This window comes from Chryseobacterium tagetis (assembly GCF_016735585.2).
Taxonomy (GTDB): Bacteria; Bacteroidota; Bacteroidia; order Flavobacteriales; family Weeksellaceae; genus Chryseobacterium; species Chryseobacterium tagetis.
In genome coordinates this window covers 461,374-518,002 of record NZ_JAERSE020000002.1, presented here as the reverse complement: position 1 = coordinate 518,002, position 56,629 = coordinate 461,374, and the positions used below count along the sequence as shown (strand labels likewise).

Genomic DNA, 56,629 nt, shown 5'->3' with positions numbered 1-56,629 from the left:
AGGAAAGATCATTTTAAATGTAAAAATAAAGAACGATCAACATAATTTCTTGTTTGATACCGGAGCTTTTACGATCATTTCGTCTGAGCTAAAGGATCAAATTAATGCTAAAAAAAGCAATATTATATTTGAAGGAACTGATGCTAATAATGCGAAGTCTAAAATGGATGTTTTTACAATCAGTAATCTGAAGGTATCAGATTTAACGATTAAAAATGTCAACTTTTCATTTGCTGATATCAGCTGGATAAGTTCCCGTGCCTGTAAGAAAATAAGTGGTATTCTAGGCGCAAATACAATGAAGGATAAGGTATGGCAGATCAACTTTAAAAATAAAACGCTCACCGTATCTGATAAAACAGACAACAATTTGTCTTCGGGTTCAGTAATTATTCCTTTTACAGAAGGAGATTTTACAAGTGTTCCGAAAATTGAAGTGAACATAAGAGGTCAGATGCTGAATTATGTATTTGATACAGGTTCCGGAATGGGTTTTTCTATGAATCAGCAATCCTATAATAAATTAAAAGGCCGTGATTTTCTGACCTTTGAAGGTCTATTGGCACAGTCTTTAAATAGCATAAGTAAAGGGGAAAGACAGATTGATATGATGGAGGTTCAGTTTGGCGATGTAAATGTAGGAAATCAGATTATAGACAGTAGCTTGGAAGGGATAAACTTATTGGGAACCAAGTTCATGGAAAACTATTTGGTAGTTATTGATTTTATCAATAAAAAAATCATTTTGAATCCCAATGGAAATAAACCAGAATATAATTCTTTCGGGGTTTCTTTTGTCGTAAGTAATGACAGTCTGATTATCGTTAATAAGCTGCTTATTCCTCAATTATCGGAATTAAAATTATCAGAGAAAATTATTAAGATCAATACCCTGGATGTATCAAAAGCTAATGATGATGTCCTCTGTGAAGTGAAAAAGCTGCTTGATGAGGTTAAAATTATCACCATTGAAAACGAATCTCATCAAAAATTTACGTTGGAAAAGAAGGATATTTTGAAATTGTTGAATTAAAGACTCAGCGCGGCCTGAAAGACCGCGCTGAGTTTTTATATGAAGCTTTTAATTCTTCAGTTCGTTAATTCTGTTGATAACCGGCAGCGCAAAAATTCCGCTGGTTTGAAGATACAGTTCGTAGAATGTTTTGGCTTTGTCTAAAAAGTCTTTGTTTCCGGTTGCTTTTCCATTAAAATAGAAAAGGTTTCCCAACATTTCATAATAGTCTTTGTGGTCTCTTTCCTGTCTTTCGTTGACGATTTCAATAATTTCTTCTTTGGTTTTTGATGAAAGAGTAGTGAAATCAAACTTGAAAATATCCTTCATCAAGGTTTCAAAATCCAATTCTTTCTGCATCAGACTTTCTTCAGGTTTGTCTAAAATCAGTTTTTCTAAAGCTTGAGTTAACTGGCGTATTAGTCGTAATGTGAATTCTTTATCTGTAATCATTGTTTTGATTTTTTTCTGTTGTTTCTTCGATTTCAGGAGTAGAAGTTGTTTTAGAAATGAAGTGTATTGTGCCTTCTTTACTTTTATAGATTCTTAAAGCTAATATTAATCCAATAATAATTCCTAAGATAATAATCACAGCAGCAATAATTAAGGTAAAATTATTAGGATTTGGAAAATAAACGATAGCTGCAATTAAAATTCCTATCAAAAGAGGAGAAAGAAAGATTTGAAATCCTCCAATCACTTCTGTTGATTTTTCAAAGATATTAGGTTTGTTTTCTCTCATTATTAAGCAAAGAAAAGATAAGCCAGCGCAATAGAAGTGATAACACCCACCAAATCCGCCAAAAGCATGGCAATTACCGTGTATCTTGTGTTCTTTATAGCTACTGCGCCAAAATAAACCGCAATCACGTAAAATGTCGTATCTGAGCTTCCCTGAAGAACGGCAGCCAATTTCCCTTGGAAACTGTCTGCTCCAAAGGTTGCCATCGTATCTACCATCATTCCTCTTGCTCCGGAACCCGATAAAGGCTTGATTAAAGCGGTCGGAAGTCCATCAACAAATCGAGGGTCAAAATTTGCAACGTTTGCGACCCATTTCATTCCGTCGATGATCACATCAAAAACACCGGAAGTTCTTAGCAGGGAAATAGCGATCAACATTCCGACTAAGTAAGGAATAATTTTCACACACGTGGTGAAACCTTCTTTTGCCCCTTCAATAAAGGCATCAAAAACATTGATTTTTTTATAAACGGCTCCAAGAACAATCGCAAGGAAAATGAAAAGAATTAATCCGTTGCTTAGCACTTTGCTGAAATCATCCAGTTCATCTTTGCTCAATTGAACCAGATACAACACCAGTAAAGCGATAACAGCTGAAATTCCTCCAACATAAGCAATCACGACAGGTCTCAATAAATTGATCTTCTGATAGAGCGAAACAATGATCATCGCGGCTAAAGTTGCCGTAAAAGTAGCGATCATACACGGAAGAAAAATATCTGTCGGTGTTTTTGATCCCATAGAAGCTCTTATTGCAATGATAGAAACCGGAATCAGGGTCATTCCTCCTGCGTGAAGACAGAGAAACATGATTTGTGAATTGCTTGCTGTATCTTTATTCGGATTTAAGGTTTGGAGACTTTCCATTGCTTTTAAACCGAAAGGAGTTGCCGCATTATCCAGTCCTAAAAGATTGGCGCTGAAATTCATCAGCATATGTCCGAAAGCCGGGTGATTTTTAGGGATTTCCGGGAATAATTTAGAGAAAAAAGGCTGAATTAATCGGCTTAAAAGATTGATCCCGCCTGCTTTTTCGGCAATACTCATGAATCCCATAAATAAAGTCATGATTCCAATCAATCCTAAACATATTTTCACAGCCGTTTCAGAAGTTCCGATTACTCCATCTGCTTCCTGAACACGGTAAACTTTAACATCCTGTTTTAGTGAATCGGTTTTATAATGAATTCTACTCTCTGCAAAATCAGGTTTTGTCATCAAACTGTCTCTGATAACAGGAGAAAGTGTATTCATTTTCTGCGTTGCAATCTGTACCGTATCTCCTCCTTTTCCTACCACCATATCATTAAAAATGGTGGTATAGTGACTTGAGGAAATGTATTTTATACTTGCAATGGCAATGGCAACAATGATAAATGCCGACCAAATTCTGCTGAGAACCATTTGATTGAATTAAAATTTTTAGAAAAGATAGTAAAAATAAAGATAAAATTATTTTTCATCAAGATAAACCAAAAAACCGTCAAAATTATCATCCAGGTTTTTTAAGACTTTCGCATCTTTCATTTTCTCTTCCAATCCTTTAATGAAAAAGCTTTTTTCGAAAAACTGGCGGTGAACGCCGGGAAGTAATTCCATAAAATAATCCATTCCGATTTTATTGTTATGGAGATCCATTTTTGTTTCTAAAGGCTTGTTGGGAAATAATTCTTCATGCATATCGGTCATTCTTTTACAGAATTCCAGTGCTTTTTCGGGGGATGATATTTTACAGCAATACATCATGATAAAACAACACCAGAGAGAGTGTCTGAAGGCATTTCCAATCCCATTGTTGGAAGCTGTTGCCGGAAATTTTTTCTGGGCAATGGTGAATGCTTTTACAGTAGCATGAAAACTTAATAAAGAGAAAAGAGGATGGGGAAGAACAAGTGATAAAAGACGCATGATCTTTTTAAAACTCATACTCCGGATCGTATCAAAAAATATCTTAAAAGTTCTCATAAATAAAAATCTCTCCCTTAATTAGAGAGAGATGATTGTATTTTTGTTACAAATTTTAAGCATGTACTGCTAGTAAATTTACTGTTTTAGCTACTGTATCCTGAATTTCAGTTCTTTTCACGATGAAATCCACAAATCCTTTTTCCTGTAAGAATTCCGAAGTCTGGAACCCTTCCGGAAGGTCTCTACCAATAGTTTCACGGATAACTCTTGGTCCTGCGAAACCAATTAAGGCATTCGGTTCAGCCATAATGATGTCTGCAGTCATTGCAAAAGAAGCTGTAATACCACCAAAAGTAGGATCACAAAGATAAGCGATGTATAAAAGGCCTGCTTCTGAAAGCTGAGCCAATTTTGCCTGTACTTTTGCCAACTGCATCAGAGAGTAAGTTGCTTCCTGCATTCTTGCTCCTCCTGACTGACAGATGATCATGTAAGGAAGTTTATGTTCAATACAGTAATCTATTGCTCTTCTGATTTTTTCTCCCATTACAGAACCCAAAGAACCTCCGATAAAAGCAAAATCCATACAAGAAACTACCATTTCAGTTCCTTTTACAGTTCCTACAGCGTTTCTGATAGAGTCTGTAAGCTTTGTTTTCGCTTTTACTTCTTTTAGACGGTCTGCGTAAGGTTTTGTATCTTTAAAGTTCAGGATATCAATACTTTCAACGTTAGCATCTAACTCAGTGAATTTACCTTCATCAAAAAGGATATCAAAAAATTCTGCACTTCCGATTCTTACATGAAAACCGTCTTCAGGGGAAACATAGTTGTTTCTTTTTAATTCTTCATGCTCAACTACTTTTCCTGAAGGAGTTTGGTGCCAAAGACCTTTGGGAACATCCTTTTTTTCATCAGTAGAAGTCGTAATGTTTTTTGCTTTTCTTTTAAACCAGTCGAATGCTGCCATTTTATAATGTATTAATGTCAATGAAAAAAGTAAAATGTATAAAAGAAAAAGCTTTAAACTTACTTCTTACAATATACATTTTACTTCTTACAAATTTTTATTTTAAAGTATTTACGTTATTTAAATCTTCAAATGCCTGAACCAATCTTGTAGAGAATGTTTCTTCACCTTTTCTCATCCAAACTCTTGGATCGTAGAATTTTTTGTTAGGCTTTTCTTCTCCTTCAGGGTTCCCTATTTGAGTTTTCAAATACTCAACATTGTTTACCATATAATCTCTGATACCTTCTGTATAAGCAAACTGAAGGTCAGTATCGATGTTCATTTTGATCACACCGTAGTCAATTGCTTCTCTGATTTCTTCTAAAGTAGAACCAGAACCTCCGTGGAATACGAAGTTCACCGGCTTAGCTCCAGTTCCGAATTTCTCCTGAACATATTTCTGAGAATTGTCAAGGATTTTCGGAGTAAGCACTACGTTTCCTGGTTTGTAAACTCCGTGTACGTTACCAAATGCTGCTGCAATTGTAAAGTTGTCAGAGATCGCTTTCAGTTTTTCATATGTGTAAGCGATATCTTCCGGTTGAGTATATAATTTTGAGTTGTCAACGTCTGAATTGTCAACACCATCTTCTTCACCTCCTGTTACTCCGATTTCTACTTCAAGAGTCATTTGGATTTTAGCCATTCTCTCAAAATATTTAGCAGAAATCTCTAAATTTTCTTCCAAAGACTCTTCAGAAAGATCTAGCATGTGAGAAGAATAAAGAGATTTTCCTGTCTGCTTGTAGAATTCTTCGTTAGCATCCATCAATCCGTCAATCCAAGGCAATAATTTTTTTGCAGCGTGGTCTGTGTGAAGAATTACTGTTGCTCCGTAAGCTTCAGCAAGAGTGTGGATGTGTCTTGCGCCAGCAATAGCTCCTAAGATAGCAGACTTCTGTCCGTCATTGCTTAATCCTTTTCCTGCGTTGTAAGCAGCTCCACCATTTGAAAACTGAATAATAACAGGAGAGTTTAATTTCGCTGCAGTTTCAAGAACTGCATTTACGTTGCTAGAACCAATTACGTTTACTGCCGGTAATGCAAATTTATTTTCTTTAGCATGTTGAAAAATATCGGTAACTAATTGACCTGTGGCAACTCCTGCCGGAAAAATTCTGCTCATGTTTTACTATTTATATAAATTATTAGGATCTTGTAAAATTGCTGTAAAGGTAATCATTTTTGCTCAATAACTAATTTCTTTTGTCTCGCCCCCAAAGTAGCTTTTGCCGGATGGTTTCGTAAAAACTTAAATTGTTGGGCTGCACCAGAAGAAGCTGGAAAGAAGCCTTTTTTATAATGATTTCCTTATCTGTTTCTATATGTATTAATCTTGAATCTAAAGAAAGAGAATATTGAGGCACCCTGCTTTCTACTCTGAACTTAATTTCTACCCTGTCATTCACCACCAAAGGTCTTACATTCAGATTGTGAGGCGCAATAGGAGTGATGACGAAATTCTCGTTATTGGGCGAAATAATAGGTCCGCCGCAACTTAATGAATAGGCAGTAGAACCCGTAGGAGTCGAAACAATGACTCCATCTCCCCAGAACACGTTCAGAAATTCATCATTAATATATGAATCTACGGTGATCATCGAGGTTGTTTCTTTTCGGGAAACCGTTACGTCATTTAATGCATAAGGGAAAAAACCTTCTTCCAAGCCTTCAGAAACTACTTCGATTACTGATCTTCGGCTTGTTTTAATATCTCCTTTCAGGATAGCATCCAGTTCTCTGAAAGCCTCTTCTTTTGTAAAGCTTGCCAGAAAACCCAGTCTTCCGGTATTTACCCCTACAACAGGAATTTCTAAATCTTCTATAAACGTCAATGAATTTACAATCGTTCCGTCTCCTCCGAAGGTGAAAAAAAGATCTACTTCTTTTTCAAGAAGATCCTGTTTAGAATTAAAGGTTTCGAAGATTTTTGAAAACTGAAGAGCTTCAGCCATTTCGTCGTAGAGAACAGATGTTACGCCTCTATTTTCGAGCTCTGAAATAAATTTACTGAGATACAAAAAGGTGTCAAGATCTTTCTTCTGAGAATATATGGCTGCTTTCATGCTTAGATTTCTATGAATTTTTGGAAAAACCCGAATCTGTCTTTATACAGGTCCGATTTTTCATCCGAATAATATTTTTCCACAATTCTGTAATCATATCGGTCGAATGTGGCATCTATCGAGGCTAGATTTTCATTGCTGATCTTTATCGTCACATGAATCACTTCATCAGACATAAAGCTGATAAACCCACCATAAAATTTAGAATTATTGCTTTCTATAATGTTGGCAATTTCTGTCATCGAATATTTTCTTGCCGGGGTTTCTATGGTAAGAATAGCTCCCATTTCAGAAAATAGCGGGTATTTTGATAAATCCTGAAAAATATCGTCACAGCTTATATATCCCAGATACTTTTCGTTTTTATTGATAACGGGAACCACATTGGTGTTAAAAGTATGGAACAGACGAATACTATCCATTATATTATTGTCGTCCAATATAGCGAAACGTTCTATCTGATGTTCCAAGTTTTTTAGCGTTCCTTCCTCTTCGTACAGAAAGTCTATTGCAATGGCTCCGTAAAAATGATTGGATTTTTTGATGAAAACATGCGTATATCCAAAATCCTCTAATTGCTCCCTCGCTGCTTCTATTGAATCAGTCAGATTAAAACACGGAAAGTCTTTTGAGATATAGTCCTTGATAAACATGGTGCTAATTTATAAAAAATTAAACTAAATTTTTTCTGTGACTCGCTTTTTTTTGCTTCTTTTTTTTGAAAAGTAATCTTAAAATTTGTTTGTAAAGGAAAAAGAAGTATCTTTGTCGCCTTTCATTTTTACTTTTTATTAGATTTATTTCAAACTGCACTGTCTTTTAGACACATGCAGTTTTTTTATTTTAGGGCCTTTGCAAACTCCCACATCACGATTCCTCCGCATACACTTACATTTAAAGAATGCTTGGTTCCCAGCTGCGGAATTTCCAGGAAAGTATCAATATTCGGAAGTGCTTCATCACTGATTCCTTCCACTTCATTTCCTAAAATAACAGCATATTTTTTAGAGTTATCAATCGTAAAATCTGTAATCATCTGGCTGTTTGTTGTCTGTTCGATTCCTACCACCTCAAAACCCTGAGATTTTAAATCGCTAATCGCTGTATTAATATCACTTTCGTGGCTCCAATCCACACTTTCCGTTGCTCCTAAAGCCGCTTTGTGAATTTCACGGTGAGGAGGTTGCGGCGTAATACCACAAAGAACAATCTTCTGAATCAAGAAGGCATCTGCCGTTCTGAAAGTAGCACCTACATTGTGCATGCTTCTTATATTATCCAAAACAACGATTAAAGGAATTTTTTCAACGGTTTTAAATGTTTCCACATCTATTCTGTTGAGCTCTTCCAGTTTTAATTTTTGTACCAATTTCTTATTTTGTTGAGATTAATTTTCCGTCTTTGTAAACTTCCGTTTTTTCGATGCTTCCGTTTTCGCGGTAATGAACTCTGGTTCCGTTCCATTTATCATTTACGAATTCTGTTTCCCTTTGGATTTTTCCCGAGGGGTAAAGCGCTTTCCATTTTCCTGTAGCCAATCCGTTTTCATAAGTTCCGATTTGTTTTACAGATTTTCCGTCCTCGTGATAAAGTTTACTTTCACCGTGCAATTTACCAAATTTATAATTTGAAATTTCAGCAATTTTACCTGAAGGAGAATAAAATGTAGCGGTAAGGCTATTATCATAAATATTTTTTTCTCCATTTCTGTAGGTTTCTTTTGATGTTAAAACTCCATTTTTATCAAAATATTCCCATTCTTTTACTTTATATCCTTTCTTGAATTCTCCTTTTGCCTGAATTTTTCCGTTTTCATAATAAAAAATGGCATCGCCTTCTGTTTTTCCTTTTTTCCATTCTGCGATTTCCTTTACCTGTCCGTTGTCAAAAAATTGTTTACAGCTTCCTTCCTGTAATCCGTCTTTAAATCCGCACGGTTTCTGAGCGCTCATTATTGAAAAAGAAAAAACGGCTAATAAAACTGAATATTTCATAATTTATATTTTTTGGTTAAAATTAATTTCTGCTGAAATGAGATGAAATCTGTATGATTAAAATTTAACATTTTTCTCCCCAAATTTGGGTATTTATTCCGGGTTATAAAATACCTATATTTGGCTAAAATATGAGCTATGAAAAATGCACTCGTTGTAATGACTATGGTATCGGCTTTTAGTTTTACCAAAGCACAAAATACATACTATCCACAAGCTTTCTTTGATAAAAAACTTGCTCAGGATATGATTGGTTTCGGAAATTCTACTCTTGAAGGGGTGGCCTCCACAAAGCAGAAGAATAATTGGGGCGTAAAACCTTTATTGGGCGAGAAACATTATGCTAAAAAAGGAACTGTGGTCATGCTTTTTCCTGTAACACCTTATTTTGAAGAGTTTTACAGCATGAGAAAAAAATATGAAAACAAAAAAACAACGGTTTATATGTCTGAAGAAGCTTTTAAATACAGAATTGAAGCTTTAACGGACGACCATGGGAGATTTAAATTCGAAAAATTAAAACCCGGAAAATATTATCTGGAAACCATTATCAATTTTACGGCAACAGCAAGTTATCAGCAACAAACAGGACAATCAAACGCTTACAACGCGTATGGCGGATATTTATATTCTACGCCCATTTATCAGACGTTTTTCTACGGATATTCTGCAGGAAACCGCGAAAGTAAATTTGTAGAAATAAAACAAGACGGTGAAATGAAAGAAATCAAGCTTTAAGGCTTGATTTTATTTTTTGGAACCCATGATCTGATGAACATTTCTTTCGATATTTTGCGCCAATGTTTCCATCGGAATATCGTTTTCATCATTGTTGAACGGATCTTCAATTTCCTCTGCGATAATTTCTAAACTCATTAAAACATAATAGACGAAAACGGTAAGAGGAATCATAAAAAGACCAATGCTGATGACATAAGCGACCGGTAATGCCATGACATACAGAATGATAAACTTTTTCACGAAAGAAGAGTATGAATAAGGGATCGGCGTGTTTTTAATTCTTTCACATCCTCCGCAAACTTCTAAAAAACCACTGAGCTGTGTATCCAGATATACCATTTCTACATCAGAAATCTTACCTTCCTTTTTTAACTGATTCAGCTTATAGGTCAAAAGAATGATAATTTCATTGGGACCATGGTTTTTTATAGACTGCTCAATTTCAGAATAATCCTCATCTAATGCCAATCTGGTAGAATCTTTAGAAAGATGCTTAGCTAAAAAGTGAGGGAAAAACTTTAAATATCTTGCAATCTGTTCCGCATCTTTTCTGTCGTTTTCAAGAATCGAATTGATTTTTATCGCAAAATTTCGGGAGTCATTGACCAGTTTTCCCCAGAGCTTTCTTCCTTCCCACCATCTGTCATACGCTGTATTGGTCCTGAAAACCAATAGCAAAGAAAGAACAAAACCAAGTAAAGAATGGATCATTCCCACATTGCTGATTCCGGATTTTGAATTCAGATGAAGATATTCTACTTCTAAATATTCAATTCCCCAGGAATATAATCCTACCATAATCATACTTGGAAAAAGGATTTTCAAAGTATCACTTTTGTGCAGGCTGAAAAGGATTTTTAGAAAATGTTTGGTGTCGTAAACTCTCATAATTTCGTTGCTCTTACAAATATAATTTTTTTCATTTTTATAAGACTTTATTTAGTGTATAAAATCAAGTAACTTGTAGAAAATGATAACTAAAATTAATGATGAAATTTTCCTGCATTTCAAAAAAACACTATTTTTATTTCGCATTAAAAAATACCACACAAAATGATTCTCGAAAGTGTAGATGTTGTAACAGATATCAGTAAAGAAGATTTTCAGAAAAATTATTTCAAAAAGCATAAGCCGCTTCTGATCAAAAATTTTGCGAGCCGATGGGATGCTTTCGATCAATGGAATTTTGATTTTATCCGTGAGAAAGCTGGTGAACAGGAAGTTCCTTTGTACGATAATAAACCTGCAGATGCCAATAAAAGCACAGATGCGCCAGTTGCCAAAATGAAAATGAAGGATTATATTGATACTATTAAAAGTAAACCTTCAGATCTCAGAATTTTCTTTTACATCATCACGGACCGGCTTCCGGAACTATTGAAGAACTTCACCTATCCGGATTTGGGAATGAAGTTTTTTAAACGTCTCCCCACTTTGTTTTTTGGAGGAAGTGAAGCGCATGTTTTGATGCATTATGATGTTGACTTAGGAGACTTTCTACATATTCATTTTGAAGGAAAAAAGAGGATTTTATTGTTTGATCAAAAACAGTCTGCTTTTTTATATAAAGTTCCGCTATCAGTACACACAATCTACGATGTTGATTATGAAAACCCTGATTATGAAAAATTTCCTGCGTTGAAACAGGCAAAAGGTTTTGAAATTTTCATGGAACATGGAGATGCACTTTTTATTCCTGGAGCTTTCTGGCATTTCAACAGATATCTGGAGCCGGGATTTTCAATGTCGCTTCGTGCACTTCCAAATAAACCGAATGTTTTTGCGAATATGCTGTATCATGTTTTTATCATGAGATACACCGATAAATTAATGCGGAAGCTTTTTAAGGCTAAGTGGGTGAATTACAAACAGAAATGGGCGTATAAGAAAAGCTCGGAAGCTTTGGCAAAACAACAGAATAAATAAAAGGTTTTTGACGCAAAGATTAATTTGAATCATGTTGATTTTTTAAGTGAGCAAAGAAGGAATCAACGAAGTTGATTGTAATGAAGCTGAAACATGAGCTTCGCGAAATAAATTTATTGGTCTTTGCCTTCTTAAATTTAAAATCAGTCAACAATATATTTTGCGTTTAAATTAAAGTCTCAAAAACAAACTCACATCTAGTTTTTCAAAAACTTTCCTTCTACTATTTTATTTCATACTTTTACCATCCTAATTTTTTTAAGAAAGATTTTAATGGCAAAGGCAACGAAAGAAAAGAAAGAAACCCCGTTAATGACGCAGTACAACACCATCAAGGCGAAATATCCGGATGCGCTTTTACTATTCAGAGTGGGGGATTTCTATGAAACTTTCGGGCAGGATGCGGTGAGAACTTCTCAGATTTTAGGAATCGTTTTAACGAAAAGAGCCAATGGAGAAGGGCATATCGAACTGGCCGGATTTCCGCATCATTCGGTAGATTCTTACTTGCCAAAATTGGTAAGGGCCGGAATGAGAGTGGCGATCTGCGATCAGCTGGAAGACCCCAAAATGGTCAAAGGAATTGTAAAAAGAGGAGTTACAGAATTGGTGACTCCGGGAGTTACATTCAACGATCAGGTTCTTAATTCAAAAAAGAATAACTTCTTGCTTTCTCTTCACAAAGAAAAAGAGAAATTCGGGATTGCTTTGGTAGATATTTCTACAGGAGAATTTTTGGTGAGTGAAGGAAATTTAGAAAAGTTGCTTCATATCGTCAACACATTTGATCCGAGTGAGATTATTTATCAGAGAAGTGTTCAGATCCCGGAGCAGATTAAAAATAAAAATGCCTTCAAGCTTGAAGACTGGGCGTATCAATATAATTTCGCTTACGAAAAACTGACGAATCATTTTAAAACCAACTCATTAAAAGGTTTCGGGGTTGAAAATCAACCGTTGGCGATTACAGCAGCGGGAGCAATTTTTGCTTATTTAGTAGAAGATACCCATCACAATTTATTGGCTCACATTACCAAAATTCAGGTGATTCCACAGGAAGATTATCTGATGATGGATAATTTTACACTGAGAAATCTTGAAATCGTTTATCCAAGCAGTCCGCAGGGAAAATCGCTGCTAGATATTATTGATAAAACGGCCACTCCGATGGGAGGAAGATTGCTGAGACGAAGAATTATTTTGCCTCTGAAAGAAGTAAGTGAAATCAACCGAAGACTTGCTTTAATTGACTTTCTGAACGAAAACGACCCTCTTAAATATGAAATTTCCCAATTATTAAAATCAATTTCCGATCTGGATCGATTGATGGGAAAACTGGCAGCTGAAAAAATTTCTCCTAAAGAATTGGGATATCTTCGCCAAAGTCTGATTAATATTCATAAAATTAAGGAATTGCTTCATCCTCATGCTGATGTTCTGGCCTGGTTGGAACCTTTGTACGATCAGGATGAATTAATTAAAATATTACAAAATCATCTGAATGAAGAGCTTCCTGTCAATTTGGCGAAAGGAAATGTCATTAAAGAAGGCATCTCGGAGGAACTGGACAGATTGAGAGGACTTCAATCCAAAGGCCGTGGTTTTCTGGATGAAATGTGTCAGAGAGAAATCGAAAGAACAGGAATTTCAAGCCTTAAAATAGATTTTAATAATGTTTTCGGATATTATATTGAAGTCCGAAATACCCATAAAGATAAAGTTCCGAGTGACTGGTTGAGAAAACAGACGTTGGTCAATGCTGAACGTTACATCACGGAAGAACTCAAGGAGTATGAAAATCAGATTCTTGGAGCAGAAGAAAAAATCGGGGTTTTAGAAAACAAACTCTATAGAGATGTTTGTGCTGAAACCATGATTTATATTGATCAAATTCAGGAAAACTCTAATATTATTGCTCAGCTGGATGTTGCAGCCGGATTGTCGGAATTGGCTGTTTCTGAAAGCTATACAAAACCTGTTTTAACAGAAACTTTTGCGATCGATTTAAAAGAAGCAAGACACCCGATTATTGAAAATGCGCTTCCTTTAGGCGAAAAATATATCCCGAACGATATTTTCTTGGATAAAGATTCTCAACAGATCATTATGGTTACCGGACCGAACATGGCGGGTAAATCAGCGATTCTTCGTCAGACAGCGATTGTTTGCTTATTGGCTCAGATCGGAAGCTTTGTTCCGGCAAAACACGCGGAAATCGGGGTGTTAGATAAGATTTTTACAAGAGTAGGAGCGACAGATAATATTTCTGCGGGAGAATCAACATTCATGGTTGAAATGAACGAAGCGGCCAATATCCTTAATAATATTTCTGAAAGAAGTTTGATTTTATTAGACGAAATCGGTCGTGGAACATCTACTTATGACGGGGTTTCCATTGCTTGGGCGATTGCAGAATATCTTCATCAGCATCCGACTCAGGCAAAGACATTATTTGCCACACATTACCACGAGCTGAATGAAATGACGGTGAATTTTGAGCGAGTGAAAAATTTCCACGTTTCTATTCAGGAGAATAAAGGAAATATTATCTTCTTAAGAAAATTAATTCCGGGAGGAAGTGAGCATAGTTTCGGTATTCATGTGGCGAAATTAGCCGGAATGCCTGCAAAAGTGGTCAACAGAGCCAATGAAATCCTGAAAACACTGGAAGCAAGTCGTACACAAGGAAGTTCATCAGAAAGCATCAAAAGAGTGACCGAAGAAAATATGCAGCTTTCTTTTTTCCAGTTAGACGATCCGGTTTTGGAGAATATCCGTGAAGAACTGACGAAAATTGATATCAATACTTTGACACCAATAGAAGCTTTGATGAAGCTGAATTCGATAAAAAAAATGATTGGAGGTTAATTCTCCAATCATTTTTAATTTATATCTTTTTTATCAAAACGTACCGCTAAAGGAATTTTGAATCTGTAAGGAACTTTCTGACCATTTATTTCTGCAGGAATCCATTTTTGTTTAATTTTTGAAATGGCTCTTATTCCTTCTTTATTAAAACTTTCATTACTTCCAATAGCTTTTATATCTATCATAGAACCTTCTGTATCAATAATAAAAATGAGTTCACAACTTATTTGTTCAGCATTATTGGTCACAACATTCTTCATTTTGAAGTTCTTGCTTATCATGTTTTGAAATGCTATTGAGCCTAAAGGAAAAGTAGCCATTTTTTCAGCATCTACTCTTACTTTACCATTTTTTTCGCTTAAAACTAATTCATTCAGTTCAGCAGTTCCTTTCACAGACTCCTGCCCAAAAGAAAAAAAGCTAAGAAGAAGACAAAGTCCAAATATTGTTTTTTTCAACATAGGTTTAAACTTAGTACTTCTGTAAAGAAAGCGGGAAGCTGTAGAGATAACGAACCGGTTTATCCGCTGTTACAGCAGGTTTCCAGCGAACCAGCATTTTCTTCAAAGCTGTTTCTGCGGCTTTTGCATGATCTTTATTATTGCTTATTGCAGCGATGTTAGTGATGTATCCGTTTTTTTCAACGATAAAGTAAACACGGGTGTCTATTTTTTTTCCTTTTGCGTAAATTACCTCCATGTTTTCAGCAAATTTTCTGCGGAAAAGAGGCATTCCGCCGGGATATTCGGGTTCTTTATCTGCGGTCATTACGGCTCCTGTAAGATTGATTCTCTTTTTCAGTTCTTCATAATGAGGGAGTGACTCCACATTGATAATGGCCGCCGGAGGAGGTGCCGGATTCGTTTTTGTTTCAGGAGTTTCCTGTGCAAAAGCAAGAGAAACCATAAACAAAGCTATGATGAGAAATGTCTTTTTTTTCATATTATAATTTTCCACAAAAATAATTATCCTTACTGAGATAGGGGGGATTTTTAAAGAAAATTAAAAAATCATCAAGGTTCTTAACAAAATTTAACAGGAAGTCTCTGTAAACGAATATCTTGATTTTTCTTAATTTTGAGTATGAATAAAATTATTTGTTTTTTTGCTTTGCTGTTGAGTATTCATTGGTACAGTGCGCAAGATCAGAAAAATGTATCTTTCGTAAAATATGAAGAACTTGAAAAAAGAATTCAGTCAGAAGGAGATAAGCTTTTGGTCGTTAATTTCTGGGCGACGACTTGTGCACCTTGTGTGAAAGAGTTACCTTACTTTATAGAGGTAAATAATAAATACAAAAATGATCCGAAATTTAAAATGATTTTGGTTTCTTTAGATAGGGCAGTAGACAAAGAAAGGGTTTTAAAATTTATGAAAAACAAAAACCTTACTGCCGAAGTGATTCTGCTGGATGATATTAAAAGAATGAACACTTGGATTCCCCGTTTTGAAAAGAATTGGGACGGAAATATTCCGGTAACGATCTTTTATAAAAATGGTGAGAAAGTACATTTCAACGACGGTGAAATAAGCAGAGAAGATTTGGAAAACACAATTACTAAATATTTAAACTAAAAAATACTATGAAAAATTTTAAAATCTTAATAATGGCTTTTGTTGTTGGAATAGGACTCTTGAGTTTTACCACAACAAATCATGATAAAAATGAACCTAAAAAAGAAAATAAATCTTCAGCAAAAGGGTATGAAGTAGGAGATGCAGCAACAGATTTTAAACTAAAAAATGTTGACGGAAAAATGGTTTCTCTGAGCGATTTTAAATCGGCAAAAGGTTTTATTGTTGTTTTCACGTGTAATCACTGTCCGTATGCAAAGAAATATGAAGACAGGATCATTGCTTTAGATAAAAAATACAAATCTCAAGGCTATCCGGTGATCGCGATCAATCCGAACGATTCTTCTGTACAGCCTGAAGACGGATACGCACAAATGATTGAAAGAGCAAAACAAAAAGGATTTACTTTTCCTTATTTGGTAGATGAAGGACAAAAGATATTTCCTCAGTATGGAGCCACAAAAACACCTCATGTTTTTCTTTTGCAAAAAGAAGGTGGTAAAAATATCGTAAAATACATTGGTGCCATTGATAACAATTATGAAAATCCGAATGATGTTTCAGAATATTATGTTCAGGATGCGGTAAATGCGTTATTGAAAAACGAGCCGATAAAAATGACAAAAACCGTTGCCATCGGATGTACGGTGAAGGTAAAGAAATAATATATTTGTAAAATATTAGATCGGTGTTCATTTTGAATACCGTTTTTTTATGTCCAAAACGTAAAATGATGAAATTAAAATTCAGCCTGAAATATTTTCTGTTAACCATTGTTATTTTCTTCGTTGAGATACTTATTGCCACGAAGTTAAAAGATATCTTTTTTGTAAGAGCTTATCTTGGAGATGTGATTGTCGTAATGCTTCTGTACACATTCATCAAAAGCTTTTTCTGTATTTCAAATAATGAAAAGCTGATCCTCGGAATCCTTATTTTTTCCTGTTGTATTGAATTTGCCCAATACTTTAATATCGCAGAAAAATTAGGCTTCCAACCCGGAAGCCTGATGTATATTGTCATCGGAAATTCGTTCTCTTGGATCGATATTCTGTGCTATGCAGTAGGTTGCTTATTGCTTTATCTTTACGTGAAAATTCAACCAATACAAAAAGCTTCAGATTAAACTATCTTCCAAAACTGTCATATTTATCTTCAGCATATTTGATAAAACGGTTCAATAGCGCTACGTTGTCTTTTTCCATAGGAGAAAGGTCTTTGTCTACATTGTTGGCAACCGGAATATACCAGTCGGTCTGCTCAAAAAAGTTTCTGTAGGTCTGCTTTTTAAAAGCATATCCATGTCTTGCAAAAACGGAATTTTTGATAATTTCCATGTCCAGTTTCCGAAGATTTTTAAGATCTTTTTCAGTTAATTTTTGCTTAGACGCATTGATTTTGAAAACCGCATCAGAAGCGATTCTGTTTTTTGAGGCGGTATAGGTTTCTGTTTTTCCGGTCTCTTCATCCGTATATTTTTCGACAAAATTTTTCGGGTTTTCCCAGTCGATGAGATCGTTGTCTTCGTTCAACATAAAGTTTGGATTGTACACAAACTCTTTTTTAACCAGTTTCAACGTTTTTAAAGGTGCTTTTACCGCAGATTTGTTGAAGGCATTCCATTTTCCGGTAAGACTGTCGTTGCTTAATTTCACTTCAAATCTACCGTCGGTTTTGTCATTTCCCGGTTCATCCAGCACAAAGGATTTCGTTTCATCATTAAAAACGCCTCGGAAAGGGCGCTGGTTTCCGTTGACAATACTTTGTCCGTAAACACTGTCTTTTGTGATCCTATTGATCTTTAAAGAGATCTTTTTGTAAACGTCGCCTTCATATTCTTCACCATCTTCAGAAACGATCATCCCTTTTCCGGCAAAGTCTCCCATATAAATTCCGTAATATTCCTTATGCACTTCTGGAATAGCTACTGAATCTTTCTTTGCGACAAGGCTGTCTTTAGAAGAATCTGTTGTTTTTGCCTCTTTTTTACAGCTTACCAAGCTTATCGTAGACAGGGAGATTAAAGTTAATTTTAAAATTTTCATATGTGATTTTTTATTGATTTTTAGTGGTCATATGCAATCGCGGAATAAATGTTGGCCTTACAACAAAAGATAAAACGATTTCATATGTATTTTTTTGTGATTAAATATTCAATTAAAATGAGATTAGGAATCCAGCCCATCCATGCAATGATCTGGTAAACATCCATAGGATTTGGGTGAAATAAATATACAATAATTACTTTCCACATTCTCAGAGTGATGGCAGAAACTGTAAGAGCGAAACTCCGCCACATCCATTGCTTGTGTTCTTTAAATTTTTTTTGTCTGGCTAATTGATAGGCTTTGTACGTAGAAAACCACCATAAACAGCCTAAGATGACAAACGAGATTTTAGAATAGACTCCTCCATTCGCAAAAATTCCCATATAAATTCCTGAAGGCGCTGCCAGAAACAGAATCAGAAGAATGTAAATTTTCCCTGCGTTTTTATGAAAGCTTTTCAGCCCGAAATCTTTTCTGAGAATAGCTAAAAAACCGCTTAACAGTACAAAAATGCTAGTGTAAACATGCGTATAGAAAAAATATAAATATTCCGGTCTTTCTACAACTTCTGTTTGCTTGATCATCAAGAAGCTCACTTCAGCTCTCAGGGGAATGTATTCCAATGTAATTTTCAGCATCAGCCAAAAGAAATACCCGAATCCTATGATTAAAAGGATCTTCAGCGGATTCGGGATGTTTTTTTTAACAGAAAACATTATTTGCCTTCAAAGAAATCGATGACTAAAGAATTAAAAAGTTCAGGCTTTTCAACAACAACTGAATGGGTTGAATTAGGGATGATCGCCAATTGTCCTTTCGGGATTGATTCTGCAATTTTTACCGTATGTTCTGTTTTGATGACATCTTTATCTCCGGCCATGATTAAAGAAGGGCATTGAATAGCCTTTAAATCTTCATATTTCAGGTTCGGATATTTCAGATCCAGATTATATAAATCGATATAGACATCATTTTTATGATCTTTGTTTTCTTTGATAAGTTGAGCCAAAGACTGCTTCAGATCCTTCATTTCCTCATCCTTTAGGCCTTCAGGAAATATATTGGCTCCGGAACATGCAATTTTGTCGATCAGGTCAGGATATTTTAATGCCATTAAAATGGCAAGAATACCACCGTCACTCCAACCTAAAATTTTTACTTTTTTAATGTTTTGCTTATCTAAAAATTGTTTTAAATCCTCAACCTGAATGTCAAAAGTAAGCTCTTTTGTCTTGTCATAGGTCGATTTTCCCCTTTCTCTGCAATCCACAATGATTACTTTATATTTTTTGGAAAAATCATCAACCTGATTCATGAATGCGCTTATAGACTGACCATTTCCGTGGAGCATCAGAAGAGGTTCTCCTTCGCCATACGTTTCATAGTACATCTTTATCCCATTTACATCAGCAAACTTTCCGTGGGGCATATTTCCTATGATGTTATCAGCTTTAATCAATAGAGATTTTTTTCCGCTGAAAGGTTTGTTGTCTGAAGCAGTAATAGTGAAATTTTTCACATGTGTTACTTTTCGTCCAATCCCTTCAGACCAGTCTTTTCCAGCGATCAATCCCTCTTCAAACCCTCCGTTTTTTAAAGGAATATTTACCCATTTTAGAGATTTCGGATCAAGAACATCCAATTTGAAATCGTCAAAATAAAAACTTCCGTTATTCTCAGCAAAAGCACCAATATTTAAAATTTTCCCTTCAGGACTTACATTGCCTTCTATCTGAAAGTTTTTCCATTCCTTAGTCACTTCTATTTTCGAATAAGCCTGGTTTTCAAAAAATCCCACAGTATTGTCACTATTATCAATCCTTGCCCAAATTGCACATTTGGAATTGCTGTGACTTTCCTTTCTGATTTTTGCCGATACCCTGAATTTCCAGTTCTGCATACTCTCTACATTTACAGGCTGTACAAGAGATGTCCAGGTAGATGCAATAGTTTTGTTTTGGGAAAAAACGGTACAATAAAATGATAAAAGGAATACGGTAATAATTTTCTTCATATTGATATGGGTTTGTTTATAAGCTATTTAAGTCTTGTGAAATCAGCCACGCCTCACTCCAGCAAGCCTGAAAATTAAATCCGCCGGTTACAGCATCGATATTCAAAACTTCTCCGGCAACATAGAAATTAGGAAGGATTTTCGAAGACATATTTTTAAAGTTAATTTCCTTTAAATCAATTCCTCCTGCCGTTACGAATTCATCTTTAAAGGTTGATTTTCCGGTCACACTGAATTTCTTTTTGCATAAATTTTCAATGATCTTCTGCATTTCCTTTCCGGAAATATTGGCAACCTGCTTATTTAGATCCACATTTGAAACTTCAAGGATTCTTTGCCAAAAACGGTTCGTGATATCAAAAATCTTCGATTGCCCGATTGTTTTCTTTGGATTGGACTGTTTGAAATTTTGAAATAATTCTTCAGCATCCTCTAAATCTTTAGAAATAAAATTGACCTCAATTTCAAAATTATATTTCACTTTTGCCAAATTAATGGCTTCCCAAGCTGAAATCTTCAAAATTGCAGGTCCCGAAAGTCCCCAATGCGTAATTAATAAAGGTCCGCTTTCTTCCGTTTTTAATTTAGGAATAGAAGTTTCAGCCATTTCAAAACTTGTTCCGGCTAAATCTTTCAATAAAGGATCTTTGATGTTGAACGTGAAAAGTGAAGGAACTAAATCAATGATTTTATGGCCTAAATTTTCAATCATTTTCAATGATTTTGGCGAACTTCCCGTAGTGTAGATGATAAAATCGGCTTCAAAATCTCCTAAACTGGTTTTAACGAGATATTTTTCATCTAGTTTTTCAATTTCTTTGACGGAGCATTTTGTTTTCACTTCAACATTCTTTTTCTGAATTTCGTTTAAAAAAGTATTGATAATGGTCTGTGAAGAATTACTTTCAGGAAAAATTCTGTTGTCATTCTCTATTTTTAACGAAACTTTTCGTTGATCGAACCAATCCATCGTGTCTCCCGGCTGAAATTTGGTAAAAACACTTAGCAATTCCTTATTTCCGCGAGGATAGAACTGAACAAGTTCTCTCGGATCAAAACAGGCATGGGTTACATTGCATCTTCCTCCTCCTGAAACTTTTACTTTTTGCAGGACATCTGAATTTTGTTCGAGAATGGTAATTTTATATTGGCTTTCGTCAAGATTTGCTGCACAGAAAAATCCTGCTGCACCGCCTCCGATAATGATAATTCGTTTCATAGTTTTATTAATCTTATGCGCAAGATTATTTTTACAAAACTACAATTTTTATAAACCATCTTATTTGAGTAATTTTGAAGAATATAATTTTTGAACTTTAAAGTTTAAATTATGAGAATAATTTAAGTTATTTTAATCTCCGATTTTTATTATCCATCCAGTTTGTCATTCTGTAGGAATCTCGACTGAGTTATTGAATAATATCGCTTAGATTCCTACGGAATGACAGTAAGGAGGTTAAAATTTTAAATACCAATTAAAAATCATTATTAAAAATAAAATTTAAATGATATTCTACCATAAATTCGAAGTACGTTGGAGCGATCTTGATGCCAACAAACATTTAGCAAATTCATCTTATGTTCAATACTGTGCTCAGACCAGAATGGCTTTTATGAAGCTTGAAAAAATGGGAGTTACACAAATGAGCCGTTGGGGAATTGGACCTGTTATTATGCATGAAAGGTTTTCTTTCTTTAAAGAAATTTTTGCGGATCAGACCGTTATTGTAAGTCTGGAAGTGGATGCCTGTGCAGATGATTGTTCTATTTATCGTTTTGTTCACAAATTTTATACTCCTGAAGGAGAGCACTGTGCAACTTCTGAAGCAACAGGAGTTTGGATCGATACGATGTTGAGAAAAATGACAACTCCGCCGGATGATGTAGTAGAAGCGATCAATAAATATAGAACTGAAAATACAGTAGTTCTGACGAGAGAAGATTTTAAAAAATTGCCTTTCCGTCCTGAAAATATTGATCCGTCGGCGTTCAATTAAATACATGGTAAGCGATAAATGATTTTTGATGATATAAAGTATCTTTAACGATCGTTTATCATTTATCAAAATCAATTATACTAAAAGATATGTTTGAAGATAAATCACAGGAATTAACACCCATTTCCAAATTAGGAGAATTTGGGTTAATAAAACATTTGACAGAACATTTTCCTTTATCCAATGAATCTTCGGAACTTGGAGTAGGAGATGATGCGGCAATTATCAATCCTGAAAATAAAAAAATAGTTATTACAACAGATGTTTTGGCAGAAGGAGTGCATTTCAATTTAGGATATGTTCCTTTGAAGCACTTGGGTTATAAAGCAGTTGTGGTAAACCTGAGCGATGTTGCAGCAATGAATGCAACGCCAACACAGATTTTAGTTTCTCTGGCTGTTTCCAACCGTTTTCCGGTAGAAGCATTAGAGGAATTGTATGCCGGAATTCAAGCGGCTTGCGGAAGATATAAAGTAGATTTGATAGGAGGTGATACCACAAGCTCGAATGCTGGTCTTGTGATGAGTATCACAGCAATCGGATTGGAGAATGAAGAAAATATTGTCAAAAGAAGCGGTGCAAAACCAAACGATCTTCTTGTCGTATCAGGAGATTTGGGAGGTGCTTATATGGGACTTCAGATCTTAGAAAGAGAACACGCTGTTTTCTTAGCCGATCCAAATATGCAGCCTGAAATGGAAGGCTACGATTATATTCTGGAAAGACAGTTAAAGCCTGAAGCAAGAACGGATGTGAAAGGAATTTTAGAGCAATTGGATATTAAACCAACTTCTATGATCGATATTTCAGATGGTTTGGCTTCGGAAATTCTGCATCTTTCTGATCAGTCGAAAGTAGGTTTCAGACTGTATGAAGAGAAAGTTCCTATGGATAATCTTACGATTGCTACGGCAGATGATTTTAATTTGAATCCTGTGATGGCAGCTTTGAGCGGAGGTGAAGATTATGAATTGTTGTTTACCATTTCGCCAAACGATTTTGATAAGATCAAAAATCATCCGGATTTCACCATTATTGGTCATGCTGTAGAGAAAGAAGAGGGTAATTTTATGGTGGCAAGAGGTTCTAATCAATTGGTTGCTTTAACGGCGCAGGGTTGGGATGCTTTTTTAGGAAATCAGCAAGAATAGATTTTTTTTAATTAAAATAAAAATACCCCATTCATTGAAATGGGGTATTTTGTTTATAGTTAATAATCCTCTTCTTTTAGAACAAAATTTATTGTTACAGGACATATAAAAGCGTAAAGCATAGGTCTTCCGTTAGCTTCTGCGGGTTTCCATTTTCCTTTATTTTTTATTTTGTGAAATGCAGCTAATATAAAAGTATTAATAACAGCATTTTTACCTTTTACTTTAGCGTCATACACATATCCTTTTGAATCTACTGCAACAATTAATCTTGCTGTATAAGAGAAATTTTTCTGAATATCCAATAAAGTAAGATTCTCAGAATAAGCAGAACGTAAAAGAGCTTTGAATTGTTCTTCGCCCAACTCAAATTCAGGTTGTTTTGTAACCGGAGGATTGGAAGGAGGTGGATATTCTGTAATTCCTTTTTGTTCTTCTAAAGATATTTTTTCTAAAGTCTTATTGTATGACAAAACTTTTTCATCCAGAATTAGCTGTTCCTGTTTATATCTTTCAACTGTTTCTTTCGGAAATTTTTTCAGAAGAGTTTTTATTTTTTTGTTGTAAACATCATCTGCTTTCTGAAATTCTTCTACTTGAGAATAGCCTAATACAAAAGATAATAAAAGAAATAAAACTAAGAGTTTCTTCATACGTATTAAACTTTCGCAATATTCAAAATAACCTCCATTGCTTTTTGCATACTTTCCAACGCAACATATTCGTAAGGTCCGTGGAAATTGATTCCTCCTGCGAAAATATTCGGACAAGGCAATCCCATGTATGATAATTGTGCTCCGTCTGTTCCTCCTCTGATCGCTTTAATTTTAGGTTCTATTCCTGCTTCTTTCATCGCTGCAGCCGCAAGATCGATGATGTGCATTTTTCCTTCAAATTGTTGCTTCATGTTTCTGTACTGTTCTTTAATCTCAACTTCGGCAGTTCCTTCACCATGTTTTTGATTAAATTCAGCTACTTTTTCTTCCATGAATTTTTTTCTTGCTTCAAATTTATCCGCATCATGATCACGGATAATATATTGAAGTTTAGCTTCGGAAATATCTGCATTTAGGTCCATTAAATGGTAGAATCCGTCAAAACCTTTAGTCGTAGCCGGAGTTTCGTTAGCAGGAAGCGTTTGAGCAAATTCAGAAGCCAATAAAGCGGCATTAATCATTTTTCCGTAGGCATAACCTGGGTGAACGCTCAATCCGTGAATTTTTACCACAGCTCCTGCTGCGTTAAAGTTTTCATATTCCAGTTCTCCAACTTCTCCGCCATCCATAGTATAAGCGAATTCAGCTCCAAATTTAGCAACATCAAATTTGTGTGCGCCTCTTCCGATTTCTTCATCAGGCGTAAATCCAACCGCGATTCTTCCGTGCTTAATTTCCGGATGAGCGATTAAATATTCAGCAGCTGTTACAATTTCTGCGCAACCTGCTTTGTCATCGGCACCAAGAAGCGTTGTTCCGTCTGTCGTGATCAACGTTTGACCGATATATTTTTTTAAACTTTCAAATTTTGAAGGAGATAACTTGAAACCTGTTGTTTGATTTAATAATAAATCACTTCCGTCATAATTTTCCCAAACCTGAGGATTTACATTTTCTCCACTGAAATCCGGTGACGTATCATAATGTGAAATAAATCCAATCGTTGGTTTGTCATCATTTTCAAGGTTGGAAGGGACATATCCCATGATATAACCGTTATCATCAATCGATACCTCTTCAAGACCGATCGTTTTCAGCTCTTCAGTAATGTATTTTGCGATGTCCCACTGTCTTTCCGTAGAAGGGGTTGTTTCGCTTTCTGCGTCACTTGTTGAGTATATTTTTACGTAATTAAGAAAACGGTTCAGTAACTTTTCTTTCCACACTTGGTTGAATTCTATTGTACTCATTATTAGTATAAATTTCCGGCAAAGTTAGCAAATTTGATGCTCAGAATAATTTATTTGGAGATGAATATCAGCTATTGAAATTTTAAATCGGACATAAACATTTGAGAATCAAAATAATGTTAGATTTGTATGTATCTAAGATGAAATTATTTAGTTTTATTATATTTGAGAAAATCTAAACGTAAAAATGTTTCTTACTGAATGTCCACGTGATGCAATGCAGGGTTGGGGAGAATTTATCCCTACCGACAAAAAAATAGATTATATCAACTCTTTAATGGATGTTGGTTTTGATGTATTGGACTGTCTGAGCTTTGTATCTCCAAAAGCAATTCCTCAAATGGCCGACTCTGATGAGGTTGCTGAAAATATTGATAAATCCCGTTCCAATACGAAAGTCTCTGCTATTGTAGCCAATTACAGAGGTGCCGAAAAAGCTTTGAAGCATCAATCGGTAGATATTATCGGGTTTCCGTTTTCTATTTCTGAAACTTTCCAGCATAGAAATACGAATAAAAACCAGGAAGAAGCTTTTAATGAGATCATTAAAATGCTTGAGCTTGTAAAAAGTGAAAACAGACAACTGAACATTTATTTTTCCATGGCCTTTGGAAATCCTTATGGAGAAATGTGGAAATGGGAAGATGTAGATTTTTGGGCACAACGATTTTCAGAAATAGGAGTAAAAGATATTTTACTTTCTGATACAACAGGAGTTGCAACTCCGGAAACCATTGCTCTTTTATTTGAAAAAATACCGTCTAAATATCCTGAAATTAATTTTGGAGGGCATTTTCATAACCGATACGAAGATTCTTATTCAAAATTAAAGGCTGCTTATGATAAAGGCTGTACAAGATTTGACAGCGCGATCAAAGGAATCGGAGGCTGTCCGATGGCGAAAGATGATTTGGTAGGAAATATGCCGACTGAGCAGGTCATCAACTTTATGAGTGTAGAAAAAGTAAATCATAAACTGAATTTATTAAATTTCGAAAGCTCTTATAATAAAGCGAAGGATATTTTTCATTTTTAATAAATATCTTTTTAAACTAAACAATAAAAAATCAATAGAAGCGGACTTTAGTCCGCTTTACTTTTCAAAAATCAAATTGATTTTAGCCAAAACATATTTCAAATCAAACAAAAAATCAACAATATGTCACCAATAATAACTCCTTCCGAATTAAAAAATTTTCCAACCGATAACCTAATTATCTTAGATGCAAGAGTAGGAAAAGATGTCTACCAAAATTATTTGAATAAGCACATTAAAGGAGCGAGATTCATCGATTTGGATAAGGATTTGGCGGATATTGGAGAAGATGCTGCTTTTGGCGGAAGACATCCTCTTCCAAGTGTTGAAAAATTTGCAGAAACACTTTCTAGCCTTGGAGTTTCAGAAGATTCTCATCTTGTCGTTTATGATGATAAAAACGGATCGAATGCTGCGGCAAGAGCTTGGTGGATGCTGAAATCTTTTGGGTTTGAAAATGTGCAGGTTTTAGATGGCGGATTTCAAGGTACTGAAAAAGAAGGCTTAGAATTTTCTTCAGGTGAAGAAACTTTTGAAAAAACTGAATTCATAAAAAAAGAGAATTGGCTTCTTCCTACTTCGGAGCTGGAAACGGTTGAAAATGAATTAACAAACCATTCTTCAACGGTAATTGATGTAAGAGATGCTTACCGTTATAAGGGAGAATCTGAACCGATCGATTTAGTGGCAGGTCATATTCCGGGAGCGATCAATATTCCTTTTTCTGAAAATCTTGATGAAAAAGGAAATTTTCTGAAACCTGAAGTTTTAAAAGAAAAATATTTGAAATTACTGGAAGGAAAGCCTGAAAACCTGATCATTCATTGTGGTTCCGGAGTTACGGCTTGTCATACCATTTTAGCACTGGATTATGCAGGTTTTAAAATCCCGAATTTATATGTAGGCTCTTGGAGTGAATGGAGCAGAAGAGAAGGAAAAGAAATTGCAAGAGAAGCTTAAATAATAACGTTCTGCTTGTCATTCTGACGGAGGAAGAATCTAAAGTATTTATAGAGATTCTTCATTCCGCTGCCGCTTCATTCCGAATGACAAAGAGAATTTCATTGAATAAAAGATAAAATAAAAGGCTGTCAAATAAATTGGCAGCCTGTTTTATTTTAATTCGAAATTAAAGCATTCCCAGCTCAAATTTCGCTTCTTCACTCATCATATCCTTGTTCCAGCTTGGCTCGAAAGTAAGCTCTAAATCGACACTTTTTACGTTTTCTACTTCTGCTACTTTGTCTTTTACCTCCTGAGGAAGGGTTTCTGCAACCGGACAGTTCGGAGTCGTAAGTGTCATGATAATTTTTACATCGGCATTATCAGAAATCTGTACGTCGTAAACAAGCCCCAATTCGTAGATGTCTACAGGAATTTCAGGATCATATACTGTTTTTAATACGCTAATGATTTCTTCACCGATGTCAGCAATCTGATCGTCTGTAAATTTCATTTTTTAATCTAAATTGATATACCTTTTCAACAAATCTTCCTGACGCATACGCCGGAAAATATTTGCCAAAGTTAAGACATCTTTTTCACAATAGTCAACTATTCTTTGCAAGTCTTTCTCTATGTAGTAAATTGATGAAACCATTGAGCCGTCAATATCATCTTTCGGGGTAGGAATTCCGAACACATGAGCCAATAATTCTAGGGAAACAAAACTTTTATAATCTCCGAATTTCCACAGTTCCATCGTATCTATATGAGGAATTTCCCAGGGCTTTTTTCCAAACATTTGGAACGGGATAGGAGGCTGTATTCCGTTGATTAAATATCTTCTCGCAATCCATGGGAAATCAAATTCTTTACCGTTGTGGGCACAAAGAATAACTTCCCGTAATCTTGGACTGTTAAAGATTTCACCAAACTCAAGAAGTAATTTCTTTTCGTCATGATCTGCAAAACTTTTGATTTTCAGCGTGTCGTTTTTTTCGAGCATTCCGATGGTGATGCAGATAATCTTTCCAAATTCTGCCATGATTCCTGCTCTTTCAGGATAAAATTCCTCTGCAGAAATTTCCTCTTTTCTCTGAAATCTTGTTTTTTTATCCCAAAGCATTTGGTCGGTTTCGGGCATCTCTTCCCATGTGCTGAATTCCGGAACGGTTTCAATATCAAGGAATAAGATTCTCTCTAAAGGTATGTTTTTTATCATTTGGTGTTTATTTTATAATCAAAATAGGGGTTGTCAGAATAATAAGATGTTTTTCTGATCATATTAAAGTTTAGCCAACCTGCATTCCGTTTATTGTTGGTAATGATGTTGTTAAAAGCGTTACGTCTTTAGAATCTTCACCATACACTCCTAAAACAAGACATTCACTGAAAAAATTGGCGATCTGCTTCTTCGGAAAATTAACAACAGCTAAAATCTGCTTTCCTATAAGTTCCTCTTTCTTGTAGAGTGTAGTGATCTGTGCTGAAGATTTTTTAATTCCTAAGCTCCCAAAATCTATTTCTAGCTGATAGGATGGGTTTCTGGCCTTTTCAAAATCATTTGCTGAAATAATGGTTCCGCATCTTATATCTATTTTTTCAAAATCTGTCCAGGAAATTTCAGGCTTTATCGTCATAATAATATACTGATTAATTGTTCTATTTCTTTTTTCTGTGCGGCATATTTTTGTTGCAGTTCCGAGTTTTCTCCCATTCTTCTGTAATACTCAAATGCTTTGTCGGCAAAGATTTTCTTATGAAAATCTGAGGCATTCGGAATTTTAGGAAAAACCTTATGGAAAAGCATTTCGTAATAGGCCTGAAATTCTCTTTCATTTTTATCCTCAACAGTGTTTATTGAAGATTTTTGTCTTACGTGAAGCATTTCGTGAGCAATTACGTTTAAAACGAGATTTAGGTCAAAATCAAATAAATTCGGCGGAATCATCACTTTTTGAGGTTCTCCTAATTCTCCTTCAGTGATCAGAAGGAATAAGTTGGGAATCGCTTTCCGAAGGCCAAATCCTGCAAAGTTTTCATGCTCCAGATCAAAAGAATAGAGCAAATATTTTGCGGCATCAATGACTTGGTCATTTTCTTTATAGGCGTTCAAATGTAATCTGACCTGATCGAAATCCATTTCAAAAAATATGTTTTAACAAATGTATTAAAATAATGAAACTTAGAAAAATACATAGGATGAAAATTAATTCAATTGAAAGTCAGTGTTTTATGATTTTTAATATGAATTTCTGCCAATTTTCATGCAAGATTTTCTAAAAACAGGATTTATATAAATGAGTACTCCAATGAATAATGTATAATGCTAAAAAATTAAAAAGAATGAAGAAATTAACAGTACTTAAATCGCTAATGATTGCCATAATTGCATTTTTAGGATTCTCCTTAACGTCATGTAATGATGATAAATATGAACTGATTCCTTTGACTTTGAGTGATGTAAACGGTAGCTACAGAGCGAGACTGGTGACTTCACAGGGAGGAAATTTCAATGAAAAGATTATTGAATTTAAAGCGAAAGATTCGATTATTACCTTCAATGATTTTCCGGTAAATGAAATTGTAAAATCAGTTGTGAAAGATCCGGTAAAAGCCAATGCAGCTATCGCAAGTTTAGGAAAAATTGAATATAAACTGAATTATACCTCAAAATTGAATACAGAGCAGAACGTAGTGGAATTAACCTTTGATGCTAAAGTATTGAATTTACAGATTCCGGTAGACGGAACGGTTAAGAATACAGTAATAAGATTGGTTACAAAGCAAAAAGGCTTTTTTGTAGGGTATGACTGGTCGATGAGATTTGCTCTGGAAGCAGACAAAATAATGGTTGACGGAGTTGAACTTACTCCTTATGAAGTCATAAAATATGAGATTCCAATTAGTATTAAGAATTAAAAGAATGAATAATTAATGAAAATAGGCAGAACCTCGAATTGAGGTTGCCTATTTTTGCCTGCTGAAAATCAATACGTAAACAAAGCTGCTATTGAAAATAGTGAATGGAAGAAAATAAAGAGCAGATTTTGATATCCCGCCTTTTGAAAAAGGAAGAAGCGGCCTGGAAAGAACTTTTCGGAGTGTATTCAGGTGGTCTTTCCTATGTCTGTTCACGATATATTATTGATAGGGAAGATGTTCATGATGTTTTGCAGAACAGTTTTGTTCAGATGTTCCGTTCGATCGAATCTTTTGAATACAGAGGAAATGGCTCTTTGAAAGCGTGGATCACCAGAATTGTGGTCACAGAATCTTTAAAGCATATAAAGAAGAATCCTGATTTGAAAACGGTTTCAGATGATTTTGAAATTGTGGATGAGCAGAGTGATGAAGGTCCGGATCTGGAAGAAATTTCACAAGATACCATCATGACGATGATCCGTTCTCTTCCGGATGGTTACAGAACGGTGTTCAATCTCTATGTTTTTGAGAAGAAAAGCCATAAAGAAATAGCGGAGATGCTGGGAATTGCAGAAAACTCTTCCGCCTCCCAATTTCACAGAGCAAAAACAATGCTTGCCCAGAAAATAAAAGAATATAAAATGTCTAAAACAGCGCACTATGAGTAATAATGAATGGCTAAATGATTTGCGCAGGAAAATGGAAGATCATACAGAAGATGTTCCGGATGGATTGTGGGATGATATAAGAAACGAATTGTTTGTGGAAGATAAGACGGAGACTATTATTCCTCTTATGATGAGCGATGATCTGAAAGCGCAGGATAAAGCCGGTTCAAAAATGAATCATAAACCTCTACTTTATCGTATCTGTGGCGCTGCGGCAGCTATTGTTTTATTCTTTATTGTGGGCAGGCTACTTGTTTTTAATGATAAAAAAGAAGCCGTAAATGTTGTTCAGACAAAAGAAAGTTCTTCGAAAATACCCTCTTCTGTTCACCAATCAGATGAAATTTATTTTGAGAAAGAAACAGGCTTAGAGAAAAATGACACGGATGGTTTGAATCATCATTTTACTGTAAAAAATCTGAATAAGGATTCTGATAAAACAGAAAAATCAGAAGTAGAAAAGAACACTGAAAATCAAAAATCCAATTTAGAGAGTGATCAAACTCAATATGCGCAAAACGCTTCTCCAGAACAACATGAGAATACTGAAATAAAGCGGGTAGATGAAGAAATCGAAATGTATGAGCTTCTTACCAAAGAAGAAAGGGAGAAAAAACAAAAATTAAAAGAGGCCGAAAAAATAAAGCTGGCAAAGAACAACAATAAAAAATCGTGGGCAATAGGATTGCTTACAGGCAATACAGCTTCCAGTTCAACAGAGCAGTTTCCGGGATATGCAACTTTGAACGGAATGACATTGAGTTTGCCTGAAATCTGGAGCTCAGAGTATGAAGAAAATCCTTTAATGGCAATTCTGTTGGCCAATCAGGATAAAAAGGTAGATGCAAAAATTAAGCATAAAACACCTGTCACTTTTGGAGCTTCTGTTTCTAAAAAAATCGGTAAAAAATGGTCTGTTGGTACGGGAGTGAACTACACTAAACTTTCGGCAGAGCTTACTTCAGGAAGTGGATCGAATTTTATAAGGAGTGAGCAAAGTATTCATTATGTGGGAATTCCGATGCAAGTCAATTATAACGTGATTCAAAAAGGATCGTTTACGGGATATATTACAGCAGGAGGATTGATCGAAAAAGCAGTTTCGGGAGATATCAAAACTCAATATATCGTTGATGGAACTGTAAAAGAGGAATCCAAAGAAAAAATAGATGAAAAACCTGTTCAGATATCAGTAAACACAGCGGTAGGACTTCAATTGAAAGTCATAAAAAATATCGGAATTTATGCAGAGCCGGGAGTAAGCTATCATTTTAAGGACAACAGTTCATTACAGACTATTTATAAAGAAAAGCCTCTGAACTTCAATATAAAGTTCGGAATCCGGATTATCATAGATTAAATAATATCTCATATAAATCATTAAACAGAGGAACTATAAAAATATAGGTCCTGAATAAATACGTCTGAATTTTATATGAAAAAATACCCGTAAAACTCATTAAATAGTATATATATGAAATTAAAATTAATTTTTTTAACAGTTCTTTTTTCCTGTTTTTTTATTGTAAAATCACAGCAGTGTACCCCAACGATTACAAGTCCGAGACTGGGAACAATGTTCGCGGATAAAGTTGTTTTTTGTACCACAGAGACAGAAACATTATCGACACAGGCGTACGGAAGTTATCAATGGTATAAGCAGATGTGGGATTGGCAAACGCCTAATCCGAATCCGTGGGTGGCAATTCCCGGAGCAACCTCACAATCTTTAACGATCAACGGTTCTGCAGATATGCTGTATTATTTTAAAGTAGAAGTTACAGGAACTGACTGTACGGCACAAAGCGATCCGATTCTGGCAGATGGGTATGCTTATGGTCTTCCGTTCCTGATTGCCAATTTTACACCGGGAACTTATGAAGAGGTCGCGCCGGGAGAATACAATGTTTGCTCAGGGGCATCGGTAGTTTTTGAGAACGGTTTTCCCATTGTATATGGTCTGCATACTTGGTTCAAATGTGTTCCCGGAAGTAATCCGCCGTCACCTACAGATCCGTGTATTGTCAATGGAGCAACAGGAGACTCTTATACGGCTACAACATCCGGAAAATATGGATTCTATGCCTGTACGGAATATTGTCCGGATATGTGCGAAATGTTAAGCGATATGGCCTTTATACAGCTTAATTTTGGAAACTGGAGCTTTTGTAATCTGGGAACCGGTGATGTAGAACCTAAAGAAAATAATTTGAGTATTCATCCCAATCCGACGACCCAATTTTTATACATAGGAAAAGAATCGGAAAAATATACTGAGGTTTCGATCATCGATATGTCCGGAAGATTGATATTACAAAAGAAGGATCACAAATATACTGAAGCCATCGATGTGAATGCTTTGTCTGCAGGGACTTATCTTGTGGTTTCTAAAAATACGGAAGGAAAAACATACAAAAATAAGTTTATCAAAAAATAAATTTCTCTGAGCTTGAGAAACGGGTTTTTTCAAATAGTTAGTTGGAAACGGTGCAAAAAATTGTACCGTTTTTTTATTTAATGCTCCTGATAATAAGTTATTTGTCCCGATAATTTTATTCTGTAAATAATCAGAATTCATAGAATTAAATCAGGAAATCTTTTTACATTTACATCAAAACACAAATATGCTGATTAAAATTTATGGAAGCGCAATTCATGGAGTTGCAGCACAGACTATTACTATTGAAGTCAATATAGATACAGGAGGAATAGGGTATCATTTGGTAGGACTTCCCGATAACGCGATCAAAGAAAGCAGTTACAGAATATCGGCCGCACTTAAGAATGTAGGATATAAAATCCCCGGAAAAAAGATTACGATTAATATGGCTCCTGCAGATCTCCGTAAAGAAGGTTCTGCTTACGACCTGAGTATTGCTATCGGAATTTTAGCCGCATCCGATCAGATTCTTGCGCAAGATATTCAGGATTATATCATCATGGGAGAATTGTCTCTGGATGGCAGTTTGCAACCTATAAAAGGCGTGTTGCCAATAGCGATTCAGGCAAGGGAAGAAGGCTTTAAAGGAATTATACTTCCCAAACAAAATACCCGTGAAGCAGCCATTGTCAATAATCTGGACGTGTATGGAGCAGAAAACATAAAAGAGGTCATTGATTTTTTTAATGAAGGAAAAGCTTTAGAAAAAACCGTTTTAGATACCCGGAAAGAATTTCAGGATAAAATCAATATGTTTCCGTTTGATTTCTCAGAAGTAAAAGGGCAGGAATCCGCTAAAAGAGCGATGGAGGTTGCTGCAGCAGGAGGTCATAATATTATTTTAATTGGTCCACCCGGAAGTGGTAAAACCATGCTGGCAAAAAGAGTTCCCAGTATTTTGCCTCCTTTAACGCTGAAAGAAGCTTTAGAAACAACTAAAATTCATTCTGTTGCAGGAAAAATGGGTGCAGAAACTTCATTAATGACAGTTCGTCCGTTCCGATCACCTCATCATACTATTTCGGATGTTGCATTAGTCGGAGGCGGCAGTTATCCGCAGCCGGGAGAGATTTCACTGGCCCATAACGGGGTTTTATTTTTAGATGAAATGCCAGAATTTAAACGGACGGTGCTGGAAGTTATGAGACAGCCGCTGGAAGATCGGGAAGTAACTATTTCAAGAGCAAAGTTTACGGTAAATTATCCTTCGAGCTTTATGCTGGTTGCTTCAATGAATCCCAGTCCGAGCGGATTTTTCCCTGATGATCCGAATAATACTTCTTCTGTTTTTGAAATGCAGCGGTATATGAATAAACTTTCAGGACCATTGCTGGATAGAATTGATATTCATATTGAAGTACAGAAAGTAGAGTTTGAGCAGTTGGCAGAAAAAAGAAAAGGTGAAAAAAGTGAAGTGATAAGAAAACGGGTACTTGTAGCACGCGAAATTCAGAATGAGCGATATAAAGATTTGAAAATAAGTTATAATGCTCAAATGGGTTCTAAAGAACTGGAGCAATTTTGCGAGCTGGATGAGGTTTCATTTAACTTAATAAAAATGGCCATGGAAAAATTAAATCTTTCAGCAAGAGCGTATGACAGAATTTTGAAAGTAGCCAGAACGATTGCCGATCTTGAGGTTTCGGAAAATATTCTTTCACATCACATTTCTGAAGCCATACAGTATAGAAGTCTTGACCGGGATTTTTGGAAGATTTAAATTCCCTTCTTACCATTTAGAATCATCTGGATCATTTTTATCTTCCTGTTTTCTCTGGTTTCAGGTTTTTTGGCTTCTTCAATCCAGCGGATATATTCTTTTCTGTGGGTATAGCTCATCTTGTCAAATAAGAATTTCGCCTCTTGATTTTCATTAAAGATAATTACGATATCATCTGCTATTTCTACGGTTCTTTCTTCTTTATCCTCCACTAAAGAAACGGTTACACTGTCGCCAAATGTTTTGTTTAATTGCTTTCTGACGGCCTGTGTCAAACCTAAAATAGGGCAGTCGGATTTCATTTTTACCAGACTTCCACGATATTCCACTTTATCATCAAAAAGGGCTTTTATTTTTACCTGTCCTTTTTTATTGAAAAGTTCTTCTGTAGAAAACGGAAATTTCACAAACGCGGCGTTCATGTCTGCGTTTTGTTGTATAATAGCAGTAAACTGAATGGTCTTATTTTCCATCTGAAATATTCTAAAGTTGAGCTCAAAAATAAAAAAAACCGTGAAACATACATTTCACGGTTTATAAAATTATAATCAGATACGATTATTTTTTCTTAGTTTTTGTAGGAGGAGTTGTTGTTCCTGAGTTTTTTGTTTTTGTATCTGCAGGGGTGTTCTCATCTCTTACAAGTTTTAGCTCGTCAACAATTCTTCTTGCTCCGGCATATTTGTCGATTGTCCAAAGAACGAAACGAACGTCTACGTTGATTGTTTTTTGCCATTCTTGTTCAAAAACGATATCACCGCTTAATGCTTCGCTATTTCCGTCAAAAGCAATACCAATAAGGTTACCGTCTGCATCAATTACTGGAGAACCAGAGTTACCACCGGTAATATCATTGTTTGAAAGGAAGTTTACAGGCATATATCCTTTAGCATCTGCATATTGTCCGAAATCTTTTAGGTTGTAAAGGTCGATCACTCTTTGCGGAAGATCAAACTCTTCATCTCCTTTTTTGTATTTTCCTACTAAACCTGTCATGTCAGTATAGTAGTTATCAGTTACACCGAAATAATTTCTGTCTGTTCTGATTGGTAATTTATCTACTGTTCCGTAAGTTAATCTCATTGTAGAGTTAGCATCCGGATAGAATTTTTTCTCAGGCATCGCTTTCATAAGACCCGCTAAGAACATACGGTTGTTTTTCGCGAAATTATCATCTACTTTAGAATAGCTTTCAGCTACCAGTTTCTGGTCAGCGATTACACCGTTTGCGATTTTCCAAAGCTGATCTGCATCAAGCTTTAAAGCATCCGGATTCAACAAGAAGTTTGTTGCAGATGTTTTGTTTGCGAAAATAGAAGAATATGCTACATTAGAAAGGTTTTTAGCATCCAGTCCGAAGATGGTAGCAGAACCTACACTTTTATTAGTTACTCTTGCCTGGTAAAGAGTTACCATAGAACTTAGCATTTCACCTTCCAAAGAAGGGTTGAAGTTTTCATAAGCCGCTTTAAGCGCAGCTTCTGTTTTAGCTTTCATAGCAAGTCTTCCTGCCATATCCTGAGCAGCATAGGCTTTAAGTACATTTCCTACCTGTAGAGCTAAGCTGATGTATTTTGCATTTCTTGTAAGCTGAGAAGCGTAATTTCTTTCAACGTTTCTATCAGAAACCTGCTTGTAATAAGCGTCGATATCTTCTAAAACTCCGTCATAATCTTCGTTTCCAGCTTGCATAGACCAAACTCTGTACGTTTTTTCGATATTCTGCTTGTCAGAGATTGTTCCGTTTTTTTCAACAGCATCAATAGTTCCCTGTCTGTTTTTCCAGTAGTTAGCTACAGAAGCATATTGAGAAGCGTAGTTCAGCTGAGTTGCTTTGTCTTTATCCATATACTTCTTCATAACATCCATTGCTAATTTAGAAGCTTCTACCCAAGCCGGATAATCTTTGTTTACCATCTGCTGGATTCCATAAGATGTTAAATAACGGTTCGTTCTTCCAGGATATCCTAAGATCATAGAGAAATCACCTGGCTTCACTCCTTTAAGAGAAACCGGTAAGAAATGCTTAGGCTTCAATGGTGTGTTGCTTGGAGAAAACTCAGCAGGATTTCCTGCAGCGTCTGCATATACTCTGAAAACAGTAAAGTCAGCAGTGTGTCTTGGCCATTCCCAGTTATCAGTATCTCCACCGAATTTTCCTAATGATGATGGTGGTGCACCTACTAATCTGATATCTTTGTAATCTTGGTATACGAAATAATAGAATTCATTTCCGTTGAAGAAATCTCTTACCACTACAGTGTATTTTCCGTTTTCAGAGTTTTCTGTCTGGATTGCTTTAGTTTCAGCATCAATAACAGCTTTTCTCTCTGCTCCGGTCATTTTATTATTTAGCTTAGAATTGATTCTTTGCGTAGCATCATCCATTCTTACTAAAAATCTAACATACAGATCTTTTGCATTGAATTCGTCTTTCTGTTTCATTGCCCAGAAACCATTTTTTAAATAGTCTTTTTCCGGAGTAGAAGCAGCGGCAACTGCGCCATAACCACAGTGGTGATTGGTAAAGATAAGACCTTTATCAGAAACGATCTCTCCAGTACAGAAACCACCGAAACTTACGATAGCATCTTTTAAGCTGGAATTATTAACTGAATAAATTTCTTCAGGAGTCAAATGCAAACCTTCTTTTTGCATGTCAACACCATTAAGTCTTTTGATGAGCATTAAGAGCCACATCCCCTCATCTGCCCTCATTTGAGCAAAGCTCAATAAGAAAGTGAATAGTAGAAGTATTCTTTTCATTTTATAAAATAATTTTTGTGTCGCTAATTTACTAATTTTTACGATATTCTGTCCCGGATTGGTATGAAAATGGGTGTAGCTTTCATATGAGAAAGATATTCGTTTCAGTTTTGACGGTTTTGTTTTTAGGAATCCTGTTCAATTGTACTTCTGCTACAAAGCAAAACACAGCGATAAATACTCCTGAATATCACATCCAAAGACAATGGATGCTTGTTTCTTTTGAGAATTTTACTAAAGCTGATTTGATGAAGAATAAAGCTGAAATTAATTTGACAGGAAAACAGGAAGAGGGAAAAATCCGTGGTGGAGCTTACATGGGATGTAACAGCATGTCTTTTTCTGCTGAATTTAAAAATAACGGAAATGTGAAAATTTTAGCGTTATTATCTACCATGAAAGCTTGTCAGAATATGGAACTGGAGAATGAATTTCAGAAAAAATTTGAACACATGACAAAATATAAAGTGGAAGGTCATTTTCTTACATTGTCTGATGATAAAGGAAATTCTATGAAGTTTGTAGCGTCCGATTGGGATTAAATAGCTTAAAAATATAAAAAAGGAAAAGTTCGCATATGGGCGGACTTTCTTCTTTTGTTGAAAAATCCAAATGAGTTACTCTTTGTCAGAAATAGTTTTCAAAGATTCATTTTGTTTTTTTTCTTAAAAAATGGTAACTTGTAAATCTCATAAACATAGATAGAATTTAATGTTAGAAAAGAAAGAACATAATTACGAAAAAGCGGTTTTGGTAGGAGTGGTGACTCAGCATCAGGATGAAGAAAAGCTACAGGAATATATGGATGAGCTGGAGTTTTTGGCCTATACAGCAGGAGGTACAGTAGACAGACGCTTTACTCAAAAATTAACACAGCCGGATTCTAAAACCTTCATTGGAAGCGGAAAGGCTCTGGAAATAAAAGAATACGTAAAAGAAAACGGAATAGGAACGGTAATTTTTGATGACGAATTGTCTCCTTCACAGCTTAAAAATCTAGAAAGAGAAATCGAAGTTAAAATTTTAGACAGAACCAATCTTATTCTCGATATTTTTGCTCAGAGAGCGCAAACCTCGTATGCAAGAACGCAGGTAGAATTGGCGCAGTATCAATATCTTTTACCTCGACTGACGAGAATGTGGACTCACTTGGAACGTCAGAAAGGAGGAATCGGGATGAGAGGTCCCGGTGAAACGGAAATCGAAACTGACAGACGTATCATCAGAGACAGAATCTCATTGTTAAAAGAGAAGCTGAAAACAATCGATAAGCAGATGGCAACACAGCGAAACAACCGCGGGAAAGTGGTGCGTGCAGCTTTGGTAGGATATACCAATGTCGGAAAATCTACTTTGATGAATGCTTTATCTAAATCTGAAGTTTTCGCTGAAAACAAACTGTTTGCAACCCTTGATACCACTGTAAGAAAAGTAGTGATCGGAAACTTGCCGTTTTTATTGACAGATACAGTAGGGTTTATCAGAAAATTGCCGACACAGCTTGTTGAATCATTCAAATCAACATTGGATGAGGTGAGAGAAGCGGATCTGTTGATTCATGTAGTGGATATTTCTCACGAAAGTTTTGAAGATCATATAGAATCTGTAAATCAGACGTTAATGGAGATCAATGCCCATCAGAAACCGATGATCATGGTATTCAATAAAATTGATGATTTCAGCTATGAGAAGAAAGATGAGGATGATCTGACTCCTTCGACCAAAAAGAATATCTCTCTGGATGAATGGAAGAACACCTGGATGGCAAAATCAAAATATCCAACAGTGTTCATTTCGGCGTTAACGAAAGAAAACTTCCCGGAAATGAAAAAGATGATCTACGATGAGGTGATGAAGATTCATATTTCAAGATTCCCTTACAACGATTTCCTTTTCGAGTATTTTGATAATGACGAGGAAGAAAACAATCAGTAATGAAATATATTTTTCTCCTTTATTGCTTAGTATTTTCGGTTTCCGGCTTTGGTCAGAAATCAAAAATTGATTTTAAGAATATTGAGAAAAACCTGAAAGATCCTAAATCTCCCTACAATTACGAAAAGCTTATTTTCAAATTCAAAGGATTACCTAAATCTTTAGATTCCATAGAAGCACAGCATCTTTATTACGGAAGAAACTTTAGAGATATTGTCTCGACAGAAGATGAAAGCTTTAAAAATCTTGCTGAAGCCTTCAAAAATAAAGATTGGGATAACAGTATTAGCTTAGGAAAAGCGCTTTATTACAAAGATCCTACTAATCTGGATGTGCTTCTGATCCTGTTGCGTTCTTACGATGCCAAACAGGATGTCAACAATTTTGTTCATCATTTAAGCCAGTTTAGGCTTTTAACCGATGCCATAAGAAGTTCCGGAGACGGAAAGACAGAAAAAACGGCATACAACGTCAATTCTATGGGCGATGAATATATTCTTTTGAATATGATGAATATTGGGCTGGATTATACTAGAAGCTCAAAAGAATTAAAAGACGGAATTCTGGATGCTTGGGAGAAAGAAAACAATAAAATATACATCAAAGTCCTGTATTTGGGCATTAACATAAAAAATTAAAAAACAGCTTAGTGGAGTTATACTATTCATTTTCAGCTTTAATCGTTTTAGCATCAATATTTGCATATCTGAATTACAGATTTCTTAAACTCCCAAGTACCATTGGGATCATGGTAATTGCCATTGTGGTTTCGATCATACTGGTTTTTTTTGGTGAGAATTTTCTTCCCAGAACTTTCGGACATCTTAATAATCTGATGAACAGTATTGACTTCACAGAAGTTCTGATGGGAGCAATGCTTAATTTCCTTCTTTTTGCAGGAGGTATCCATATCAACATCAATGATTTAAAAGAACAGTTGCGCCCTGTTGTCATATTTTCCACAGCAGGAGTGGTGATTTCAACATTTATTGTCGGTTTCGGTATGTTTTATCTGTTGCCTTTGGTAGGACTGCAAATGCCATTCATTTATTGTTTGGTTTTTGGGGCGTTAATTTCGCCTACCGATCCTGTAGCGGTTTTAAGTGTTTTAAAACAGGCCAATGTTTCTAAATCCTTAGAAACAAAAGTAGCCGGAGAATCCCTTTTTAATGATGGTATGGCGGTCGTTGTTTTTACCGTGGTATTGCAATTGGCAGTTGGAAAAGAAGTCGATTTAGGAATTGAAAATATTGGACTTTTATTGATAAAAGAAGCAGGAGGAGGATTGTTTTTAGGAGTTTTGCTGGGTTGGGTGACTTCCCGATTGATGAGAGAAGTTGATGATTATATTATTTCTGTTTTGGTGACGCTTTCTGTCGTAATGGGAGGTTATCTTATTGCAAGGCAAATGCATATTTCAGGACCATTAACGATGGTTGCAGCAGGATTGTTTATGGGGAATTTTAATGTGAGATTTAAAATGAAGTCCATAACACAGGATTATCTGATCAAATTTTGGGAGCTTATCGATGAGATTCTAAATGCAGTATTGTTCTTATTCATCGGTTTTGAGCTTTTAATGATTAAAGATCTGAAACATTTCATGGTCCCGGGATTACTGGCAATCGTGGTTGTTTTAATAGCCAGATTCATTTCCATTTGGGGACCTACGAAATTCATGTCTCTGAGAACCCGATTCAGTCCGCAAACAGTAAAAGTATTGGTTTGGGGAGGAATCCGTGGCGGAGTTTCTATTGCTTTGGCGATGTCTATTCCTAAAAGTGAGTACAGCGAAATTATTTTAAGTATTACTTATTGTGTTGTTGTATTCTCTATTGTTGTTCAGGGACTTACCATTGCAAAAGTGGCCAATCCGAAAAAGATAGAATCCGAAGAAAAAGAGCAGGAAAATATTACTTTAGATGAATCTCATTAATGTATTGCAAATAAGTGAGTAATATGGTTAAAGAAATTGAAGAAGCTCTTGCTGTTTTATCCATTCCTGAAAAAGCAGAGTTTTTCCCAAAATTCTTCAAAACCGGAAAAGGGGAGTATGGAGAAGGAGATCTGTTTTTAGGTGTGAAAGTTCCGGATCAGAGATCTGTGGCGAAAGAATATTATGCGAAGATTTCATTACAAGATTTAAGTATTTTACTTTCATCAAAATATCATGAACATCGGCTGACTGCTTTGTTTATGTTGATTTCTAAATTTGAAAAAACAAAAGATAAAGCGGTAAAAGATGAAATCATTGAGTTTTATTTAAACCATTTGCAGTATGTAAATAACTGGGATCTTGTGGACTCAAGCTGTTATAAAATTCTTGGGAGACATGCGTTTGAAAATCAGCAGGAAGAATTATTAAGAAAGCTTGCTGCTTCCGAAGAAATGTGGCATAAAAGAATTGCTGTTGTAGGAACAATGCATTACGTAAAAAAAGGCTCTTATGAGCTCACAAAAGAATTTGTAACTCAGAATTTAAAACATCCCCACGATTTGATGCATAAAGCAAACGGATGGCTGTTGAGAGAAATGGGAAATAAAAATGAACAGGAGCTGCTCGGTTATCTGAATCAATACTATAAAGAAATGCCGAGAACCTGTCTTCGATACGCGATTGAAAAGCTGGATGAAGACTTAAGGCAAGATTATCTAAAAGGAAAAATCTGATGGATTGTTTTTTTTGGAAGACGGTAACCCACTATTTTTTGCACCTGATTTTTCCGGGGATTATTGCTTTTGTGTTCTATCGTAAAGACTGGAAAAAAGTATATCTGATTCTCCTGGCTACCATGTTGGTCGATTTGGATCATTTATTTGCAAACCCAATCTTCGATCCGAATAGAGGAAGTATAGGCTTTCATTTTTTACATTCCTATTATGCGATTGCAGTATATTTCCTGATGCTTTTTTTTAAAGGAAATATAAGAATTATTGGTATCGGGCTTTTGTTCCATATGCTGACCGATTTTCAGGATTTTCATTGCTGGTGTCATTAAAACTGTATTATATTTTTATTCCGGTATTCCAAAATCTACTGTTTTTTCGTAATTTGTAGACACTTATGAAACTAAAAGAATTATTACATTATACCTACATTTTCCCCATTCTGGCAGTCGGATATTATTTTTCCGGTGTGCTGGGTAAAGGAATGATTTATGACATAATTGGAGGTGCTTTACTTATCGGGAGTGTTCTTTCAGCAGTGCATCACGCAGAAGTAGTGGCGCATAAAGTAGGAGAACCTTTCGGAACCATTATTTTAGCACTTTGTATTACGATCATTGAAGTTGCTTTAATTATCTCACTAATGGTTGCCGGAGGAGATCAGGCGATTACTTTGGCAAGAGATACTGTTTTTGCTGCCGTAATGCTTATTCTGAATGGTATTTTGGGGATTTGTATTCTGGTAGGAGGAGTGAAATATTATGAGCAGTTTTTTGCCAGGACTTCAGCTACGACTTATCTTGTAAGTATTGTTTCAATTCTTGTTCTCACATTAGTATTGCCTAATTTTACCTCAAGTGTTAACGGGCCATTTTATAATCAGGCGCAGCTTACTTTTGTTTCTATAGCATGCCTTGTGATTTATGGAGTCTTTTTAATGGTACAGACGGTAAGACACAGAAGTTACTTTATTATTCCGGAAGAACATCCGGCAGAGCTTTATATTCCCTCGTTGGCTAAGACTTTAACGAGTTTTGTATTTCTTGTAATCTGTTTAGCTATTGTTGTGATGATGGCGAAAGGGTTGTCTTCATCCATTGAAAATATGGTACAGAGTTTAGGAGCTCCTAAATCTTTGGTCGGTGTTATTATTGCTGCCGTTGTTTTGCTTCCTGAAGGTGTGGCTGCAATTAGAGCTGCAAAAAGCAACCAGATTCAGTCGAGTTTAAACCTCGCTTTAGGCTCTGCATTGGCAAGTATTGGATTAACGATTCCCGCAGTTTCGGTAGTTTGTATTATGTATGATATTCCTTTAGTGTTGGGACTAGATAAAAAAGATGTCATTCTGCTTTCCTTATCGGTATTTATTGTAATGCTTTCCTTAAGCAGAGGAAAAACAAATATTCTCTATGGGACGGTTTTATTGGTAAACCTTGCAGCGTATATTTTTACGGTAATTGTTCCTTAATTTTTATCAAAGCCTTCTTGCGAGCTCCATTTTAAAAGCCATTAGCTTGGCTATGTTTTGTGCTTTATAGATTGCTAAATCAGCATTTTCTCCGGCAAAATTTTCTTCGACAGTTTGGGTCCATAAGCTAAGCCATTGGTCAAAATGGTCCTGTTCCATGGCTTTGATCTCATTAATGGGGAAGTGTGCTCCCATTGGATTTCCCTTATAAGTCATCTGTCCGAAAAGTACAGATTCCCAGAATGAATACATTTTAGGAAGATGCTGATCCCAGTCTACTTTTGCAACCTCTGTAAAAAAAGAGGCAATCTTTTCATTTTTAATTACTTTTGAGTAAAAAGAGTTGACAAGATGTTCTATATCTTCCCGTGTTTCCAATTTTTTCATAGGTCAAATTTAGTTTAAAATCAATTCATAAATTCATCCGGAAAGTTGATAAATTTCATGAAAACAATATTTTATCTTTGCAGAATATGAAGAGTGGAACTTTTAATGAAGTGATCTGCTAACAAAATTAAATTAAAAAAATGGCAAGAGGATTCAGACAAAAAATTCGCCAGAAAAATACGGAGAACAGCGGTTTTGGCAGCAATGCTTCCGGAAGGTTCATCAACAAAGACGGTTTTCCTAATGTCAAAAGGAGAGGAGTGAATGTTTTCAACAAGCTTAGCTGGTATCATACTATGCTGAACCTATCGTCATTTAGGTTCCTGTCTTATTTGGTGATTGCTTATATTGTCGTTAATCTTTGCTTTGCATTTATCTATTATTTGATTGGAGTAGAGCATCTTACAGGGATTGATAAGAGTGATCCGCTTAATGAATTTATTGATGTGTTTTTCTTTAGTTCTCAGACTTTTACAACGGTTGGATACGGAAGAATTGCTCCGGTCGGTTTTATGGCGAGTTTGGTGGCGACTTTTGAGGCTTTCTTAGGATTGCTTACTTTTGCCATCGCAACAGGTTTGTTTTATGGGAGATTTTCAAGACCGAGAGCCTATTTAAGATTTTCAGATGATACAATTATCGCTCCTTTTCAGGGAACTACAGCTCTGATGTTCAGGCTTGCTCCATACAAAAATAATGCATTAACAGATGCGGAGGTGATTGTTTCGACCGCAATTGAAGTGATAGAAAATGGGATTCCCAAAAGCAACTTTTACAGATTGGAAATCCAGATGAGTAAGATTAATACATTGGCACTGAACTGGACAGTGGTTCACAAAATTGATGAAAATTCTCCATTCTTCGGCTTTACAGAACAGGATTTTAAAAATACAGATATTGAGATCATTGTTCAGGTAAGAGCTTTCGACGAAGTGTTTTCCAATACTGTCGTTCAAAGGACTTCTTATGTATCTGAGGAAATCATTTTCGGAGCTAAATTTGTCCCGATGTATTCTCCGAGTAAAGACAACTTGTCGACCATTCTTGATCTCGACAAAATAAATGAATATCAAAAAACAGAGCTTCCTGCTACATTGGAAGTACAGCAATAATGAATTTAGACTTTTATAAAAAGCAGGCAATACAAAAGCAGAAAGAACATAAGAAATTTCTAGACGGATTGAAGAAAAAACCGCCTAAAAATCTCGATTATATAGTGCAGGATACCCATGATGAAGTTTTTGAAAAAATAGACTGTTTACAATGTGCAAACTGCTGCAAAACGACAGGGCCATTGTATACTGAAAAAGATATTGAACGCATCGCGAAACACCTTCGAATGAAAACCGCTGATTTTGAGGCTAAATTTTTGCGCGTAGATGAAGATAATGATAAAGTGCTACAAAATCTTCCTTGCTTTTTTCTCAATGATGACAACACATGTTCTATTTATGAGGTGCGCCCAAAAGCATGCAGAGAATATCCGCATACAGATCGAAAAAAGATTTACCAGATCAATAATCTGATGCTGAAAAATACGATTATTTGTCCTGCAGCCTACGAATTTGTAGAAAGTATGATGAAAAATATAAAGCAATAAATAAAAAAGCGTTGAAAATATTTCAACGCTTTCTCCTTTCACTTTTTACTTTTATCCCATTTATAATCCCGGGAACAGGCTATATCAAAAAAGGTCGGGAAATTTTCCCAACCTTTATATTTTTATACTACTCCTTGAGCTAACATTGCTTCTGCAACTTTCACGAATCCGGCGATATTTGCACCTTTTACGTAGTTTACATAGCCATCCTCCTCTTTTCCGTAGTCTCTACATGCTTTGTGGATTCCGATCATGATTTCTTTCAATCTTGCATCTACCTCCTCAGAAGTCCAGTTTAGACGGATTGAGTTTTGAGTCATTTCAAGACCAGAAGTCGCAACACCACCCGCGTTAGATGCTTTTCCTGGAGAGAACAATACTTTGTTATCTAGGAAATAGTTAATTGCATCCAAAGTTGAAGGCATATTCGCTGCTTCAGTTACACAAACGCATCCATTTCCTACCAATACTTTAGCATCTTCAAGATCCAATTCGTTCTGAGTAGCAGAAGGGATCGCAACATCACACTTCACTTCCCAAGGACGTTTTCCAGCATGGAATTCCGCAGAAGGATATTTTTTAGCATAATCTTCAGCTCTGTTGTTTCCTGAATTTCTTAGCTCTAATAAATAATCTACTTTTTCTCCGTCAATACCGTCTTTGTCATAGATGTATCCGTCTGGTCCGGAGATAGTTACTACTTTTCCTCCTAGTTCGGATACTTTTTTGATAACTCCCCAAGCTACGTTTCCGAAACCTGAAACCGTTACTGTTTTATCTTTGAAATCTTGCCCGATTGTTTTAAGCATTTGCTCAGCAAAGTAAACAACTCCGTATCCTGTAGCTTCTGGACGGATTAATGAACCTCCATAAGCAAGGCCTTTTCCTGTAAGTACTCCGGTAAACTCGTTTCTGATTTTTTTGTACTGTCCGAATAAATATCCGATTTCTCTTGCTCCAACACCGATATCTCCTGCAGGAACGTCGGTTTCTGGACCAATATGTTTGCACATTTCTGTCATGAAAGCCTGGCAAAAACGCATTACCTCCATATCAGATTTCCCTTGTGGATCGAAGTCTGAACCTCCTTTACCCCCACCCATCGGAAGAGTTGTTAAAGAGTTTTTAAATACCTGCTCAAAAGCTAAGAATTTAAGAACTGAAAGGTTTACAGTCGGGTGAAAACGGATTCCTCCTTTGTATGGTCCAATTGCAGAGTTCATTTGAATTCTGAAACCTCTGTTTACTTGAATTTCACCTTTGTCATCAACCCATGGAACTCTGAAAATGATTACTCTTTCAGCTTCAGCCATTCTCTCAAGCAGCTTCATTCCTGTATATTCCTTCTTAGTCATAATAAACGGAATTACAGTTACAGCAACTTCTTTTACAGCTTGTAAAAATTCTGGTTCATTAGGGTTTTTTGCTTCAATTTTAGCAATAAACTCTTGGATTTTCTGGTCAATATTATATTGTTCCATATATTAAGGTTGAATATTATTGCCAACAAATTTAATTTTTTTTTCAAGATTCACAATAGCTTGTTTGAAGATTGTTAAAAATTTAATAATAATGTGTCGAAATATTATTAAAATGATAATTTTTGTTCAAATTTTATTAAAAATTAAATGTTATGTCTGAAATAATGCAATATTAAGAAATCATTAAATCTTAAATGGATACAAATTGTCTCCCGGAAAGTGATTTTACCTTCCCTAAAAGTTCTAACTCCAAAATTGTTGTCAAAATTTTATAGGTTGGCTGAGCTATTTTGTTTGCTAAATCATCTAAAGAAATTTGTGGATAAGAAATAATGGTGTTATAGATTGATTCTTGATTTTCAGAAAGTTGCATTGCTGTTTTTGCTTTAGGAAATAGTTCTTCTATTTTTTCTTTAGGGCTGTTAAAACCAATCAGATTTATCAAATCCTGAATAGTAGATATAGCGGTGGCTTTGTTTTGAAAAATAAGGTTATTGCATCCTTGGCTGAATTTTTCTGTAATTTTTCCGGGAAGGGCAAAAACATCTCTATTGTAATTATTCGCAAAAGTTGCGGTACTTATAGAGCCTCCTCCAAAAGCAGTTTCTACAATAATAGTGGAATGAGATATTCCCGCAATAATGCGGTTTCTTTGAATGAAATTTTCCCTGTCAGGTTTTCTTGACGAATTGAATTCTGTAAAAAGAGCTCCGTTTTCAGATAGGATCTTCTCAGACAGATTTTTATGACTTGATGGATATAATGTATGAAAGCCGTGAGCAAGAACAGCTACAGTCGGGATTTTTTGACGGATAGATTCCGTGTGGACCTCTTTATCTGTACCTAATGCTAATCCGCTTACAGATACAAACTTATATTTTTTAGAGTTTTCAAAAAATGTATTAATAAAGCTTTTTCCGTAAGAGGTTATTTTGCGTGTTCCGACAAGGCTTATAGGGTGTGAATTAGAATTTATCTTTCCTTTTTGATAAAGTATTGCAGGAGCGTCTTCGCATTCTTTTAATAAAAAAGGAAGCTGATCGAGATGACGAAGATTGATTTGAATATTGTTGTTTTCGCAAAAAATAATTTCTTTTTCAGCGAATTTAAGATGTTTAAAATCTCCAATATCTGAAATTGTTTTCCTTCCGATTCCTGCTATTTTCTGAAGTTCTTTTGAAGGGGCTTTCCATGCATTTTCTGCACATCCAAAAGCTTTGATAAGTTTATGGAAATTAATATCACCTATATTAGAGCATTCTCTAAGGGCAATAGAATAAAGATTTTCTTCCGTATACATTTGTGTGTTATTTTATTCAAATGTAACGAATTCTGTTTTATTTTTTTCTAATTTCTTCTAAATGTTCCCAAATATCATCATTTTTTTTATAAGGTAAATCTAGAAAATCTTCCGGATGGTTTTCTTTATATTCCTGCCAAAGCTTATCATCTTTTTCATTGTAATAATTAGGAAACTCCCAGATATATTTCTTTTTTTTATCACCTACTTGTTTGAAAGTATATGCAAGGATGACTCCTACAATGGCACCGGAAAGGTGTGCCTGCCAAGAAATTTTACTTGGTTCTTTGAGCTCATAGAATAATTCTTCCGGTACCATTCCCCAAACTAAACTGCCATAATAAAGAACTACAAGAAGGGAGATAGTAAGCAATGTCATATTCCATTTAAATATTCCACTGAAAAAAAGAAAAAAGGCTAATACGTAAACGACTCCACTGGCTCCGATTGTGCAGGTATACATATAGTCTCCGGTTAGAATATCAATAGGAGGTAAAATCCAAAGAAGTAGGCCTGTAGAAACCCATCCTAGAATGAATACTTTATTGGCTACCAAAGGATAAAACTGATATAATAGAAACATTAAAATAGCAATAGGAATAGAATTTCCTACGATATGGTCTATATTTCCGTGAAGTAGGGGGGAAGTTATAATTCCTACAAGTCCTTCTGGAAGAAGAGGAATAATTGCCCCGGTACAATTGGTAAAAAAGCCCATGGTTTGCAAAAGAAAACCCAGCCACATTGCTGATAGCATAAGTAGAGGGGATATAATTGCTTTCTTGTGGATGATATTCTTTAACATGCTAAATAACCGTCAAATAAAAAGCCAGTAATAAATTTCGGAAATTTTGTCGAAATTCTTTATTTATCTTTTTTTATTTTGACAAAAGAGTCTGGTTTTTTTAATTTTATCAAAAATTTTGTCATTTATTTATTTTAAACTTCAATAATTAGAAGAGAAACGCAGAAGAAAAAGGTATTTCTTTTGCTATTGTAACGCGGGTAGAAATATTGTTTACTATGAGAAAAGTTTTGTCGGGAATTTCTGTTTTAATTGGAGCATCGGTTGCGGCACAGGAAATAACAGATGTAAAAGAAGAATTACCAATTAAGGATACCGTAAAAGTATGGTCTGTTCAAGGGCAGAATACATTAATGTTAAATCAGGCTGCCTTTTCAAACTGGGTAGGTGGAGGAGCCAATAATGTAGGTTGGCTGGCCGGAGCCAATTATAATATTACTTATGAGAAAGATAAAGTTCTTTGGGAGAATATTATTATTTTAGGATTCGGACAAAATAATACAAAAGGAATTGGGACAAGAAAAACCCAGGATGTAATGAATGTATCTACAAACTACGGAAGAGAATTTGCAGAACATTGGTATTTTTCAGGGGGAGCCAGTTTGCAGACTCAGTTTGCATCAGGTTATGAAGATGGAAATAATCCTTCGGCAGCTAAAATATCAAGTTTTATGGCTCCAGGATATGTAAATGTGGGAGCGGGTGTTACGTACAGGCCAAAAGACGATCTTACAGTTACTCTTCGTCCTACTAACGCGAGATGGACATTGGTTTTAGATGAAGACCTTCAACATGCAGGTACGTACGGTTTGAAAAATGATGGAGATGCTTGTTTGTTTCAGTTTGGTTTTCTGGGGTCAGCAATTTACAAGTTAAAAATAATGGAAAATATTAATTTGGTAAGTACGGGCTCTGTGTTTTCAAATTATCTGGATCATCCGACAAGGCTTGTTCTTTCGTATAACGGAGTACTTGGTATGAAGATTAATAAATATATTTCGGCAAATATTACATTAGACCTATTGTATGATCATAATCAAATCCAAAAAACACAGCTAAAGCAAACGTTGGGAATTGGTTTTGCCTATAATCTTGAAAAAGGAAAAAAGAGATCAGATAGAAAAGATAACCGCTCCTGGAAAAATAACTAAATGAAAATGTGAAACAACAAAAAAACCTGTCATTAAGACAGGTTTTATATTTTACGTATGAGCAAATTCTTATTCTGCTGCAGTTTCTTCTGCTGCCGGAGCTGCTCCTTCTTCTGCTACAACTTCTTCTTCTTCATCCTCATCATCCATTGCTGCTGCACCTCCTTTCATTGCATTTCTAGACATCTTAACAGCTACAACAACTGCATTGTCTGGGTGCATGAAAGAATATCCTTCTGGCTTAAGACCTCCTACATAGATTTTGTTACCGATTCTTAAAGGAGTAACATCTACAACTACCTCATCAGGTAAGTTTGCAGGAATTGCTTTTACTTTTAATTTTCTGAAAGACTGACGTAAAACACCACCAGCTACAACACCTTTTGAACGTCCTGTAATTCTTACAGGAACCTCCATAACAACTGGCTTATCATCAGCTAATTGATAGAAATCAGCGTGAAGAATTTTGTCAGTAATTGGGTGGAACTGAATATCCTGAAGAACTGCAGGGATTACCTGTCCGTCAACTTCAATAGATACCGTGTGTGCTTCAGGAGTGTAAACTAAACCTTTGAAAGCTTTCTCTTCAGCAGAGAAGTTTAAAGGAGCAGTTCCTCCATAAACAACACAAGGAACTAATTCAGCATCACGTAAAGCTTTTGTCGACTTTTTGCCCACGCTTTCTCTTTTTGTACCTTGAATTGTAATAGATTTCATTTATAAAAATTTAAAAATTTGTTTCTTTTTTAATTTGCAAATACTTGATTGTTAGTTAAATAACAAACTTGCTGCTAATTGATTGGTGCTCGTGAACCATCTTCATAACATCCGCAAATAATGGGGCGCAAGATAGCACTTTTATTTTAGATGACAAATTATTTTTCACGGGAATTGAGTCAGTTACAATAACTTCCAACAATTTTGAGTTTTCAATATTCTCATAAGCTTTTCCTGAAAGTACTCCGTGAGTTGCCATTGCTCTTACAGATTTTGCTCCTTTTTCGATAAGGATGTCTGCGGCTTTACAAAGCGTTCCTGCTGTATCGATCATGTCATCGATAAGGATAACGTTCTTCCCTTCTACATCTCCGATAAGGAACATTTCTTCTACAACATTTGCCTTCTTTCTTTCTTTGTAAGCAATTACTACTTCAGCACCCAAATGCCCAGCATAATTTTTTGCTCTTTTTGCACCTCCCATATCCGGAGAAGCAATCGTAAGGTCTTCTAAATTCAGATCTCTGATATAATCTACGAAAATTGTAGAAGCATATAAGTGATCTACCGGAATTTCGAAGAATCCTTGAATCTGATCTGCATGAAGATCCATTGTCATTACTCTCGTTGCACCTGCAGCTGTTAACAGATTAGCAACCAATTTTGCCCCAATTGGTGCTCTTGGTTTGTCTTTTCTGTCTTGTCTTGCAAGCCCGAAGTAAGGAAGTACGACTGTAATGCTCTTAGCAGAAGCTCTTTTCGCAGCATCAATCATTAAAAGAAGTTCTAAAAGATTGTCTGCTGGAGGGAATGTAGATCCAATTAAGAAAACCCTTCCTCCTCTTACAGATTCGTCCAAAACAGGTTCGAATTCCCCATCGCTGAACTCCTGGAAGTTGATTTTTCCTAATTTCTGCCCATAATGCTGGGCAATGTTTTCTGCCAAGTCCTTGCTCGTCCTTGTACAAAATAGATAACTTAACTGATCGGCCATTTTTACTTTTTAAAGATTTTGCAAATTTAAAAAAAAACCACAAGATTTACTCTTGTGGTTTCTAAGTTTTTATTTTACCAATTATTATGGGAATTTTACACCCGAATATTTGTTAGGATCTACCTGTGGAAGAGTAGATTTATACTTGGTATTAATCGCTTTGATAAATTCGTTCGCAACAATTGCGTATCCTCTACCTGTAAGGTGAACTCCGTCTAAAGAGAAAGTTCCTCCCGTTACAAATTTTGCAGAATATTTCACACCATCCCAAGAAATTCCTGATTGACCGTTTAGTTCCACCATTTTCTTGTTGGCATCAACAAATGCTAATCCGTAAGAATCTGCCAATCCTTTGATTGCTGTGTTGTAAGCATCTACAGCTGTTTTTACAGTTGCAGTTTCTGTTTTTGTAAGAACGTGTTGATTTTGCAAAGGATAAGAGATGCCATAAACATTCAATCCTGTAGGAACACCTGTTGCAGTAGTACCAATAACCGATTTAGTAGTTAACAGTACATAGTCTTCAGCTGTTGCTTGTCTTGCCTGTCCATAAAGCTGCCCGTAAAGAGTAGCTGCAGCCAAGCCTAAAGCTGGAGTAAGAGCGGTTCTGATTGCGTCATTGTAATCTGTAAGGGAAGCATCTTTAATCAAAACAGGGTTTGTATTCGTTGCAGAAAGCAGATTAAGTCTGTCTCCTGCTCCTAAACCTGAAAGTACTTGCTTAAGAGGTCCGTAAATATTTGTATTAAGAGCTGTAATATTTGAACCTAAAAGAGCTGGTGTCAAAGGATTGTAAGGAACAGTTGTAAAGAAAGGGATTGAAGTTACATAAGGAATATTTGCAATAACTCCTTTTGATGCTCCTCCTGCTTTTAATTTATCCAATCCTGCTTTGATTGCTCCGGCAACTACATTTGGATCTGAGATATCATTAGCTCCGTAAGTTGCTGCGTTAAGATTTCCGGCCTGGTTGATTCCGCTTCCTCCACTTGTAGCGTAACTTAGCACATCATTATTTCCGATCCAGTAAGAAAAGAATGTAGGATGTTTTAATACGGCATCGTCAATAACTGTAGACGTTGTGCTTGTAGAAAATCTTACATAATAAGGGTTTGCAGTTCCTAATAAGATTCCGGCAGCGTTTCCGTATCCGGGAGCAACCAAATGGTATGATTTTGCACCGGGAACCCCAAAATTGTTTAATGGACCTGTGATTTTAGTTAAAACATCGGTTGTAGGTGTTGCAGTAACGTTTACAATATCCGGAGAACCGTTTGTAAATGATTTAATATAAAGCTTTGTTGCCTGTATTGTATTTCCTAATAATACCAAGCCACCGTTGTTGTCTGCCATTAATGGTTGTACGAAATTACCTCCACCTGCAAGTCTCATCTGGCCTGCAATAATATTGGGGTAAGATTCATTTTGTCCGTCGATGTATAAAGCATTGTCTCTATATCCTGATGTTAATGAATTTCCGATCGAAATGTAGTTTGAAAAATCTGCATCTCCTTTAGTTACAACAATATCTTGTACATCGGTATCAAAATCATCCTGGCAACCTGTTGTAAACAAAAGTGCGGAAATAGCGAATGTAGAAATTATAATTTTTTTCATAGTCTTTCAATTAAAATGGGTTATAAGATAAACCTAGACCTAAATAGAATGCTGTTGCTTTAGCCTGTCCGTAGAAGCCAAGAGTAGCATTGCTTACATCTCTTGATTGTGGCATTGCATAACCTCCTGCAACATCAACTCCAAATTGTTTTAATTTGAATCCAACCCCTCCTGTTACAACAAAAGTGTTGAATGAAGGTGTCTCCGGAATGAAGTGATCGTCAGTATAAGGGGATTCATCATAGTATGCTCCTAAACGACCATAGATCATATTGGTGAAAGCATATTGAGTTCCCAATCTGAATGTTTTGGAGTTTCTGAAATTTTTAGGAGAAACTGAAATGGTCGGGTCAGCTTGGTTTCCGATTGGTGCTGTTGCAAAATCCAACGTCAACTGGCTGTATCTTTCCCATCCATGGTAGTTAAAGTCTGCAGAAACTAACCATTTTGGAGTGATTTTATAAGTTAAACCTACAGTATATTCTTCAACTAAAGGTAAAGTTGCTGTAAAGCCATCCGTTCTTTTTGCTGCGTCTAGTCCTAATAAAGGATAGATAGAAGCTGATGGGAAGTCAAAGGTTGCAGTTCCATGTTTTGCTTTCATGTCTACTGCCGAGCGGTAAGCAATACTTATGTCCAATTTAGGATCTGGTCTGAAGTAGAATCCGAATCCGAAACCATGTCCACTCGCTTTTTCATCCTTAATATTAATTTGTCCGCCAAATTGGGTAATGGCTTTATCCCAGTTTACCTGTCCTCTTGCATAAATGTAACTTGCCCCAAAAGCTAACCAGTCATTAAATTTATATGAAACCATCGGCTGGAAATAGAAACTCTTCAGTTCAAGCTTTTGAACCATTTCTTTTCCCTCCCAGTCATTTGGCCATTCTATCGTACTTCCAAAAGGAGTTGAAAAACTAAAACCAACGGATAGTTTTTCTATTGGCTTGTAAGTGATTGCAGCATAAAGCGGAGTTCCCATCGGGTTGTCCGTTTGTGTGCTTTGTAAAGTATTCAGGTTTTGAAAAGTCACTTTGTTGCTTGCTCCAAATCCTCCGGCAACTATACTTAGTTTTGAAGGAATGAAAGACATTCCTGCAGGGTTGAAAAATGCAACACTTGCATCTTCAGCATGAGCACTGGTGTGTGCCATTGCCAATTGTTTTACCCCCTGCAAAGAAACTCTAAAACCTCCTGCATAGGATAGAACACCTGCCAATAAAGCGGTTGATACTAATATTTTTTTCATAGACTATTATTATATAACCCAAATATAAAATTATTTTAGCTATACCTGTTAATATTTCTTAATTATTTAAACAATATACTAAAAGAAAACTATGTTTAAAATAATATGTAGCTCTTGGTTGTATGTAATGTTGTGCTTTATAGAGATTTGTGTGTTATTTTGTTTTTTGTGTTAAATTAAGTTTAAAATTAAACAAATACTGATTTTAATATTTAGTATTTTTAGAATCGCATAAAAATAAAAATCTATAAATTTGCAAGAATAAATAATTGTTATATGAGTTGTGGATGTAAAACATCCGGCGATTCTGCGCATTCGTGTGGTCCTAAAAAAACCACGAATGGTTGTGAAAATGTAAATACCTGTGGTAATAGTTATAAATTAAGTGTTTTCGATTGGTTATCTAACATACAAAATCCTGCATCTAATAGGTGTGATTTTGTGGAGGTTAGATTTAAAAATGATAGAAAATCGTTTTATAAAAATGTAAATAATATTCCTTTACATATAGGTAGTGTAGTCACTGTAGAATCTAGTCCCGGACATGATATAGGTGTGGTAAGTCTCACCGGAGAATTGGTTAAGATTCAGATGAAAAAGAAGAAGTTTTCTGATGAATCTGCTCTTAAAATATATAGACAGTCTAACCAAAAAGACATTGAAGTTTGGCAGGAGGTCAGAAAAAAAGAGGATAACGTAAAAATAGAAGCGAGAAAGATTGCTCAAAGACTGGGACTTGAAATGAAAGTCACAGATGTTGAATATCAGGGAGATGCTTCGAAGGTTACTTTTTATTATACCGCCGAAAGCAGGGTCGATTTCAGACAGCTGATAAAAGATTTTGCAGGTGCTTTCAGAACTAAAATCGATATGAAACAGATCGGCTTCAGACAAGAAGCTGCAAAAGTGGGGGGGATTGGTTCATGCGGAAGAGAACTTTGTTGCTCAACTTGGCTTACTGATTTCAGATCGGTAAATACAAATGTTGCCAGATATCAGCAACTTAGTATTAATCCCCAAAAATTAGCAGGGCAGTGTGGGAAGCTAAAATGTTGTTTGAACTATGAACTTGATAGCTATCTTGATGCATTAAGTAATTTTCCGTCATCTTCTACGATGCTGGAAACGGAGAAAGGAAGAGCTTTTTGTATTAAAATTGATGTTTTCAAAAAGAAAATGTGGTTTGCCTATGTTGACAGCTCCATGGCTTGGTATGATTTCGATATCGACCTAGTAAAGAAATTGATTTCTAAAAATAAAAGAGGCGAAAAAACATTGCCGCTTGAAGATCTAAAAGAACCTGAAACTTCAATGAAGAGTATTGATTTGATTCAGGAAAATAATGTAGATAGATTCGAGAAGAAAAATAAAGGGAACAATAGACCTAAAAATCAGAACAGATCAAATAATAATCAGAATAACCAAGCTCCTCAAGGTCAGCATCAAAAAAGAGCGGGTAACAGACCGGAAAGACAAGATCGCCCAGAGAGAGTGGAAAGACCTGAAAGACAGCCGAAGCCTAATGCGAATAACCAATCCAACCAGCCGAGAGCTCAAAAGCCTCAACAGGTTCCGCAGCCAAAAGCTCAGTTGGAAAAAGTAGAGACGGTAAATTCTGATGGAGAAGAGAAAAAAGCAAACCCGAATAAGAAAAAATTCAAAAAGAAATTTCCTCCCAAAAAAGATAACAATGCGTAAAATTTTAGGATTATTAACTTTTATCTTTCTATTTAGCTGTAAATCTTCAGGAGAAGATGTTATAATGAATTCTATTGATAATAAATGGAGTAAAAAGCAGG

At 35.6% G+C, this 56,629-nt stretch carries 61 protein-coding genes (2 of these 61 running past the window's edge); 28 read left to right on the top strand and 33 right to left on the bottom strand.

What is annotated here, in order from left to right:
- On the top strand, positions 1-1,033 hold the 3' portion of the coding sequence (locus JI747_RS07755; protein WP_225687465.1) for a retropepsin-like aspartic protease. The gene continues 83 nt to the left of window position 1, outside the view; only the last 1,033 of its 1,116 coding nucleotides appear in the window; its start codon lies off the left edge, out of view; its stop codon occupies positions 1,031-1,033.
- Positions 1,034-1,081: 48 nt separating this feature from the next.
- On the opposite strand, the gene JI747_RS07750 is transcribed toward JI747_RS07755, so the two are convergent.
- The 10 genes from JI747_RS07750 to JI747_RS07705 all read right to left on the bottom strand — a co-directional run bounded on the left by JI747_RS07750 (position 1,082) and on the right by JI747_RS07705 (position 8,736).
- A complete protein-coding gene (locus tag JI747_RS07750; RefSeq protein WP_225687463.1) occupies positions 1,082-1,465 on the bottom strand; it encodes a hypothetical protein in 384 nt (127 codons plus the stop codon).
- A complete protein-coding gene (locus tag JI747_RS07745; protein ID WP_225687461.1) occupies positions 1,452-1,754 on the bottom strand; it encodes a hypothetical protein in 303 nt (100 codons plus the stop codon). The genes JI747_RS07750 and JI747_RS07745 overlap by 14 nt, the downstream gene beginning before the upstream one ends.
- A gap of 2 nt (positions 1,755-1,756) precedes the next feature.
- Positions 1,757-3,160, bottom strand: coding sequence for a nucleoside recognition domain-containing protein (locus JI747_RS07740; protein ID WP_225687459.1), 1,404 nt, complete (start codon positions 3,158-3,160; stop codon positions 1,757-1,759).
- A 48-nt stretch (positions 3,161-3,208) separates the two neighbouring features.
- Positions 3,209-3,721, bottom strand: a complete 513-nt coding sequence (locus tag JI747_RS07735) for a DUF6973 domain-containing protein (RefSeq protein WP_225687457.1) — start codon at positions 3,719-3,721, stop codon at positions 3,209-3,211.
- A gap of 55 nt (positions 3,722-3,776) precedes the next feature.
- Complete coding sequence (gene accD / locus JI747_RS07730; protein ID WP_225687455.1) at positions 3,777-4,634, bottom strand: acetyl-CoA carboxylase, carboxyltransferase subunit beta; 858 nt, start codon at positions 4,632-4,634, stop codon at positions 3,777-3,779.
- Positions 4,635-4,731: 97 nt separating this feature from the next.
- Complete coding sequence (gene fbaA, locus JI747_RS07725; protein ID WP_225687453.1) at positions 4,732-5,802, bottom strand: class II fructose-bisphosphate aldolase; 1,071 nt, start codon at positions 5,800-5,802, stop codon at positions 4,732-4,734.
- 70 nt (positions 5,803-5,872) lie between these two features.
- Complete coding sequence (locus tag JI747_RS07720) at positions 5,873-6,742, bottom strand: NAD kinase (protein WP_225687452.1); 870 nt, start codon at positions 6,740-6,742, stop codon at positions 5,873-5,875.
- Between the two features lie 2 nt (positions 6,743-6,744).
- Positions 6,745-7,395, bottom strand: coding sequence for a CBS domain-containing protein (locus JI747_RS07715; RefSeq protein ID WP_225687451.1), 651 nt, complete (start codon positions 7,393-7,395; stop codon positions 6,745-6,747).
- A gap of 185 nt (positions 7,396-7,580) precedes the next feature.
- The gene (locus JI747_RS07710) at positions 7,581-8,111 is read right to left on the bottom strand and encodes an RNA methyltransferase (protein ID WP_225687450.1); all 531 of its coding nucleotides are present in this window, start codon (positions 8,109-8,111) and stop codon (positions 7,581-7,583) included.
- A 4-nt stretch (positions 8,112-8,115) separates the two neighbouring features.
- Positions 8,116-8,736 (bottom strand): toxin-antitoxin system YwqK family antitoxin, encoded by a 621-nt coding sequence (locus JI747_RS07705; RefSeq protein WP_225687449.1) that lies wholly within the window; start codon positions 8,734-8,736, stop codon positions 8,116-8,118.
- Positions 8,737-8,874: 138 nt separating this feature from the next.
- Here JI747_RS07705 and JI747_RS07700 point away from each other — a divergent pair, with 138 nt between their 5' ends.
- Positions 8,875-9,474, top strand: coding sequence for a hypothetical protein (locus JI747_RS07700; RefSeq protein ID WP_225687448.1), 600 nt, complete (start codon positions 8,875-8,877; stop codon positions 9,472-9,474).
- Between the two features lie 9 nt (positions 9,475-9,483).
- Here the strand turns inward: JI747_RS07700 and JI747_RS07695 are convergent, their stop codons facing one another.
- Complete coding sequence (locus tag JI747_RS07695; RefSeq protein ID WP_225687447.1) at positions 9,484-10,365, bottom strand: bestrophin family protein; 882 nt, start codon at positions 10,363-10,365, stop codon at positions 9,484-9,486.
- Positions 10,366-10,530: 165 nt separating this feature from the next.
- Between JI747_RS07695 and JI747_RS07690 the strand changes: the two genes are divergently transcribed.
- Both JI747_RS07690 and mutS read left to right on the top strand, forming a co-directional pair.
- A complete protein-coding gene (locus JI747_RS07690; protein WP_225687446.1) occupies positions 10,531-11,403 on the top strand; it encodes a cupin-like domain-containing protein in 873 nt (290 codons plus the stop codon).
- A 273-nt stretch (positions 11,404-11,676) separates the two neighbouring features.
- Positions 11,677-14,271 carry a DNA mismatch repair protein MutS gene (mutS, locus tag JI747_RS07685; RefSeq protein ID WP_225687444.1) on the top strand — a complete coding sequence of 865 codons (2,595 nt, stop codon included), beginning with the start codon at positions 11,677-11,679 and terminating at the stop codon, positions 14,269-14,271.
- A 14-nt stretch (positions 14,272-14,285) separates the two neighbouring features.
- Here the strand turns inward: mutS and JI747_RS07680 are convergent, their stop codons facing one another.
- The gene (locus JI747_RS07680; RefSeq protein ID WP_225687442.1) at positions 14,286-14,732 is read right to left on the bottom strand and encodes an energy transducer TonB; all 447 of its coding nucleotides are present in this window, start codon (positions 14,730-14,732) and stop codon (positions 14,286-14,288) included.
- A gap of 10 nt (positions 14,733-14,742) precedes the next feature.
- Positions 14,743-15,213, bottom strand: coding sequence for an energy transducer TonB (locus JI747_RS07675; protein WP_225687440.1), 471 nt, complete (start codon positions 15,211-15,213; stop codon positions 14,743-14,745).
- 141 nt (positions 15,214-15,354) lie between these two features.
- On the opposite strand from JI747_RS07675, the gene JI747_RS07670 reads away from it, so the two are divergent.
- From JI747_RS07670 to JI747_RS07660, 3 genes are all read left to right on the top strand, one after another.
- Positions 15,355-15,846 (top strand): TlpA family protein disulfide reductase, encoded by a 492-nt coding sequence (locus JI747_RS07670; protein ID WP_225687438.1) that lies wholly within the window; start codon positions 15,355-15,357, stop codon positions 15,844-15,846.
- Between the two features lie 8 nt (positions 15,847-15,854).
- Positions 15,855-16,511, top strand: a complete 657-nt coding sequence (locus JI747_RS07665) for a redoxin domain-containing protein (protein ID WP_225687436.1) — start codon at positions 15,855-15,857, stop codon at positions 16,509-16,511.
- Between the two features lie 68 nt (positions 16,512-16,579).
- A complete protein-coding gene (locus JI747_RS07660; protein ID WP_225688238.1) occupies positions 16,580-16,972 on the top strand; it encodes a ribosomal maturation YjgA family protein in 393 nt (130 codons plus the stop codon).
- A 1-nt stretch (position 16,973) separates the two neighbouring features.
- Here JI747_RS07660 and JI747_RS07655 read toward each other — a convergent pair whose 3' ends face one another.
- From JI747_RS07655 to JI747_RS07640, 4 genes are all read right to left on the bottom strand, one after another.
- Complete coding sequence (locus JI747_RS07655; protein ID WP_225687434.1) at positions 16,974-17,891, bottom strand: YARHG domain-containing protein; 918 nt, start codon at positions 17,889-17,891, stop codon at positions 16,974-16,976.
- An 80-nt stretch (positions 17,892-17,971) separates the two neighbouring features.
- Entirely contained in the window at positions 17,972-18,610 is a 639-nt protein-coding gene (locus tag JI747_RS07650; protein WP_225687432.1) for a DUF2306 domain-containing protein, read from the bottom strand.
- Positions 18,610-19,908: an alpha/beta fold hydrolase gene (locus tag JI747_RS07645; protein ID WP_225687430.1), complete on the bottom strand. Its 1,299-nt coding sequence runs from the start codon at positions 19,906-19,908 to the stop codon at positions 18,610-18,612. Before JI747_RS07645 ends, JI747_RS07650 begins: the two co-directional genes overlap by 1 nt.
- 16 nt (positions 19,909-19,924) lie before the next feature.
- Positions 19,925-21,139 carry a BaiN/RdsA family NAD(P)/FAD-dependent oxidoreductase gene (locus JI747_RS07640; protein WP_394371138.1) on the bottom strand — a complete coding sequence of 405 codons (1,215 nt, stop codon included), beginning with the start codon at positions 21,137-21,139 and terminating at the stop codon, positions 19,925-19,927.
- 274 nt (positions 21,140-21,413) lie between these two features.
- Between JI747_RS07640 and JI747_RS07635 the strand changes: the two genes are divergently transcribed.
- Together JI747_RS07635 and thiL are read left to right on the top strand one after the other, a co-directional pair.
- Positions 21,414-21,905: an acyl-CoA thioesterase gene (locus tag JI747_RS07635; protein ID WP_225687427.1), complete on the top strand. Its 492-nt coding sequence runs from the start codon at positions 21,414-21,416 to the stop codon at positions 21,903-21,905.
- Positions 21,906-21,994: 89 nt separating this feature from the next.
- A complete protein-coding gene (gene thiL / locus JI747_RS07630) occupies positions 21,995-23,056 on the top strand; it encodes a thiamine-phosphate kinase (RefSeq protein WP_225687424.1) in 1,062 nt (353 codons plus the stop codon).
- Between the two features lie 59 nt (positions 23,057-23,115).
- Here thiL and JI747_RS07625 read toward each other — a convergent pair whose 3' ends face one another.
- Both JI747_RS07625 and pepT read right to left on the bottom strand, forming a co-directional pair.
- Complete coding sequence (locus JI747_RS07625; protein ID WP_225687422.1) at positions 23,116-23,709, bottom strand: hypothetical protein; 594 nt, start codon at positions 23,707-23,709, stop codon at positions 23,116-23,118.
- Between the two features lie 5 nt (positions 23,710-23,714).
- Positions 23,715-24,962 (bottom strand): peptidase T, encoded by a 1,248-nt coding sequence (pepT, locus tag JI747_RS07620; protein ID WP_225687420.1) that lies wholly within the window; start codon positions 24,960-24,962, stop codon positions 23,715-23,717.
- 187 nt (positions 24,963-25,149) lie between these two features.
- On the opposite strand from pepT, the gene JI747_RS07615 reads away from it, so the two are divergent.
- Complete coding sequence (locus tag JI747_RS07615; RefSeq protein ID WP_225687418.1) at positions 25,150-25,998, top strand: hydroxymethylglutaryl-CoA lyase; 849 nt, start codon at positions 25,150-25,152, stop codon at positions 25,996-25,998.
- 123 nt (positions 25,999-26,121) lie between these two features.
- The gene (locus JI747_RS07610) at positions 26,122-26,958 is read left to right on the top strand and encodes a sulfurtransferase (RefSeq protein ID WP_225687416.1); all 837 of its coding nucleotides are present in this window, start codon (positions 26,122-26,124) and stop codon (positions 26,956-26,958) included.
- A gap of 169 nt (positions 26,959-27,127) precedes the next feature.
- On the opposite strand, the gene JI747_RS07605 is transcribed toward JI747_RS07610, so the two are convergent.
- The 4 genes from JI747_RS07605 to JI747_RS07590 form a co-directional block, all read right to left on the bottom strand.
- On the bottom strand, positions 27,128-27,454 hold the full coding sequence (locus JI747_RS07605; protein ID WP_225687414.1) for an SUF system Fe-S cluster assembly protein: 327 nt from the start codon (positions 27,452-27,454) through the stop codon (positions 27,128-27,130).
- Between the two features lie 3 nt (positions 27,455-27,457).
- The gene (locus JI747_RS07600; RefSeq protein ID WP_225687413.1) at positions 27,458-28,162 is read right to left on the bottom strand and encodes a 3'-5' exonuclease; all 705 of its coding nucleotides are present in this window, start codon (positions 28,160-28,162) and stop codon (positions 27,458-27,460) included.
- Between the two features lie 70 nt (positions 28,163-28,232).
- Positions 28,233-28,580 (bottom strand): tRNA-binding protein, encoded by a 348-nt coding sequence (locus JI747_RS07595; RefSeq protein WP_225687411.1) that lies wholly within the window; start codon positions 28,578-28,580, stop codon positions 28,233-28,235.
- The gene (locus JI747_RS07590; protein WP_225687410.1) at positions 28,577-29,083 is read right to left on the bottom strand and encodes a hypothetical protein; all 507 of its coding nucleotides are present in this window, start codon (positions 29,081-29,083) and stop codon (positions 28,577-28,579) included. Before JI747_RS07590 ends, JI747_RS07595 begins: the two co-directional genes overlap by 4 nt.
- 203 nt (positions 29,084-29,286) lie before the next feature.
- Between JI747_RS07590 and JI747_RS07585 the strand changes: the two genes are divergently transcribed.
- From JI747_RS07585 to JI747_RS07565, 5 genes are all read left to right on the top strand, one after another.
- Positions 29,287-29,862 (top strand): DUF4840 domain-containing protein, encoded by a 576-nt coding sequence (locus tag JI747_RS07585; protein ID WP_225687407.1) that lies wholly within the window; start codon positions 29,287-29,289, stop codon positions 29,860-29,862.
- A gap of 104 nt (positions 29,863-29,966) precedes the next feature.
- The gene (locus JI747_RS07580; protein WP_225687405.1) at positions 29,967-30,533 is read left to right on the top strand and encodes an RNA polymerase sigma factor; all 567 of its coding nucleotides are present in this window, start codon (positions 29,967-29,969) and stop codon (positions 30,531-30,533) included.
- Entirely contained in the window at positions 30,526-31,893 is a 1,368-nt protein-coding gene (locus JI747_RS07575; RefSeq protein WP_225687403.1) for an outer membrane beta-barrel protein, read from the top strand. Before JI747_RS07580 ends, JI747_RS07575 begins: the two co-directional genes overlap by 8 nt.
- A 114-nt stretch (positions 31,894-32,007) precedes the next feature.
- The gene (locus tag JI747_RS07570; RefSeq protein ID WP_225687401.1) at positions 32,008-32,970 is read left to right on the top strand and encodes a T9SS type A sorting domain-containing protein; all 963 of its coding nucleotides are present in this window, start codon (positions 32,008-32,010) and stop codon (positions 32,968-32,970) included.
- Between the two features lie 187 nt (positions 32,971-33,157).
- Positions 33,158-34,693, top strand: a complete 1,536-nt coding sequence (locus JI747_RS07565; protein ID WP_225687399.1) for a YifB family Mg chelatase-like AAA ATPase — start codon at positions 33,158-33,160, stop codon at positions 34,691-34,693.
- On the opposite strand, the gene JI747_RS07560 is transcribed toward JI747_RS07565, so the two are convergent.
- Complete coding sequence (locus JI747_RS07560; RefSeq protein ID WP_225687397.1) at positions 34,690-35,166, bottom strand: YdeI/OmpD-associated family protein; 477 nt, start codon at positions 35,164-35,166, stop codon at positions 34,690-34,692. The two genes, JI747_RS07565 and JI747_RS07560, sit on opposite strands and share 4 nt — an antisense overlap.
- 85 nt (positions 35,167-35,251) lie before the next feature.
- Positions 35,252-37,459 carry a S46 family peptidase gene (locus tag JI747_RS07555; RefSeq protein WP_225687396.1) on the bottom strand — a complete coding sequence of 736 codons (2,208 nt, stop codon included), beginning with the start codon at positions 37,457-37,459 and terminating at the stop codon, positions 35,252-35,254.
- Positions 37,460-37,545: 86 nt separating this feature from the next.
- On the opposite strand from JI747_RS07555, the gene JI747_RS07550 reads away from it, so the two are divergent.
- The 7 genes from JI747_RS07550 (at position 37,546) to JI747_RS07520 (ending at position 43,529) form a co-directional block, all read left to right on the top strand.
- A complete protein-coding gene (locus JI747_RS07550) occupies positions 37,546-38,001 on the top strand; it encodes an META domain-containing protein (RefSeq protein ID WP_225687395.1) in 456 nt (151 codons plus the stop codon).
- A 169-nt stretch (positions 38,002-38,170) separates the two neighbouring features.
- Positions 38,171-39,394 carry a GTPase HflX gene (gene hflX / locus JI747_RS07545; protein WP_225687394.1) on the top strand — a complete coding sequence of 408 codons (1,224 nt, stop codon included), beginning with the start codon at positions 38,171-38,173 and terminating at the stop codon, positions 39,392-39,394.
- A complete protein-coding gene (locus JI747_RS07540; RefSeq protein WP_225687393.1) occupies positions 39,394-40,032 on the top strand; it encodes a DUF4919 domain-containing protein in 639 nt (212 codons plus the stop codon). The genes hflX and JI747_RS07540 overlap by 1 nt, the downstream gene beginning before the upstream one ends.
- An 11-nt stretch (positions 40,033-40,043) precedes the next feature.
- Entirely contained in the window at positions 40,044-41,330 is a 1,287-nt protein-coding gene (locus tag JI747_RS07535) for a cation:proton antiporter (RefSeq protein ID WP_225687392.1), read from the top strand.
- Between the two features lie 23 nt (positions 41,331-41,353).
- The gene (locus JI747_RS07530) at positions 41,354-42,064 is read left to right on the top strand and encodes a DNA alkylation repair protein (RefSeq protein ID WP_225687391.1); all 711 of its coding nucleotides are present in this window, start codon (positions 41,354-41,356) and stop codon (positions 42,062-42,064) included.
- Complete coding sequence (locus JI747_RS07525) at positions 42,064-42,393, top strand: DUF6122 family protein (RefSeq protein WP_225687390.1); 330 nt, start codon at positions 42,064-42,066, stop codon at positions 42,391-42,393. The genes JI747_RS07530 and JI747_RS07525 overlap by 1 nt, the downstream gene beginning before the upstream one ends.
- Before the next feature lie 65 nt (positions 42,394-42,458).
- The gene (locus JI747_RS07520) at positions 42,459-43,529 is read left to right on the top strand and encodes a calcium:proton antiporter (protein ID WP_225687389.1); all 1,071 of its coding nucleotides are present in this window, start codon (positions 42,459-42,461) and stop codon (positions 43,527-43,529) included.
- A 6-nt stretch (positions 43,530-43,535) separates the two neighbouring features.
- On the opposite strand, the gene JI747_RS07515 is transcribed toward JI747_RS07520, so the two are convergent.
- Positions 43,536-43,916 carry a group III truncated hemoglobin gene (locus JI747_RS07515; protein ID WP_225687387.1) on the bottom strand — a complete coding sequence of 127 codons (381 nt, stop codon included), beginning with the start codon at positions 43,914-43,916 and terminating at the stop codon, positions 43,536-43,538.
- Positions 43,917-44,056: 140 nt separating this feature from the next.
- Between JI747_RS07515 and JI747_RS07510 the strand changes: the two genes are divergently transcribed.
- Together JI747_RS07510 and JI747_RS07505 are read left to right on the top strand one after the other, a co-directional pair.
- Positions 44,057-45,028 (top strand): ion channel, encoded by a 972-nt coding sequence (locus tag JI747_RS07510; protein ID WP_225687385.1) that lies wholly within the window; start codon positions 44,057-44,059, stop codon positions 45,026-45,028.
- Positions 45,028-45,516, top strand: coding sequence for a YkgJ family cysteine cluster protein (locus JI747_RS07505; protein WP_225687383.1), 489 nt, complete (start codon positions 45,028-45,030; stop codon positions 45,514-45,516). Before JI747_RS07510 ends, JI747_RS07505 begins: the two co-directional genes overlap by 1 nt.
- A gap of 122 nt (positions 45,517-45,638) precedes the next feature.
- On the opposite strand, the gene gdhA is transcribed toward JI747_RS07505, so the two are convergent.
- From gdhA to JI747_RS07490, 3 genes are all read right to left on the bottom strand, one after another.
- On the bottom strand, positions 45,639-46,997 hold the full coding sequence (gdhA, locus tag JI747_RS07500; RefSeq protein WP_225687381.1) for an NADP-specific glutamate dehydrogenase: 1,359 nt from the start codon (positions 46,995-46,997) through the stop codon (positions 45,639-45,641).
- 190 nt (positions 46,998-47,187) lie between these two features.
- Positions 47,188-48,297 (bottom strand): DNA-processing protein DprA, encoded by a 1,110-nt coding sequence (gene dprA / locus JI747_RS07495; RefSeq protein WP_225687379.1) that lies wholly within the window; start codon positions 48,295-48,297, stop codon positions 47,188-47,190.
- A 37-nt stretch (positions 48,298-48,334) separates the two neighbouring features.
- Positions 48,335-49,102, bottom strand: coding sequence for a rhomboid family intramembrane serine protease (locus JI747_RS07490; RefSeq protein ID WP_225687377.1), 768 nt, complete (start codon positions 49,100-49,102; stop codon positions 48,335-48,337).
- Positions 49,103-49,320: 218 nt separating this feature from the next.
- Here JI747_RS07490 and JI747_RS07485 point away from each other — a divergent pair, with 218 nt between their 5' ends.
- Entirely contained in the window at positions 49,321-50,253 is a 933-nt protein-coding gene (locus tag JI747_RS07485) for a DUF3078 domain-containing protein (protein ID WP_225687374.1), read from the top strand.
- Between the two features lie 69 nt (positions 50,254-50,322).
- On the opposite strand, the gene JI747_RS07480 is transcribed toward JI747_RS07485, so the two are convergent.
- The 4 genes from JI747_RS07480 to JI747_RS07465 form a co-directional block, all read right to left on the bottom strand.
- On the bottom strand, positions 50,323-50,970 hold the full coding sequence (locus JI747_RS07480) for a 50S ribosomal protein L25/general stress protein Ctc (RefSeq protein WP_225687371.1): 648 nt from the start codon (positions 50,968-50,970) through the stop codon (positions 50,323-50,325).
- A 55-nt stretch (positions 50,971-51,025) separates the two neighbouring features.
- Positions 51,026-51,964, bottom strand: a complete 939-nt coding sequence (locus JI747_RS07475; protein ID WP_225687370.1) for a ribose-phosphate pyrophosphokinase — start codon at positions 51,962-51,964, stop codon at positions 51,026-51,028.
- A gap of 84 nt (positions 51,965-52,048) precedes the next feature.
- Complete coding sequence (locus JI747_RS07470) at positions 52,049-53,581, bottom strand: SGNH/GDSL hydrolase family protein (protein WP_225687368.1); 1,533 nt, start codon at positions 53,579-53,581, stop codon at positions 52,049-52,051.
- Between the two features lie 10 nt (positions 53,582-53,591).
- Positions 53,592-54,830, bottom strand: a complete 1,239-nt coding sequence (locus tag JI747_RS07465; protein ID WP_225687366.1) for an OmpP1/FadL family transporter — start codon at positions 54,828-54,830, stop codon at positions 53,592-53,594.
- A gap of 276 nt (positions 54,831-55,106) precedes the next feature.
- On the opposite strand from JI747_RS07465, the gene JI747_RS07460 reads away from it, so the two are divergent.
- Together JI747_RS07460 and JI747_RS07455 are read left to right on the top strand one after the other, a co-directional pair.
- Positions 55,107-56,528, top strand: a complete 1,422-nt coding sequence (locus JI747_RS07460; RefSeq protein WP_225687364.1) for a PSP1 domain-containing protein — start codon at positions 55,107-55,109, stop codon at positions 56,526-56,528.
- Positions 56,521-56,629, top strand: the 5' end (the start) of a protein-coding gene (locus JI747_RS07455) for a gliding motility lipoprotein GldH (RefSeq protein ID WP_225687361.1). The gene runs 353 nt beyond the window's last position; only the first 109 of its 462 coding nucleotides appear in the window; the start codon lies at positions 56,521-56,523; the stop codon falls past the right edge of the window. The genes JI747_RS07460 and JI747_RS07455 overlap by 8 nt, the downstream gene beginning before the upstream one ends.

Excerpts from the sequence above, each read along its gene's own strand:
- JI747_RS07750 (WP_225687463.1), bottom strand. The coding sequence starts at position 1,465 with ATGATTACAGATAAAGAATTCACATTACGACTAATACGCCAGTTAACT.
- JI747_RS07745 (WP_225687461.1), bottom strand. The coding sequence starts at position 1,754 with ATGAGAGAAAACAAACCTAATATCTTTGAAAAATCAACAGAAGTGATT.
- JI747_RS07740 (WP_225687459.1), bottom strand. The coding sequence starts at position 3,160 with ATGGTTCTCAGCAGAATTTGGTCGGCATTTATCATTGTTGCCATTGCC.
- JI747_RS07735 (WP_225687457.1), bottom strand. The coding sequence starts at position 3,721 with ATGAGAACTTTTAAGATATTTTTTGATACGATCCGGAGTATGAGTTTT.
- accD (WP_225687455.1), bottom strand. The coding sequence starts at position 4,634 with ATGGCAGCATTCGACTGGTTTAAAAGAAAAGCAAAAAACATTACGACT.
- fbaA (WP_225687453.1), bottom strand. The coding sequence starts at position 5,802 with ATGAGCAGAATTTTTCCGGCAGGAGTTGCCACAGGTCAATTAGTTACC.
- JI747_RS07720 (WP_225687452.1), bottom strand. The coding sequence starts at position 6,742 with ATGAAAGCAGCCATATATTCTCAGAAGAAAGATCTTGACACCTTTTTG.
- JI747_RS07715 (WP_225687451.1), bottom strand. The coding sequence starts at position 7,395 with ATGTTTATCAAGGACTATATCTCAAAAGACTTTCCGTGTTTTAATCTG.
- JI747_RS07705 (WP_225687449.1), bottom strand. The coding sequence starts at position 8,736 with ATGAAATATTCAGTTTTATTAGCCGTTTTTTCTTTTTCAATAATGAGC.
- JI747_RS07700 (WP_225687448.1), top strand. The coding sequence starts at position 8,875 with ATGAAAAATGCACTCGTTGTAATGACTATGGTATCGGCTTTTAGTTTT.
- JI747_RS07695 (WP_225687447.1), bottom strand. The coding sequence starts at position 10,365 with ATGAGAGTTTACGACACCAAACATTTTCTAAAAATCCTTTTCAGCCTG.
- JI747_RS07690 (WP_225687446.1), top strand. The coding sequence starts at position 10,531 with ATGATTCTCGAAAGTGTAGATGTTGTAACAGATATCAGTAAAGAAGAT.
- mutS (WP_225687444.1), top strand. The coding sequence starts at position 11,677 with ATGGCAAAGGCAACGAAAGAAAAGAAAGAAACCCCGTTAATGACGCAG.
- JI747_RS07680 (WP_225687442.1), bottom strand. The coding sequence starts at position 14,732 with ATGTTGAAAAAAACAATATTTGGACTTTGTCTTCTTCTTAGCTTTTTT.
- JI747_RS07675 (WP_225687440.1), bottom strand. The coding sequence starts at position 15,213 with ATGAAAAAAAAGACATTTCTCATCATAGCTTTGTTTATGGTTTCTCTT.
- JI747_RS07670 (WP_225687438.1), top strand. The coding sequence starts at position 15,355 with ATGAATAAAATTATTTGTTTTTTTGCTTTGCTGTTGAGTATTCATTGG.
- JI747_RS07665 (WP_225687436.1), top strand. The coding sequence starts at position 15,855 with ATGAAAAATTTTAAAATCTTAATAATGGCTTTTGTTGTTGGAATAGGA.
- JI747_RS07660 (WP_225688238.1), top strand. The coding sequence starts at position 16,580 with ATGAAATTAAAATTCAGCCTGAAATATTTTCTGTTAACCATTGTTATT.
- JI747_RS07655 (WP_225687434.1), bottom strand. The coding sequence starts at position 17,891 with ATGAAAATTTTAAAATTAACTTTAATCTCCCTGTCTACGATAAGCTTG.
- JI747_RS07650 (WP_225687432.1), bottom strand. The coding sequence starts at position 18,610 with ATGTTTTCTGTTAAAAAAAACATCCCGAATCCGCTGAAGATCCTTTTA.
- JI747_RS07645 (WP_225687430.1), bottom strand. The coding sequence starts at position 19,908 with ATGAAGAAAATTATTACCGTATTCCTTTTATCATTTTATTGTACCGTT.
- JI747_RS07635 (WP_225687427.1), top strand. The coding sequence starts at position 21,414 with ATGATATTCTACCATAAATTCGAAGTACGTTGGAGCGATCTTGATGCC.
- thiL (WP_225687424.1), top strand. The coding sequence starts at position 21,995 with ATGTTTGAAGATAAATCACAGGAATTAACACCCATTTCCAAATTAGGA.
- JI747_RS07625 (WP_225687422.1), bottom strand. The coding sequence starts at position 23,709 with ATGAAGAAACTCTTAGTTTTATTTCTTTTATTATCTTTTGTATTAGGC.
- pepT (WP_225687420.1), bottom strand. The coding sequence starts at position 24,962 with ATGAGTACAATAGAATTCAACCAAGTGTGGAAAGAAAAGTTACTGAAC.
- JI747_RS07615 (WP_225687418.1), top strand. The coding sequence starts at position 25,150 with ATGTTTCTTACTGAATGTCCACGTGATGCAATGCAGGGTTGGGGAGAA.
- JI747_RS07610 (WP_225687416.1), top strand. The coding sequence starts at position 26,122 with ATGTCACCAATAATAACTCCTTCCGAATTAAAAAATTTTCCAACCGAT.
- JI747_RS07605 (WP_225687414.1), bottom strand. The coding sequence starts at position 27,454 with ATGAAATTTACAGACGATCAGATTGCTGACATCGGTGAAGAAATCATT.
- JI747_RS07600 (WP_225687413.1), bottom strand. The coding sequence starts at position 28,162 with ATGATAAAAAACATACCTTTAGAGAGAATCTTATTCCTTGATATTGAA.
- JI747_RS07595 (WP_225687411.1), bottom strand. The coding sequence starts at position 28,580 with ATGACGATAAAGCCTGAAATTTCCTGGACAGATTTTGAAAAAATAGAT.
- JI747_RS07590 (WP_225687410.1), bottom strand. The coding sequence starts at position 29,083 with ATGGATTTCGATCAGGTCAGATTACATTTGAACGCCTATAAAGAAAAT.
- JI747_RS07585 (WP_225687407.1), top strand. The coding sequence starts at position 29,287 with ATGAAGAAATTAACAGTACTTAAATCGCTAATGATTGCCATAATTGCA.
- JI747_RS07580 (WP_225687405.1), top strand. The coding sequence starts at position 29,967 with ATGGAAGAAAATAAAGAGCAGATTTTGATATCCCGCCTTTTGAAAAAG.
- JI747_RS07575 (WP_225687403.1), top strand. The coding sequence starts at position 30,526 with ATGAGTAATAATGAATGGCTAAATGATTTGCGCAGGAAAATGGAAGAT.
- JI747_RS07570 (WP_225687401.1), top strand. The coding sequence starts at position 32,008 with ATGAAATTAAAATTAATTTTTTTAACAGTTCTTTTTTCCTGTTTTTTT.
- JI747_RS07565 (WP_225687399.1), top strand. The coding sequence starts at position 33,158 with ATGCTGATTAAAATTTATGGAAGCGCAATTCATGGAGTTGCAGCACAG.
- JI747_RS07560 (WP_225687397.1), bottom strand. The coding sequence starts at position 35,166 with ATGGAAAATAAGACCATTCAGTTTACTGCTATTATACAACAAAACGCA.
- JI747_RS07555 (WP_225687396.1), bottom strand. The coding sequence starts at position 37,459 with ATGAAAAGAATACTTCTACTATTCACTTTCTTATTGAGCTTTGCTCAA.
- JI747_RS07550 (WP_225687395.1), top strand. The coding sequence starts at position 37,546 with ATGAGAAAGATATTCGTTTCAGTTTTGACGGTTTTGTTTTTAGGAATC.
- hflX (WP_225687394.1), top strand. The coding sequence starts at position 38,171 with ATGTTAGAAAAGAAAGAACATAATTACGAAAAAGCGGTTTTGGTAGGA.
- JI747_RS07540 (WP_225687393.1), top strand. The coding sequence starts at position 39,394 with ATGAAATATATTTTTCTCCTTTATTGCTTAGTATTTTCGGTTTCCGGC.
- JI747_RS07530 (WP_225687391.1), top strand. The coding sequence starts at position 41,354 with ATGGTTAAAGAAATTGAAGAAGCTCTTGCTGTTTTATCCATTCCTGAA.
- JI747_RS07525 (WP_225687390.1), top strand. The coding sequence starts at position 42,064 with ATGGATTGTTTTTTTTGGAAGACGGTAACCCACTATTTTTTGCACCTG.
- JI747_RS07520 (WP_225687389.1), top strand. The coding sequence starts at position 42,459 with ATGAAACTAAAAGAATTATTACATTATACCTACATTTTCCCCATTCTG.
- JI747_RS07515 (WP_225687387.1), bottom strand. The coding sequence starts at position 43,916 with ATGAAAAAATTGGAAACACGGGAAGATATAGAACATCTTGTCAACTCT.
- JI747_RS07510 (WP_225687385.1), top strand. The coding sequence starts at position 44,057 with ATGGCAAGAGGATTCAGACAAAAAATTCGCCAGAAAAATACGGAGAAC.
- JI747_RS07505 (WP_225687383.1), top strand. The coding sequence starts at position 45,028 with ATGAATTTAGACTTTTATAAAAAGCAGGCAATACAAAAGCAGAAAGAA.
- gdhA (WP_225687381.1), bottom strand. The coding sequence starts at position 46,997 with ATGGAACAATATAATATTGACCAGAAAATCCAAGAGTTTATTGCTAAA.
- dprA (WP_225687379.1), bottom strand. The coding sequence starts at position 48,297 with ATGTATACGGAAGAAAATCTTTATTCTATTGCCCTTAGAGAATGCTCT.
- JI747_RS07490 (WP_225687377.1), bottom strand. The coding sequence starts at position 49,102 with ATGTTAAAGAATATCATCCACAAGAAAGCAATTATATCCCCTCTACTT.
- JI747_RS07485 (WP_225687374.1), top strand. The coding sequence starts at position 49,321 with ATGAGAAAAGTTTTGTCGGGAATTTCTGTTTTAATTGGAGCATCGGTT.
- JI747_RS07480 (WP_225687371.1), bottom strand. The coding sequence starts at position 50,970 with ATGAAATCTATTACAATTCAAGGTACAAAAAGAGAAAGCGTGGGCAAA.
- JI747_RS07475 (WP_225687370.1), bottom strand. The coding sequence starts at position 51,964 with ATGGCCGATCAGTTAAGTTATCTATTTTGTACAAGGACGAGCAAGGAC.
- JI747_RS07470 (WP_225687368.1), bottom strand. The coding sequence starts at position 53,581 with ATGAAAAAAATTATAATTTCTACATTCGCTATTTCCGCACTTTTGTTT.
- JI747_RS07465 (WP_225687366.1), bottom strand. The coding sequence starts at position 54,830 with ATGAAAAAAATATTAGTATCAACCGCTTTATTGGCAGGTGTTCTATCC.
- JI747_RS07460 (WP_225687364.1), top strand. The coding sequence starts at position 55,107 with ATGAGTTGTGGATGTAAAACATCCGGCGATTCTGCGCATTCGTGTGGT.